Origin of the sequence: Methanospirillum hungatei, assembly GCF_019263745.1 — an archaeon.
In the GTDB taxonomy this organism is placed as follows: Archaea; Halobacteriota; Methanomicrobia; order Methanomicrobiales; family Methanospirillaceae; genus Methanospirillum; species Methanospirillum purgamenti.
This window is the reverse complement of record NZ_CP077107.1, coordinates 402,601-460,271: the sequence shown is the minus strand read 5'-3', so window position 1 is coordinate 460,271 and position 57,671 is coordinate 402,601. Positions and strand designations below refer to the sequence as shown.

Below are 57,671 nucleotides of genomic sequence, written 5' to 3'. Positions count from 1 at the left end.
GCAGAAACACCCTGACTATATCGTCAGATGCGGATTTATGGAATTTAACCAGCCAACCATTAAAGAATCGCTTGATATGTTCAGAAATGATAATGTTGACAGTATTGCTGTCGTTCCCCTTTTCCTCGCCCGCGGAGTTCATATAGATGAGGATATCCCTGGAATCCTCGGACTTGCTGCTGGCCAGAAACGAGGTCTTTTTGCACTCGCAAACAAGGAAGTCCCTCTCGTATACGCTGATCCTATCGGACCAAATCCGCTCTTGGCAGACCTCATGATGGAGAACGCAAAGGCGGCACTTGACCTGATCTGATGCAAATTCTTGTTCTGGATACTATCCATGGAGGAAAGGTGATTGCTGATCACCTCTCCCGTCTTGGTCATAATATAGATATGGTTGATGTCTATCGTGGTCAGGAAGGAATTATTCCCGAGATAGCACGTTCTCGATCGTATGATCTTGTGGTCGTTCCGGTTCATCTAGATCCGGATTACGCTCTTCTTCATGAGATTTCATCACCGGTAATATCTCATCATGCTGCTGTAAGATGGATACTGGGGAACAATTTTTCGAAACCTGTTATCGAAATTACCGGAAAACAGGGAAAATCTACGACAGCAACAGCTCTGGCATTTCTTATGCAGGGACCTGGTTTGTTACAGACATCGAGCGGACTGTATAGATATCCTGAAAAGGAAGTAATTGGAAGATATTCTATCACACCCGCTTCTCTATTAACCACATCTGCATTCATTCCTCCTAATGGATGGTTCATTGCAGAGATTTCAATCGGATTTTGTGGTATAGGATCCTTGGGGATTATCACTTCAGGACTTGATTATTCTATCGCGAATGAGAAAAGAAGTGCCTTTACAGTAAAATCTGAACAATCCCATGTGATGGAGAAAGTTCTGGTTGCACCCGGTGTTGTGCTTCAACACACAGGTGCAATTTTTGCAAAAGACCTGATAACTATTGAAGGGTCAACTGCTTTTTATAATTATTTAGGAATAACCGGAGAATTTTCTAATCCTCTCCTGACTCTCCCCGGTTATCAGACTCCTTTGATGCTGGCAGCTGGTGCTGCTCTTCTCCTTGGAATTAAACCAGATAAATTATCAGAATTTACTGCCCTTCCAGGTCGCATGGAAGTTTTCCATGAAGACGGTTATATAATTATTGATAATGCAAACAGCGGCACTTGTTTAGCTACTACGATGGATTCTTTTCGTTATGGAAAAGAAATAGTTGGTGATAAACCAGTTACAATTATTATTGGACAGGAATCAGCATCAGTTTGTGAAAATTTTACAACCAAAGAAATTATATCATCAATTGAAAAAATTCGACCTCAATCCGTTATTCTTATACCTGGTGATAAACGGATAATGAGTACCGACATTATCGGGTTTTGTGAATCTTATGATATTACCTGCACCCTTGCTGTCTCTTCTGAAGAAGGCATCAAATGTGCAAAATGTCTAAAAAATCCTCTTATTCTATTATCTGTAAAACGGTGGAAATAATGAAATATGTACAGCCCCGCCCCAGTTCAATAGTTGCTGCACTTTATACAGCCAGAGATCTTGAAGTAGATGTCGCTGTTTTGCATGGCCCTTCCGGGTGTTCATTTAAACATGCCCGACTGTTGGAAGAGGATGGAATGCGAGTCCTGACAACCTCACTTGCAGAGAATGAATTTGTGTTCGGAGGACAATCCCGGCTGGAAGATGTTCTGCTTTATGCAGAAGAAAAATTTTCTCCAAAACGGATGGCAGTCATGGGAACATGTGTATCTATGATCATCGGAGAAGATTTGCAGGCAGCAATAGATAACTCAGGGGTACTAACCGAGACAATTGCAGTAGATATCCATGCAGGTTTTACCGAAAACATTGATGGAGTTATAGCTACACTCAAACCTGCAGCAGACATTGGATGGATCACTCATGATGAATTATCACGTCAACAGGTTCTTTTAAAGGCAGCAAATCAGGTTGAACGACTTCGTGGTGCAGCGGTGAAGGAATATATTGAACCATCACGAGGTGACTTAAAGCACCTGGTAGCGAAAAGGCTGGTTGAACTTATCCGTGAAGGGAAGAAGGGAGTGGCTATTATGAATGCAAAAAAAGAGACTGCATACATGTTTGCTGATAGTCTTCTAGCATTTCATGAGATTGCTCCCAATGCGAACATTTCGTATTCTGCAAACCTTGAATTGCGTGGTCTTCCAAAGGTGAAACGTGATGCAGAGCGTATAATTCGTGACCTGGATTCTGGAGGTCTTTCATACGTAAAACAGGGGGCTCTTGATGAATATGGAGCAACCGGAGATCTTCTTGGGAAATGGATACAGGAAGAAAATCCGGATTTTGCTTTACTTACCGGAGTTCCTCATGCGATTGAACAAAAATATACTGATGGCATAGAATGTTTCTCAATAACGAATGGGCCACGACAGGTTGCACCTCTCAAAGATCTTGGACATGCTCATGTTGTAGTGGAAATAGATCTTCATCCTAAGACTCTTGGTGTTCGGTCAATTATTGAATCAGAATTTGGAGCTGTCCTTCGGAGTATGGCATGAAAGCATTCCTGATTTCCGGAGATCGTTCGGGATCAGGGAAAACGAGCATTACTCTTGCCATTGCTGCTGCACTTGCCAAAAGATGGACTGTCCAGACATTTAAAGTCGGGATGGATTATATTGATCCGTCATACCTTACGGGAGTTACCGGTCGTCTTTGCCGGAATCTAGATTCATTTGTAATGAGTCAGGATGAAATCTATGCAGTATTTAAACATGCTTGCATTGGAGCAGATATTGCAATAATTGAAGGTGTACGTGGTCTCTATGAAGGAGCAGAGAGTACTGATGATATCGGGAGTACTGCATCGATAGCTAAACTGCTACAAATCCCCATAATTTTGGTAATTGATGCGAGAAGTATAACCCGCAGTGCTGCTGCATTGCTTTATGGGTTTATGAAGTTTGATCCCGGTGTCACCATTGCCGGTGTGATTCTCAATAATGTACGAGGCGAGAAACATATCCGGAAAGCAACCGAGGCTATCAAACATTATTGTAATATTCCAGTAATTGGGGCAATCCCCCGGGTAGATAACCTGGATCTTACTATGCGTCATTTAGGCCTTGTGCCTTTTGAAGAGGGATTAAAAGACCAACCATTCCTGAACCGGGTGGAATCGATAGTAGAGATGATATGCAGTCATCTTGATCTTGATCTCCTGATGTCATTATCTCGTGAATTGGAATCCCCTAAAAAAATACCAGATCTTTTCACCCCACAAACAAGTAAGAAATCGGGAACTATTGGGATAGCCAGAGATGAGGCTTTCAATTTTTATTATGCTGATTTGTTCTCTTTAATTGAATCTGCAGGTTATGAGATAACATTTTTTTCACCAATCCATGATACACTACCTGATGCAGACGGATACATATTGGGCGGTGGATACCCAGAGTATTATGGTAGAGAATTATTTCAGAATCATGCGATGATTGAGGATATAAATCGGCTTGCAATAAATGGGGTTCCTATATTGGCAGAATGTGGCGGGCTTATGTATCTTTGCAGAAAGATAGAAGTTCTTCAGGATTTCTCAGGTCTTCATACCGGTGATTCTTTTCAAATGACTGGAGTGCTTCCTGCAACCTGTACTATTCCAAAAAAGCGTGTTGTCACCTATGTAACCGGTAGAACGACTCCTTCATGTCCTATTTCTAAAAATGTATCACTTCCTATACGAGGTCATGCATTTCACTATTCTACCGTTCACCCGGATTCAGGAATTTCTTATGCTTATGAACTTGACCGGGGATTTGGTATTGATAAGGTACATGATGGGATTGTTATGCAGAATGTTATTGGTTCATATACACACCTGCACCCGGTCCCTTCTCGTGCTCTTCTCTTCTCCTATTTATCCGCTTGTTCAGGTGACCAACACTAAAGAAGACCTGGGATCTTCTATTTTTGATATGGATCTGATCGAAAATGATGATCCTTTAAGAGAAAGTGAGTCAGATACTTTGGTATGCAGATATATATCGATGGGAATTTCTATCCCAAAGAGGAGGCAAAGGTATCAGTTTTTGATCATGGATTTCTCTATGGTGACGGAGTTTTTGAAGGTATTCGTGCATATTCCGGCCGAATATTCAGACTTGAGGAACATCTTGATCGACTCTATGATTCTGCAAAAACCATCGATTTGAAGGTTCCGATCACGAAAGAAGAGATGACTGCTGCAATTATTGAAACATGTAAGCGAAACAATCTCAAAGATGCTTATATCAGACCTATCGTGAGTCGTGGAGTAGGAGATCTTGGGCTTGATCCACGAAAATGTTCAAAGGCCTGTGTTGTTATCATGGCAGTTGAATGGGGAGCCATGTATGGAGACTTATATGAAAAGGGTCTAAAAGCCATCACGGTATCAGTCCGGAGAAATCCAGCTGAAGCTCTCCCTCCAAACGTAAAAAGTCTGAATTATCTGAATAATATTCTGGCTAAAATAGAGGCAAATTGTAAGGGTGGAGATGAAGCAATCTTTTTTGACACCAATGGATATGTTTCAGAGGGATCAGGAGATAATATCTTTGTTGTAAAGAATGGAGTAATTATCACCCCGCCGACATTGAATAATCTAAGAGGGATTACTCGGATGGTCGCTATAGAGATTGCAAACTCACTCGGATTCTCTGTAGTTGAGCGCAACATGGGATATTATGATCTCTATTGTGCAGATGAAGTCTTTGTTACAGGAACAGCGGCCGAGGTGGCCCCGATTACATGGATTGATGGTCGTGATATTGGTACTGGAAAGCCAGGTCCTGTCACGCGTCAGTGTATGGAACAGTTCAAAAACGTGGTTCAGAAGGAAGGAACTCAGATCGTATAAGATCTGGAGACAAAACCTTTTTATGTGATCGGGTAGACCTATATTGGCACACGCTGATATAGTGTAGTCCGGCCAATCATGTCGGCCTTTCACGCCGACGACTGGGGTTCGAATCCCCATATCAGCACTCTTGTTTTATCAGATTTTTAGGTGGCAATGAATAATTATTTCATTAACTTTAAAATTATTTATATACAGTTTCATAAATTACTAAAAAATATTCCAATACAGTGAGTACGAAAACAAAAATTCAAAGAAATTGTGATAGAAATATATTTTATTTCAATCTTTTAAGGAATAGAATCTTTTCATGATTAGGAAATTTATCTCGCGATAATAAAAAAGTATATCTGATATATCAGAGAAGGATATGTATTGATTACATGTATATTCAAATGAAAATCCTTTTGAATTTATTTTTGTATACTCGGAAATATTCATTGGTTCTATAATATGGGAGCATTTTATTGTTCTACCTGCTGGCATGTAAGCCCTTCTTTTCAATACCGCTGCCCTTCCTGTGGTGCAACGAATAGTTTTTATACAGAACAACAGTATGCTGAACTTATGATTCGTTATATTCACCATCCACTTCGTAGATACCGGATTATTGCACTTCAGAATTTAAAACAAATGAAATGGAAAGATGCTATTCCTGATATACAGGAACGTATTCGGATTGAAAAAGATATGGATGTGAAGGCAGAAGCGAAAAAAGCGATTGAGGCTATAGGAATATACCATAATCGGACAGAAAATGAACAGTCAGTGCTAAAAAATGAAGCTACCCATATGTATGAACATTTGTATCATGTAACCTGTAAGGTGATTCCAGTTCGGCGGATCATTCGAAAACGTGGGCACTATCATTTACGTCCTCGCGGATTACGATAATCAACCTATTATTATGAGTAAAATTTTAAGATGATTTTCTTAACTATAGAGAATATTACCCAAAAATCAATAGTTATGATAAAGTAGAGCGATTAAGCTATAATAAAAAATAATTCAATAAGAGGACTAACAGAATACAATGAATACAGTAACCCTTACAAATAAAATTATTATCATGGCAAAAGAATCGGGAGCAGACCTTATTGGAATAGCAGATCCAAAAGAGTTGTCTGGTCAAGAATACCAAGGTAATAGTCCACTTGAAATAAGTGAACAATTTCAATCAATTATTCTCATTGGTGTTATGATCCCGAAAGGTGCCTTTATGCCTCTTCCGAAAGGACGAGCATTATATACAAATACACTTATGGCAGGTACTGCTACCCTCAGGATCATATCATACAAAATTGCCAGGAAATTGGAAGAAGAAAATTTTCTTGCGAGTATTGCACCGAGTGAAGGAAGCGAATTTGGTTATTGGTATGCAGATAAAAAAACTTTAAAAGCTGATTTCTCAATGAAATATGCTGCATTTTGTGCTGGGTTAGGATCATTTGGTAAAAATCATCTCTTTATTTCTGAAAAGTATGGATCACGAGTCAGGTTTATGGCGATTGTAACGGATGCTCTTCTAGAGCATGGAACCAGATCTGCGACTTTTTTACATTCTTCATGCAAAAATTGTACCGCTTGTATCGATGCATGTCCAGCACATGCAATTCATGAGGACGGCACAATTTCCCGTTCATCATGTGCTGAGTATATGTTTCAAACGCTTGGTGGTCTCCGGTGTGGGATGTGCATACGTTCCTGTCCGTTATCCTGTCCGGATTAGGTTCTTTGATTAATTATTGGATTTTATAAGTTTAGAACAAAATAAATAATTACACAATAAAAATTGTAAACTATCTAATAAATTTTTCTAAAATTCCTTTTCTGATCAACACATCATAACTCATATCTAATCCTTTTACTAATATCACATTACAGGTTTTTTGCTATTAATTTGGTACTTGAAGATGGAGCTCTGATGCCGGATTATACAATAATTGATAATACATGTGATTTAACGAATTCTCAACCAAAAATTTCAGTTCTTTATGTAGACGATGAAAGTAACCTTCTTGAATTGGGAAAACTTTTTCTTGAAGATACAGGAGAATTTCTGGTTGATATATTATATAGTGCAGAAGAAGCTTTGAGCTCTTCAAATCTTCGATTTTATGATGCCATTATTTCTGACTATCAAATGCCAGATATGGATGGTATTGAATTTCTAAAAGAAGTAAGAAAACAGATTGGGGACACCCCATTTATTATATTCACCGGCAAGGGTCGTGAAGATGTTGTTATTGAGGCAATAAATAATGGGGCAGATTTTTACCTCCAGAAAGGTGGGGAGGCTAGATCCCAATATGCAGAATTATCTCATAAAATTAAACAGGCAGTAGGAAAAAAGCGAGCAGAACGATCATTACGGGACTCTAAAAAACAGTTATCTGACATCATCGAATTTCTTCCTGATGCAACATTTGCTATAAACAAATCAGGCCTTGTTATCGCGTGGAATCGTGCCATTGAAGAAATGACAGGAATTTCCTCAGCTCAAATTATGGGAAAAGGAAATTATGAATATGCCCTTCCATTCTATGGACATCGCAGGCCACTTCTTTTAGATTTAATCCAGAATCCAGATAATACGATAACATCATATTACTCAAACATTAATCGGATTGGTAATGCAATTACGGCTGAAGCTGTTCTCTCCTTTCCAAAAGGAAATGATGTATATACTCTGATTAAAGCATGCCCATTATATAATCAATCCGGAGAAATTACCGGAGCTATTGAATCAATTCGAGACATTACTCAAGCTAAAAAAACAGGGTTATCACTCATAGAAAGCGAAATTAAATTTAGAAACCTGGTAGAATATTCTCGTGACAGTATTCTTATTGTCGATTTTTTTGGAATAATCCAGTTTTTGAATCCCACCGGATTATCTATGGTGGACGAAGATAATCTGGATCAAATCATCGGTAAAAAATATTTACGTAATTATATTCATCCAGATTTTTTAGAAATGGTAATCAAGGATATGAATTTGATTGCGCAGGGAAATGAGGGATACACCCTTCAATATAAGTTAGTAACTGGGAAAAATAGGGAAATCTGGGTTGAAGGGCATGGACGAAAAATTCCACACCAACATTCTGAAGCGATTCTTATTTCGTTACGTGAAATTACAGAAAGAAAACTGGCTGAAGAAAAGTTACGAGAGAGTGAAGAAAAATTCCGCTCCTTTGCAGAACTTCAACCACAAATGGTATTTGAGACTGATATCCATCTTACTCTGACATATATTAATCAACATGGACGATCTGAAAGTCAGACACCTCAAAATATTATAAAAGAAGGTATATCTGCTTTAGATTTTATCCATCCATCATATCATACAAAAGTCAAAGATAATATTCAAAAACTGATAGATGGAATTCCTTATGAATTAGAAGAATACCTGGCAATTCGAAAGGATGGAAGCACATTTCCCATTAATATTTACTCTTCCCCAATCTATAGAAATGGAACAGTAACCGGTATCAGGGGTGTCATTATAGACATCTCTGAACGAAAAAGATTTGAGACTGAATTAAAAGAAAGTGAAGAGAAGTTTCGTGCACTTGTGGAGCAATCTCATGACGGAACAATTATTGTTGACTTTTCCGGAAATGTATTATTTGCAAATCCCCGAATAGGTATTATTATCGGACATACCAATGTTCAGAATCTTGTTCACAATTCAAATATTTTTTCTTTTATACTCCCAGAATTTCACGAACAAATAAAACATGATATGAACGAAGTTAAATCCGGACATGAGGGGTATGCTGTATTATATCAGGTACAAACAGTAGATAACCGAAAAATTTGGATTGAATGTACTGGTAAAAAAATATCATATTCAGGTTTTCCTGCAATTCTTCTTTCTATTCATGATATTACCGAACGAAAAATTGCTGAAGATGCTCTCCGGGATTCTGAAGAAAAAATGGGAACAATCTTTAGAAACAATCCTGTTGCATTAACTGTAGTTTCGGCAGCGGATGGTGTTTTTGCAGACGTAAATGAAGCTTTTTTAAAAATGACAGGGTATGAAAAATCATCCGTCATAGGAAAAACTTCTGAAGAATTAGGTATTTTCTCAGATAATAATCAATATCGTAATTTATTATCATTATTACAAAACCAAAAACCAGTTTCAGGCTTGGAGATCATCTGTCAGAAAGCTTCAGGAGAAAAAAATATTTGCAGATTTTCTTCAGGATTTATCATGATGGGGAATAAACCCCACATTCTCTCTTCTATCGAAGATATAACCATGCAAAAAAGTCTACAATCTGCATTTGAGGCACTCATTCGAAGTATGGTCGGGACAATAGGTATCAACTCGCTAAAGACCATAACTGAAAACATTCATTCATGGCTCAATGCAGATTGTACCATGATTGGAGAAATTCTAGAAGATAAAAAGACTGTGAAAGTTCTTTCGATGATTCTTGATGGGAAAGAAATTTATGATTATTCATATACTCTTGTTGGCACTCCCTGCGAGAATGTAGCTGAAAAAGGATTTTGTGTATATACTGATGATGTTGAGAAAATCTTTCCAAATAGTCCTGATTTACAGGAATTTAATATTCGGGGCTATATTGGAACACCTCTTCGAAACTCGGATGGAGAAGTTGTAGGCATTCTTTGTGCACTTTTCAGACAACCAATAGAGCCATCAATAGCCATTCAAAAAATTTTAGAAATAATTGCTGTTAAGGCTGCAGCAGAAATTGAACGTGCTCAAATAGAGAAAACTTTGTTAAAAAGTCAGAGAGATCTTGAAGAGGCAATGGATCTTGCAAATCTGGCAAATTGGGAATACGATGTAGCACGTGATATGTTCACATTTAATGATCGATTTTATTCATTATATGGAACAACTGCAGAACGTGAAGGGGGTTATCATATGAGTTCTCAAACCTATGCACGAAAATTCTCTTTGCCAGGAGATTCTCATTTAGTTGCCAAAGAAGTCGAAAGAGATATTCAAGCAACAGATCCCAATTTTTTATCTCATGTTGAGCATCGGATTATACGGGGTGATGGAGAGGTTCGTCACATTAGTGTTCGTATTCGTATAACAAAAGATAATTTGGGACGGACCACCAAGACTCATGGTGTCAATCAGGATATTACCGAGCGAAAGAGAGCTGAAGAGGTTATCAGAAAAGCAAACCGTCAATTGAGTTTACTGACCGGTATTACTCGTCATGATATCCTGAACAAAATCTCTGTGATGTATACACTACTTGAACTCGGGCAATTGGAATGCAAAGATCCTGAATTATCCGGTTATCTTCAATCTACTATTTCTACAATCGAAGAAATTCAATCTTTAATAGAATTTACACGTGTTTATGAAGAATTAGGGTCTCAGGAACCTCAATGGGTTGATCTCCAGTCGGTCATCTCTAAGTTACATATTCCTGATTCAATACATTTCATAAAAGATATAGCTGACATAAGTATTTTTGCTGACTTGATGATTCAAAAGGTTTTTTTCACCTTACTTGATAATTCGATTCGTCATGGTCAGAAGGTTACCGAAATCCGTATTTTTACGAAAGAGATCAAAGGAGGTATAGTTGTTATATGGGAAGACAATGGTTTAGGAATTGCTTATGATGAGAAAGAGGAAATATTCGGGAAAGGATTTGGAAAAAATACAGGATTTGGTCTTTTTCTCGCACAAGAAATTCTAAATCTTACCGATATTTGCATCAAAGAAACCGGAATACCTGGAGATGGAGCACGTTTTGAGATATTCATTTTACCAGATGGATGGAAAAAATCATAATTATCTTAAAGTTCAATTTAGAATTGGAAATTAAATACATATTAAAGATCTGATAATTTTTACAATTTTTTTATCTTTTAGTTTATCGCATATATCTTTTAGTACATTTTTAAAAAATAATATCATATTACTAATAAAGTTAGCCAACCTACAATGATATTATGGCCGATAAAAACCGAGAGGATCTTCATGGAAAAGTCATAAGACTGAATGATCTTGTTGAATACCAGAATGGAACAATCGCCAGTCGAATGGTCATAGTATCAAAAGCTGGATCAATTACTCTATTTTCATTTGACGAAGGAGAAGAGATATCTGAGCATACTGCCCCATATGATGCAGTTGTAACCGTTCTTGAAGGGGTTTGTGATGTAACTCTTAATTTGGCTATATTTCGAATGAAGGAAGGAGAAACAATAATATTTCCAGCACATGCACCCCATGCCGTGAAGGCAGTCACCCGGTTTAAGATGATGTTAACGATGATCAGGGAATAATTAATACCTGATACAACTATCAGGAGATCATGATGTATTCTGCTGATACGATGATTAAACCCGTTCCTCTTGGATTTGTTACTGCTTACATCGTAAAACAGAATGGAATTATACTTATTGACGCCGGAATTCCTGGAAGCGAAGAAATAATTCTGGGCACGTTAAAAGGTCTTGGTTTCAAACCACCGGATGTATCGCTTATCATTATTACTCATGGACATCAGGACCATGCTGGGTCAGCTGCTGCTCTCCAAGAGGAGACGGGTGCACCAATTATATGCCATTCAGCAGATGCTGGTTATCTGGAAAATGGAAAACAGGGGAGATTAAAGCCATGTTCGATAGTGGGATATTTTCTAAAATTCTTTTTCAATAGAAAAAAACTATCAGTATTTCCACCGGTTCATCCAGATATTCTCATTGAATCACCCTATGATCTGAGGCCTTATGGTATTTCCGGAATGATTGTCCCAACCCCTGGTCATACAAAAGGTTCAGTCTCAATTGTTTTAAATTCAGGAGAGAGATTTATTGGTGATCTCATTTTTCCTAAAATTCCTTCTGGAAAACCAGGGTTACCATTCTGGGCCGAAAAGCCTGAGTTAATAATGGATAGTATTCGGAACATTTGTGATAGTACTTGTACAAGAATATATCCTGGACATGGGGGACCTTATACCTATTATGATCTATATGATTTAATGAGTTAGAGCATTATTGTTAGTAAATTAAAAAGATTGATAGATATAATGAAAAATATGGATGACATTTTTTTAATACTCAATTTAAATTAAGAATAACGGATATATATCACCCAATTTTATAATGTCGATATTATACCCTTATTAAACTCCGGATATCCCTGTCAAAACGTGCCTATTCCGGGGACCATCAAATTCGCAAAAGTAAAGACCTTGCCAGGTTCCGAGGCTTAACCTGCCATCGATGATTGGTACCGTAAGAGAAAACCCCATAAGTGAAGCCTTCAAATGAGCATCAGAATTCCCTTCAGCATGCCTGTAATCTCCGGTAGGGGGAATAAGTCGTGAAAGACTGACTAAAATGTCTCTTGTTACATCAGGATCTGCATTTTCATTAATTGTCAAACCTGCTGTGGTATGTTGGGAAAAAATTACACAAGTTCCACTTTTCACTCCTGATTCCCGTATAATTTCAGAGATGCGAAGTGTGATATCAATGAATTGAATTCTGGTATTTGATTGAATATTGATAGTTGTCCATTTCATAAAACCACTAATCAATGTATATTTCAATCTGGATAAACGTCTCTCTCGAAATTCAATGGAATTGACATCTTTGTAGATATTAATTCTCTAAAGATTTTTAAAATTATAGATTTATTTGATTCTTTCGTAAAATTGAATTGAAGGAATTATACTTATACTTTATTCCACCATACTCTACCATCAGGATATTATGAAACCAAAAATGGAAGGGTATTGTGAAGAAATAATTAACTTCCTCCCTGATGCTACCTTCGTTATTGATCTGGATGGAAAGGTCATTGCCTGGAACCATGCTTTAGAGAATATTACTGGAGTTACTGCTTCTCAAATGCTTGGAAAGGGTAACTATGCATATGCCATTCCTTTTTATGGTGAACGAAAACCAATGCTTTCAAATCTCATTCTTCTCCCTGATGAGGAAATTGAAAAACGGTATAATCATATCAATCGAGATGGTGACACGCTCGTAGTTGATATTTTTATTCCTTCTTTTGGGAAAGATGGAACATATTTCTGGGCCAAAGCAAGTCCCCTTTATGATCCGGGCGGGAACGTGGTTGGTGCCATTGAGACCATCAGGGATATTACCGATCGGGTAAAAGCGGAAAATGAGATAAAAAAAAACTGTTCAACGTTTGGAGGAGATTATTAACTTCCTCCCTGATGCTACCTTCGTTATTGATCTGAATGGACAAGTTATCGCCTGGAATAAGGCTATGGAGGATATCACAGGAGCTTCTGCTTCTCAAATGCTTGGAAAGGGTAACTATGCATATGCCATTCCTTTTTACGGAGAACGAAAACCAATGCTTGCAAACCTCATTCTTCTTCCGGATGAAGAAATAGCAAAACGATATAATAATATCACTCGGGATGGAGATACGCTCGTTGTAGATATCTTTATTCCCTCTTTTGGGAAAGATGGAACATATTTCTGGGCCAAAGCAAGTCCCCTTTATGATGAACATGGAGAAATATATGGAGCGATAGAGAGTATCAGAGATATTTCTGACCGAAAACGGGCTGAACATGAATCTGAAATTTCTCGAAAAAGGCTTGAGGAGATAATCAATTTCCTTCCTGATGCTACCGTTGTTATTGACACGAACGGGATTGTTCGGGCATGGAATCATGCAATGGAACAAATTTCTGAAGTCTCTGCGGTAAATATGGTTGGGAAAGGAAATTATGAATATGCTCTTCCCTTTTATGGAGAGCGAAGACCCATACTTACAGATCTGGTATTTCAGCCAATAGCAGAACTAGAGGAAAAATATTCGCACATTGATCGGGAAGGAGACACTCTCATTGTGGATACATTTCTTCCGTTATCTGGAAAAGAGGGTCGTTTTGTTTGGGCCAAAGCAAGTCCCCTCTATGATCTGAAGGGCACCATAACAGGATCAATTGAGACCATCAGGGATATAACTGACCGAAGAAAGATGGAGGAACGCCTTGCCAGATCAAAAGCAGAACTTGACATCGCTGCAGAAATTCAGCGAAGTTTTCTTCCTGACACGATTCCTATCATTCAAGGTTTTGATGTAGCAGCGACCAGTGTGATGGCAAAAGAAGTCGGAGGAGATTTTTTTGATGTTATACCAATGGAACTTGTTCCTCTCCATAAAGGACTGTAAGGTATTCTAATAGCTGATGTATCAGGAAAAGGAATTCCAGCAGCCCTTTTCATGGCATTATCCCGTATTGTAGTCAGAGTAAATGCAACCTGGCACCATGAACCAGCGAAGGCAATTGGTTCTGCAAATACGATAATCACACAAGACTCAAAGTCAGGAATGTTTGTAACCCTTTTTTATGGGATACTCTCTGAACAGGATAGGACCCTTACCTATGTCAATGCAGGACATAATCCACCTATTGTATATCGGGCAGCAGATGATAGTTTCCAAGAATTATCAATGACTGGGATAGCAATTGGTGTTCTTGAAGATGAAATTTATGACCAGAGATCTGTTCTGATTAATTCTGGTGATATCATTGTTCTCTATACTGATGGTGTGACTGAATCTTTGAGTTCATCACATGAGATGTTTGGTGAATTACGCCTTAAATCAATTATCCGTGAGAATAAATCATTAACCGCTACTCTCATTCAAAATAAAATATTTGAAGAAGTACAAAAATTTAGTGAATCAGAACCACAATTTGATGATATCACCCTTCTTATTATAAAAGGAATACCATAATTTTATAATCGTGAACTAATCCGAATGACATCTCATATTTTGTACACTCATATGAAAAAATGTAAAGTATTTATTTTTTCCAGTAAAAAATTGCCATTATTAGTGACAGTATTCCTGAAATGATAAAGAATATTCCGAGAATCATGATGAGAAGAGCTGTTCCTGCACTCGGATTCATGAACAAGTAAATACCAATGAGTAAACTGATAATTCCAGCAATACCGGTCAGGATTCGATGTTTTTCCCATGAGATTGAGACAGCATATGCAATGGTAAGCAAACCATTGAGGGTAAGCCATAATGCTATGAGATATCCTATTGCAATCGTTGCGACATATGGGGAGATGATTGCAAGAAGTCCGATGAGAATACTCACAAGACCAGATCCCAAGAGTATCATCTTTGGTGTTCCACTCTCTGCTGATAAAGCAACTCCCGCAGTCAGAATTCCAAATATCAAAAAGATAACGCCAACAATAAGAACTAGGAAATCAAAGACAGCGGTAGGTGCGGTGACTGATACTAAACCAAATAACAGAACTACGATGCTTAAAATGATTGCAAGGATCTTTTCTGAATCCATATGTAAGATCAAATGCAGATATTCTATAAAAAATATTGGATCTATATTAAAGTCATATCTGACCTGTTTTGTTTATTCAATTTAAAATCAATCTTTATCATCGTTATCATTGAACATCAGGAAAACCGGGGTTCTCTCCATAGTTATGGTCTTTTTAATTATATGATGAATTATTAGATCTTCATCGAATTTAATTAAAAATCTCCTTGTGCGACTCCTCATTACTCATAACTGCCAATACATGTGCAGAGGTCTGCATATATGGAACATAATCTTATTATTGCCAATGAAATAATCATCATAACTCTTCTTCTTGTCGCAATTATTGCTTCAATGACATTGCGTCACCTGAAAATGCCCTATTCCATCGGGCTTGTTATTATCGGATATGCCTTTTCTGAATTTGTTGTTCCTCATATTGAAGCATTAAAGTCAATTGGACCTTATTTTCCTGCAGCGGATATCATTCTTTATATTTTTCTTCCACCATTGATTTTTGAATCTGCAATAGCGGTAAATACCCGTCTGCTTAATAGAAATTTGTTTCCGGTATTATGCCTTGCAATTTTCGGTGTAATCATCTCTGCAGGGATTATTGGATATATGATATCATGGTATTTTGCAATCCCTCTTCTCTTTGCTCTCCTGTTTGGAGCTTTGATCTCGTCTACTGACCCGGTAGCCGTTATTTCTATTTTTAAAGAGGTAGGGGTCCCGAAGCGATTGCAAATACTTGTTGAAGGAGAAAGTCTGTTAAATGATGCTTGCTCTATCATTATGTTTCAGTTAGTGCTTCTTCTCATTAGCAGACCACTACTGAAAAATGACCTTAACTTTTTGGAAACTTCTGCTCTTTTTACTTCACAATTACTCACATCATTTATTGGTGGAATCCTCATCGGTGTGGTGGGGGGTATCATTCTTCGGACTATCCTGAGAAAAACACCCTTGCATTCACATATTCATCAGACCGCAACTCTCGTTGCAGCATATCTGACCTATCTTCTTGGAGATGAATTGGGATTTTCCGGAGTCATTGCTGTCGTCGCATGTGGGTTTATTACCGCACAGGCAGCATCAGATTGGATAGGACCTGATCGTCGTGAGGAATTGAATCGATTCTGGGAATATATCGGATTTCTTGCAAATAGTCTGATCTTTCTCCTTGTAGGTATTACCATAGCATCTTTGGAAGATCTCTCTCTTCTCATCAAAGGTGGAATATTGGGGATATTCTTCCTCATTGGTGCAGTTTTACTTGCAAGACTTGTTCCGGTTATTGGAACATTTGCAATATTTAACCGGTTTACAAAACATAAGGTTCCCTTTTCATATCAAGCAATCTGTTTCTGGGGTGGTCTTCGTGGAGCTGTGGCTATTGCCCTGGTTCTTTCTATCCCACTTTCTCTGCCATTTCGGGATCTCATTATTGCATTCTCCATCCTTACAGTACTATTTACGATTTTTGTAGAGGGTATGACCATTGGGCCCCTTATTCAGTTTCTTGGCCTTGGACAGTCAAAATTGCTCCGAACATTTCACCAATTATATGGAGAACTTGTTACATTCAGGGCGGCACAATCCAGTCTTGAAAATGCAAATATTAGAGGGATTATTGATTCAGCGATTCTTGATGAGCATATTAGAAAGCATAAAGAGAAATCTCATAATATAGAGCAGATGGTTCGGGAATTCTGGAAAAATGTTCATCAAAACCCTGACCGGATGAGTGTTATCAGGCTATTTCAGCTTGAAGCACTCCACTATGAACAGAAACAATACCGACAACTTTATGACAACGGGCTAATTCTTCCTCCAGTATATACTGAGCTTCAATATCAGATTACGATCCGAGAGGATTTCATTCAGTCAGGTAATATTTATACAGACATTCGTCTTTATGCACCCGGGTCAAGGTATAAAATAAAATTTTGCAAGTTTCTTAAACGATCATTCCCGGATAGTAAAATGTTAAACACTTATCAGAAACGGATTGATATTCATTTGATTTTTGCTTCTATAGCAATTTATATTGCTTCATCAGCAACAATAGAATATCTAGAAAAACTAGCAAAATGGGTATGTCTTAATCCTGCAGAAATATCTGAGATCATTGGTTTCTATAAAAAAATCAAACAAAAAGCACTCATTCATCTTACCTCAGAGCAGGTTATTGGGACACAAAACCTGATATATGTCAGTGGATATTTGGCTGAGCGAACAGCAGGAGCAGGCATTATACAGGTAATCACCCATCATATCGAAGAAGGTATAGGAGATGAAAAAACTCTTGGACATATGATTGATGGGTTTATTAAAGAAAAAAATAAAGCGAGAAAAAAAGTGTTCAAATCTTGTGGCGATGAAATACTTCCTTAAATATCCATATTTAAACAATTTCGTTATCACCCTTTTAGAAAATTCACATGAAAATTCAACCAATATTGTTACTTTTCTTAATCAATTCTAGGTTATATCAAAAGTATTATAATTAGATATGGGTTACTATCCATAATTTGTAAAACCGGTATCTTAATTGATACCATTCATCCATATACAACATATGAAATGGATGACAGGAAAAATCGGTTCTATGATAATATTGCTTTTATTTCTTGTATTGTTTTGTTTTTATGCATCTGCTCAAAACATATCAGATATTACCGACCCAATCAATAATGGAGAAAATAATAATCTATCCCTGAAAATTCCGAACACCTCCAAAGAAATAAAGGAATATGTTGATGCTGCTGCAGAATGGGCACAAAAACAAGAAAAATTAATTGCATTGAAGGAATTTAACAATAAATTGGGCAAATTTGTTCAAAAGGATATTTATGTATATGCTCTTGATTATTCGGGCATTGCACTTGCACTACCTTTTCAGCCAGAAATGGTCGGTGAAAATTTCACTCCGATAGTAGATGCATCAGGAAAACCATATACTAAAGTTGAGATTGCTCTTGCAGAGCAGGGTGGAGGATACATCCTATATCATTATCCCTATCCCACCGGTGAACAACAAAGCACATTAAAAATCAGCTATGTTCGTCCAGTGGATGAGACATACTGGATAGGAGCCGGGATGTATACTGATGAAGATTATATCCTTACCCCAAAATTGCAACAATTTGTTCAAAGTGCAAAAAAATTTGTTACAGAGAATGGCAAGAAGACTGCTCTAGCCATGTTTAACGACTTAAATGGCTCATTTATTCAGGACGATCTCTACATTTTTGCATATGATTATAATGGAACGGTTCTTGCCTGGCCTTATCGCAAGGATCAGATCGGGGTAAACCGTATTAATGCCACCGATATCGTAGGACTTCAGCATGTAAAGGCATTTCTCGCAAAAGCAAAATCGGGTGGAGGAATAACCGATTATTATTCCGTGAATCCATTTTCCAATCTCACTGATCTGAAGATTAGTTATGTGCAGGATATTGATGGCACATGGATGATAGGTGCAGGAGAATACATTGAACCAGGGGAAATAATCCTGCGGAAATAATCAAAATTCCGCTTTATATTTCATCAGGATCATTAAAAGATAAAAGTGGGATTTGCTAAATATCCAACAGGTTCATAAGAGATAGGTTTTAAAAAAACATTTTTTCCATTTAATATGAATAGAGAATATTTATCATTAGGTAAAACCTAACTAAGAGTGCTGTGTATCATGTGTGACTTTGAAGAGCATTTATTTCAGATATTTGATCATTTGATCAGAATGAAATCAGAGTGCTCATGTGGCATCTTATCTGAATGTGCAGTATCAGATATTACGATGAAACAAATATTCTATCTGAAAAAGATCGATGAAAATGGATCTCTTACATTCAGTAAACTTGCAGAAATCACTCAAAACTCCAAACCTACGATAACAGAAATGATAAATAAATTATCTCGGTTGGATTGTGTTTTCAGAGAGCCGTGTCCTCATGATGGCAGAATTCAGTATATTCGTTTAACAAAAAAAGGAGAAAATATCGCAAGAGCTGAACAATATGCGTTACATCAGGTCATTCAACGACTTGTGGGATCACTTGACAACCAGGAAATTGAACTTCTCATTGAAATTCTCAGAAAAGTAAGGTAAAAATTTTTTAATCTAAAAGTTAGGTAAATTCAAACTAATTGATTATTATGGATTTAATTCAAACAGAAAAACTGGAAAATAAAAACAAACATTATGTTATTCCCCTCATTAATACGGTAATTTATCCAAACATCCAAACCAAAATTCTTGTCGATTATGCAACCGGTAAATATCTTTTAGAGGAGATCAAAAAAACCAGTGAGATTTATCCAATAGGTCTGACAGTTCAGGAACAATTAAATTCTTCGGACATCTCTAAAAGTTCACTTTATACAACAGGAAATCTTTTAGAGATTATAAGTATTCATAAAACAGATGAGGGATACCTACTAAGTATAAAAGCAAAATCAAGAGTTCATATAGATTCTATTACCCAAAATGATTTAGGATTTTTTGCAGAAATCTCTGAAAGAAGAGATATTGTTGACATATATGACTCAGAAAAATGGTCTGTACGAGAAGAGATACGAAATACAATACATGATATCAGCATGAATTTTACTGGGTCAGAACAATTCACCGGCCCAATTGATAAGATGGAATCAATAGAAAGTATCATCGGTTTTGTTTTGCCATTCCTTCCGGTTTCTCTTGCAGAAAAACAAATTCTTCTAGAGATTGATTCACTCCGTACAAGGTATTTAAGATTTCTCAAATTGCTGATAGATTGTAAAGAAAATATTCATTTCCGGATAGAATTAACAAAAAAAGTTTCAGAGAAATCAGCCAGAATTAACCGCGAAACTATGTTACGGGAGCAGATGAAGGCTATTGAAGAAGAACTTAATGAGATTAATGGCGCTGAATCAGGAGATAGTGGTTATCAAGAGAGAATTAACCGTTCATCAATGCCTGATGATGTCAAAAAAAGAGCGAACACTGAAGTAAAAAAATTGGAAATAAATGGTTCTCAAAGCCATGAAAGTCCAATAATTCGGAATTATCTTGACCTTCTACTAGATTTGCCCTGGGTTTTGAATGAGAAGAAATCTATTGACATTCAAAAAACCAGAAATATTCTAAATTGTAATCATTTTGGACTGAACAAAGTAAAAAACCGAATTATTGAACATCTTGCAGTCTTGAAATTAAAACAGGAAAAACAAGGATCTATTCTGTTATTAGTAGGACCACCAGGAACTGGTAAAACTAGCCTTGGGAAAAGTATAGCAGAGGCTCTTGGAAGAGAATACATTAGGATAAGTCTTGGAGGAATCAAAGATGAATCAGAAATACGTGGACATAGAAGAACCTATGTTGGAGCACTTCCAGGAAGAATTATTCAAGGTATCAGACGAGCAGGGACAAAAAATCCTGTTTTTGTTTTAGATGAGATTGATAAACTGGGTGTATCTTATTCAGGAGATCCGGCAAGTGCACTTCTTGAAGTTTTGGATCCTGAGCAAAACAATAGCTTCTCAGATCATTATCTTGAATTGCCCTACGATCTTTCAGACGTATTCTTTATTGCTACAGCAAATACTACATCAACAATACCACCACCATTACTTGATCGGCTGGAAGTAATAGAAATATCCAGTTATACAAAACAAGAGATGTTCTTTATTGGAAAAGAACATTTAGTCCCTAAATCGTTATCTGAACATGGTCTGCATAATGAAAAAATTACTATTGAAGATGCTACTTTACGGTTAATAATTGATAAATATACTCATGAAGCAGGAGTAAGAGGACTTAAAAAACAACTTGACCAAATCTCCAGATATATTTCTGAGAAAATTGTATCAGAAAAATGGAATCTTCCATGCAAAATTACTCCAGATATGTTGCACGATATTTTGGGAAAAGAAATTCGCAGGCATGAATGTGCAAAGAAAATCGCCGTACCAGGAGTCGCAACCGGATTGGCATGGACTCCTATAGGTGGTGATATACTCTTTATTGAAGCAACATTTATGCCAGGGACAGGAAAATTAACCCTTACAGGTCAATTAGGTGAAGTCATGAAAGAATCGGCAAACATTTCCATGAGTCTGATACGATCCCGATTCGCACATACAACTCCTCATATTGACTTTATGAATCGTGATGTTCATATTCATGTTCCATCAGGTTCTACCCCTAAAGATGGCCCATCTGCAGGAATTACTCTCTTCACTGCTCTGGCCTCATTAATTACTGGAAAACCTGTAGATACAAGACTTGCTTTAACTGGTGAGATTACTTTAAGTGGTTCTGTATTACCGGTCGGGGGTATTAAAGAAAAAATCCTAGCTGCTCACCGGGCTGGAATAACTAAAATTATTCTGCCTAAAGAGAATTCGGTAGACCTTGAAGAAATACCATTAGATGTCTTACAAGAATTAACTTTTGTCATGGTAGAGTCTATTGACGAAGTTTTAGATGAGACGTTGGATATCTCGTTATTACCACCCAATCTTCCTTCTTCTATGAATCAATCGGTTTCTGCATTTAATCTCATCTAAATTTTTTATTTTTCTTCAAAATATTTTTGCATCACTCTTCTCACTTTATCAGATTGGATCCACCCTTTATCCAGTGTGTCAATAATTGCATCAATTCTCATGACTTCATCCCTGATTTTTTTCCCGTTCATTTCCTCACATTCTTCAGTATATATCATGATAATAGAGAGCGGATTTCTTATTTGATCATTTAATGTTGCCAACGTCTCCTGAGTTTGTGCAAGCATCTGTACTCCGGATTGAATTTTTTCGTCAGCTTCCTTTCGTTCGGTGATATCACGTGCAGCAGTGTAAATAAGATCATCATACCTGACAATACGCCATTCAATCCATCGGTATGTGTTATCCTTACATCTGATTCGATTGGAGGTATCTAATGGATACGAATTTACTTTTAATGAAAGAATTCGTAGAATTGTAATATCTCTGTCATCCGGATGAATCAAATCAGATAGAGACATAGATAATAATTCATCCGTTGAATATCCAGTCAGTAAGGTCCATTCAGGATTCAATCGTTTAAATCTCCTTTCAATATCTAATATGGCTAGTAAATCTAGATTAAGCGAGAAAAACCGATTCAATTCTTTAGTTTTCTCTTTACTTTCATTTTCTGCTGCAATTTTTTTTGTAATATCTCTTATAGTAACCTGAATTTTTATTTTATCATCTATTCTAATCTTAATGAGTGTAATATCAACAGTAATTATTGTATTATCTTTTTTCAACAATTGAGCCATCAATTCTGTTTTCATACCCTCTGAAGAAATTTCTGAAACAGCATCAAAAAACGGGGATTTTTCTGGTTCAAAAAGTAATGATGTGAAATTAAGTTGAGACATTTCGATATCAGAAAAGCCAGTAATTTCTCTTGCCATCCGGTTTGTCTCTAATATTTCATAAGATTGGGGACGTATAAGAATGAAACCATCATAGGATTGATCAAGAATCAACCAGTACCGTCTTTTTGCAGTCTCTAATTTTTCAAATGATTCTTTTAAAGAATGGACCATTTGATTAAACCGGTGTGCCAATACTCCTACTTCGTCTTCGGATTCTGGAACAGGTATCAGATCAAAATTCCCCTTTTCAATATCCCTAATCCGGGAAATTAATAAAGATAACGGTTTTAGAAATGAGTGAATTAACAGATATATCAAAAAAAGAGTGAAACAAATGGTTGTAAATATTAATAAAATAGTTAAGAAATAATGATAATTTAAATCACGATAGAGTACATCTCTGTCTTCTCTCGCAATAACTCCCCAACTAGTTCCGGGAATAGGACTATATCCTGCATACTCTTCCTTTTCGGAAATATTATTATAAAAAATAATAGATGAAGGAGAATTTTGGTCAGAATTAGAAAACTGTTTAATAAGGGATATATCTCCCTCATCATACAAATCCCCAATAAACCTTTTATAAATAATATTTCCAGATTGGTCAATTAGTATTGCATATCCTGTTGTTCCTTTTCTGACTTCGAGAACATCAACGAGCATCGAACCAAAAATTGAATATTCTGGAGAAAATTTGCCTTCGATGATATATAGTAACCCGTCTGAATCGGAAAAAATAGGGACAAATAAAGAGATGTATTGTATCTCATTTTTAATATTCAATGAAGAATAGTAATAATTTCTAGAAGTTTTTAAAGAATATATAATCGAAGGAGATAATGACTCAACAACAGGTGTTCCATGTGATTGTATAATGATAGATCCATTTTCATCATATAGTAAAATTCCCTGATCAAAAATGAGATTCAGATTTGACTCTTCAAATTCTTTTATGGTTTGATTTAAGATTAATTCATTTATTTTTTTATGGGGGGGAGGAAAAAAAGAATGTAATAAACGAGCATATTTCTCCAAATTGTCATTCATCCGTGAAGCAATCAATTCTGCAATGGACACCTGCTGATCAGATACGATTTTTTTAACACCGGTATCAATAACGGAAAAGCCACTAATTGTCAGAATAAGGAGAGCAATAAAAAAAGGTATGAGTATCGAGAGTAAAATTTTGGTCCGGAGGGAAAGATGAGTCATTTCGAAACCATCTCTCCGTTTTGATTTAAAGAGGTGGATATTTTTTCTATTTTATCTGATGGAATCCAGTTTTTCCATTTATCGGGATATTTTTTTAGATATAATTGGGCCAAATTATCATAGTCATCAATTGAATGGAGATACCCATATGCGAGGATTTCACTGATCTCTTTGGTACCTGGCGAAAATTTCTCAATAAATGAAATAATATCTGGTGCAGAGCCAATTAATCCAGGATGAACTAATTTGTGTACACGTGCATCTTTAAACGGGCATAACAAGAGCGATGTCTCATTTAATGAAGATGCATTATATGAACATTCTTCAAATAGTTCAGGTTCTTTTAAGATAGTCCAATAATCAAGTCCCATTACTGTGCTCGGTGACCAGTAATGACCAAATATTGTTTGATTATTCATTGCTGCCTTCATAAAAGATGCTTCATATGACCTTCCAGAAGGCATAGTTATGGAATTAAAAAATGGAGTTAATCCATAGGCTTTAAGTTTCTCAATATTCGTATCATGGACAAACCATGAAATAAGCCCAGGATAAAAAAGACCCATATGATGGTTTTCTGGATCTTTAAAAAAGTACCAATAATCTTTCATCTGTTCCAGTCTTGAGATATTATGGGACTCAGCAACCCATTTTGGGATAATAAAATATTGAGATGCGTGAGAATATATCGATCCTAAATCAATGATTTCTCCAGTGTTGATTTTTCTTTCAAGAGTAGCAGGATGGTTTTCTTTCCATACTTCAAAACTTACATCAACCTCGCCGGATGAGAGATCATCAGACAGAGTTTTCTCCGGAGTTGGATGTATTCTAATCTCATATCCATATCCGAACTCCAGAATATATTTTGCAATAGCGTTTGTTAATTTGATTGAATCCCAGTCACCTGTATGAATTTTTATTGGAGGTATAGGGGTTGCTGTAGCTCCTTCAACCGGCAATGTCAATGCAATGGTGTATAAAATCAATAAACAGAGGAATAATATCTTTTTCATGATGGAAATCAATCTATTACAAATGGAACCGGTAATAATATCACGAATATATCATAGTAATGTGTTATGAGTCCTTGTGTAGTATACTCATTTCATTTGGGGTATTCTCACTCCCTATCACATAAATGTTTGTGACTGAGAGGTTTTGATCTAGAAGATCATATTTTTTTGAGTAATTGATCAATATTGATTTTATTTTTTTCGCATCATTTTACCACACATAAAATTACATATATATTTAAGTTGGAAAAAAATTCAATCGATATAAATAAATGATGATTTTATAGCTATAAATTATTAATTTTTAATCTAAAAATTTCAATTGTTAGATGGAGAATAAGTCTTGAGATATCTTTAAAAAAAATTATAAAGAGAATTTTCCCATTTCGGTAGAAATTTTTTGTATTGAAATATTTGCTTCAGTAATCGCTTTAGTTACTAGATCAATTGATGAACTGATCTGTTCGGTGGCACTTGATGCAGATAAGGCTTCTTGAGAACTTTCTGTTGCTATTTTTTCCAGTTCATGAACACTTGCAGTTATTTCCTCAACTGAAGCTGCTTGTTCCTGAGTATTTGCTGCAACATCACTTACTCTTCTTGAAGCATTCTCTATTGATTCTGCAATCTGAGTGAATATTTTCATCATTTCTTTGACTGCGTAATCACCGGATTCTACATCCCCGAGAGATTTGTTCATTGAACTTGTTACATTTTTAGACTTTCTTTGAAGTATATCAATTAAACCGCCAATTTTTTCTGCAGATACGCGTGACTCTTCTGCGAGTGTTTTTACTTCATTTGCAACTACTGCAAATCCTAATCCTGCATCTCCCGCCCGTGCTGCTTCAATTGCTGCATTTAATGCGAGTAAATTTGTTTGGTCAGCAATACCACCAATTACTTCTACAATGGAACCGATTTCACCCATTTGAGCATCAATTTCTTTGACAACTTGGTTCGTTTCTTCAAATGAATTCTTAATACTGGTCATTCCCTCATCAGTTCGTTCTACCAGTCTAGTCCCTTCAACAGATAACTCATTGGTTTTCTGAGTAAGACCTGCAACATCGGTTGTCTCGGATGCAACAGATGAAACAGCGGATGCAAGATCATTCATAGCCTGAAGAATCTGCATAATTCCTTGGGATGATTTATCAGATAAATCACTGACCTGCGTGGCATTTTGTGCCAGAACATGAGTTCCTGATGATATTTCTTCAGAACTTGCATTTGTTTCCTCCATATTTGTCTGCAGTGCTTCAATCTCCTTATTAACTGCTGAAATTGCCTTACCTGTCTCAATACCGATAGTGTCCATCGCATCTTTGAATGGGATAAAATCTCCCTTGACTACAATAGAAGAAGAAAACCGGGAAGAAAAATCTCCAGTAGCATACTTTTTCGCTAATTTCATTGCTTCATGAAGAGGAATAAGAATATTCTCTAAGGTTTTGTTAAATCCGGCAATTATATCCTGATATCCTCCCTGGAATAAAGATTCATCTCCTCTAATGGAAAGGTTTCCTTCTTGTGCAGCAAAGACTAGGTTATTTGTTTCATCAATGAGATGTGATATTGTATTTACCGTATCGCGAAGGGCCGGACCTATTTCGTCATGTTCATCCATTATCATTACATTTTTTATCTTTTCTCCCTTCGCAATCTTATGGATTGTTCCAATTACATTTGTCTGTAAATTTTCAGCAAATGCATCCATGGATTCAGCCATCTCACCAATTTCATCCCTTCTTGACATATTTAGTCTGTTTCCGAGGTGACCCATTCCCATTTCACGGATCATATGGACTGTTTGAGATAATGGTTGAGTAATACTCTTCGTAAGAATTACTGCAAGCCCAATTCCGAATACAAGTGTTAAAAATCCGATAATGAAGAAGAGCAATGATGAATTTTCAAATTGCTGGGTAATTTCATTTTTAAGAATTCGTGCCTGTTCTTGATTATACGCTTCAAGATTATCCAGAGCAGTTTGAGCATCATCTCGTGGAATAGCAAAATCATCACTATAAATCCCCGCTAGAGCTGCTTCTTCTCGTCCGGCAGTCATATCGGAAATAATCGTTCGAAGTGTTTGCTCAAAAATAGGCCAATTTGTATCAAATTTTTCTAAATTGGCCTGTTCTTCTTGTGAAGTAGCACGTACTCGATACAGGTTTACTTTATCTTTAATATTCGCAATTTCCTGATCTATCTCTGCAAATTTATCAACACGTTCGTCTTTTGCAAAAACAGTTTTGTAAATATTAATCCGGATATTGAGAAAACTATTATCTGCGGTTAATAATTGATCTAAAGAAACTAAGTTATCATCATACATAATTTGAGCTTTTCCAGCCATATCCCCCATTGAAATATAACCTATTATGGCTATAATAAGGGCAAGAATGACTATACACAAAAACCCACCAATTAATTTTTTCTTCATCTGGATGTTATCTAAAAACATCTTTTCCACCCCAGCAAGAATTGATCTGTTTAATGAATTGCTTTAAAATTAAAATAGATAGCGGCTGCCTATTAGGCTAACTTTTCTAGAATTAATTTTTGAATAGTATATGAATCCATGAGAAATTTTTTACAGATGACCTTTTTCAAAAATACCAAATGAGAGTATTATTATACCCATGTTTCAAAGGTAATAAAATAATAATATGATAGGAACCCTTTATTGTTTTAAAAGCCAAAATAAAAGGCCAATTTATGATCCACCCGACAGAGCGATCATCTCTTCGTCTCCATCATATCGTTGCGTTATATATCGGTTCAGTTTTGGGATGTGGTGTACTCATTCTTCCAGGTCTTTCAGCAGAGATAGCGGGCCCAGGATCTCTTCTCTCGTGGATTTTCATCATCGTTCTTGCATTTCCTATGGCTCTCACCATGGGTCTACTTTCTGCCCGGTTTCCAAATGACGGCGGGGTTTCATATTTCGTCACCCTTGCATTTAATGAGCAGGTAGGAGCACTGGTTGGATGGTTTTTCCTGGTATCAGGAATCATCGGTGTCCCAATCCTTGCATTAACCGGGGCAGGATATATTGCTGCTGCATATGGCCTTTCAGAATTCTGGAGAATTGTCATTGCAGTATCAATAATTCTGGCTGGGTTATTCCTCAATTATATCGGAATGCGTATCAGCAGTCAGGTACAGATAGCTGTCGTACTTGGCACCATCTGTATTCTGGTAGGTGCATTTATTGGGAGTTACCGGACCGTGGAACTGTCACATTTTACTCCGTTCATCCCAAATGGCTGGATGAGTATCGGGTATGCTGCAACCTTACTCTTCTGGAGTTATATCGGGTGGGAAGCTGTGACTCATATTGCCGAAGAAATTGAAGATCCGAAACGGGACGTTGTCAGGGGAACCATTATCGCATCAATTATAATCGGAAGTCTGTACCTTCTCACAGCATATGTTGTCGTTGGCACTCATATGTATGGACCTGGGATATCAGATGTATCACTGGTGCATCTCATCGAAGGATCATTTGGACAGTATGGAATGATCCTGACCGGATTAACGGGATTATTTGTATGTCTGGCACCGTCGATATCATATATTGGTGCTGCCTCTCGTCTTGGATATTCTCTTGCCGTCACTGGATATGCTCCGTCATTTCTTGCACGGTTATCCGAACGATATTACACTCACATCGGGGGGCTCATCTTTCTAGCCGGATGTTTCTCATTCATTTTCATCATTTACAGCACCGGTCTTCTCTCTCTTGCATTTCTTATTCAACTTCCGAACTCTACGTTTATCCTTACATATATAGGTGGATGTGCAGCAGGGATGGTGTTGCTGAAAGATAACCGGTATGCAGTATTTCTAAGTGCACTATCACTCATACTAACATCATGTATCCTGCTTTTTGTATCATGGGCGATATTTTTTCCCATTGGAATTATCCTCATCTGGGGTATTTTCCTGATTAGAAACCGAAAGAGAATGGGAGATCCAAAGAGAACTATGTGATTACCAAAATCATTTCTCTGACATGAGGCTCATATTATCTCTTATCACAACTCTGTTTTTTGCCTGTTCTAAAGATATACCATCATCAGAATCTGTATGCATAACATCATCCCAATCATGAATGTTTCATTGACAGCAGATGGAGATGTTTTCCATGACTGTAGCAGAACCAACGATAAAAGAAATCGAACCGCTCAGTATTCTATCCATCCGCGAAAAAGGGACCTTTGAAGAGGTTATCCCACAGTTAATTGGTATATTATGTACATATTTCTCTTCACCTCAGAGAGGTGAGAAAAGGTTTCCATAACCTGACCATTTATATCAATTTATCATGATGGAGAATACCGGTAATCTGGTGTAGATGTAGAAATTGCCGTTCCAGTTACCGGGAGATTACCTGAACAGATTCTGGGTATTACCATTAGGGCCCTACCAGGAGGAATGTTTACATCAGTAATACACAAAGGTCCATACCAGGATGTTCATGAATCATGGGGAAAACTCTATGAATGAACAGTGAAAATGGGATATGAACCGAAATCTCCCTGTCGGGATAATTTCCTGAGTGATTCCGATGACGTGCCTGAAGAAGAGTTATTGACTGAATTACTCTTTCCGATAGAAATAATGAAAATATAAAGATATTGAAAAAGGAATCATTTCCCAGTAAATGATGGATTGATTACCTTCATTTTAACTTCATTGACCGGGACTTTTTCTGATTCAATCTTATATCCCCGTTGTTCTGATTCCATCTCAACCCATGGTGGGATATGATCACAGATGATCTCCAGGGTTTTGAATTTTCCTTCTCTCATGAAATCAAGAAGGATCTGTTTGCTGGTAATCCCCGGAGTCTTTCCCTGTATCTCCTTTATTGATACAAAAAAATTACCGGGAGATTTTTCATACGGGCCGGGAAGCGGTTCATTTCTTATTGCTGCGATTTTTGCCTGTTCTTGTTCTTCTTCCTGGAGAACCTCTTCGAGAAAACCAACAGGTCTTCCGGAAACTTCAAACACACTGCAGCCTGCTTTCATAAGTTCATAGTATAATGCCCCGATAGCCTGATTTGCAACAAATATTTTGCATTCACCTAAAAAACTGATAAGATCCGCCATTTTTTTCCGAAGAATAGCAAGCGAATCACTTTCGGTTGTATTAAATGGCATTTCCCGATCAAGGTTCCATACCCCCTGGGTTCGCCGGAATACCACTATGGTTCCGGACCCTGTAAGGCTTGAACTCATTCCGTCGGCTCCGAGAATGGTGGCTATTTCACAATACATATGCTATCCTGTCTGTTAAATGACGAGACGTTCTACTATCTCTCCCCCTTCGATATGTGAGTCCATTATCTCCTCCACATCGTCAGGACTTACCGATCCATACCAGATATTATCCGGATAAACCACCACAATCGGACCTTTTTCACATATCCCAAAGCATCCGGTGTTACTGAGAAATACATCACCACCAATTTCCCTGTCATCAATCTCTTCAATAAACCGCTGCATGATTTCAAATCCCTCATTTGACTGGCAATATCCCTTCGTCTGGCCGTTTGCACGTGAACTTGTGCAGACGAAAATGTGGTGTTTTGGTTTATGCATTAATTATTCCTCCATTATCGAAATATTCTGATTTTATCTGTTGTCTGTAGTGCTGGTACTTGTGTTCCAGGTGAGTGTTTACCATCTGTTCCAGAAGGGTAACAGTTCCGGTATATCCCAGGTTCCTGATTCGTTGTGCTCCTATCCGGTCATGAATGGGAAATCCGGTTCTGACAACAGGAATATTCAGCCGCTCGGTGAGAACTTTCCCTCCAGCATGGCCGATTGCAAGATTTACCCCCAAATGGTCACTCTCCTTTGCAATAAGGGCAAAGTCAACATGGTCTGCTACCAGAGGAGCAAAATCCAGTTCCCTCGTTATTGTCTCAAGGTGTCTGCGAAGTTGCGGGGATCCTGTTCCGGTTGCTATTATGGGGGGAATTGATCCATTCTCGATACAAAGGGATGATACAGCATATACCAGTTCGGGCTCTCCAAAGATGACCGGCTTTATCTCAGCCATGTGTTTGTGTGCATCAGCCATTGCGTCACACAGCCATCCCCGTTCAAGGAGGATACTCTCCGGAACCGGTTTTATAGCAATCGAGATCAGCGTATTGATAAACATGTCCATATTTTTAAGACCGACCGGGAGGGGAAGATTATGGAGAGGAACCCCGTATTTTTCTTCCAGCAATGCTCCGGGCGAGAGATTATCCGGACAGCAGTATCCAAACTGGATGGTGGCCCTGCCTCCGCTCATCCGGGCAATATCTTCCCTGCTGGTCCCTCCCGGAGGTATTTTTTCATATGAAATCCCATACGGCCGGTCAAGAGTCATGGAGATATCCGGAATGAGTGTATACTGAATCCGCATCAGGTCAAGGATACGTTTTATCTCACGGATATCTGCCGGACTGACATGGGGGAGGATAATGTTGATTCCTTCGTTAGGTGAAACAGGACCAGCATAGTACATGATAACATCCCTGACTGCAGTCCAGTATCCTTCGGTTGAAGTACCACTGTAACTCGGGGTTGATATCGGAATGATATCCACATCATGCAGGTTTCGGTCGGTCAGGTACGTGTCAATCATCCGGCCGACATCCTCTCCCATGGTCTCAGTCATACAGGTTGTAACCACCCCGATTACTTTAGGATGGTAAACACGGATGACATTATCAAGACCTTTCCGAAGATTTTCTTCACCGCCGTAAATGGTCTGTTTTTCATTGAGTGAGGATGATGCAATGTCAACCGGTTCGTTGTAATGTTCAACCATGGCAAGCCGCATATAGGTACTACACCCCTGTGATCCATGCACTATAACCATCGATTGTTCGATACCCTTAAAGGCAATTACCGAGCCAAGAGGCATACATATCTGACACTGGTTTTCATTCACTTCCCGGACAGATGGTGTTTTTTCATCCATGATATACCTCCCAGTCAGGATGTGTCCGGATCTGTTTCCAAACCGGTGAACAGCAGGTCACATAAACTTCATGGGCAAAGTTTATTGCACCGTCAAATCCGGCAAGGCAGACCTTGCGGTCGTGGTTATGATCAACAAACCCGACTCCCAGTTTATGGGCAAGAGTTCGCTCTTTTACTCCTCCGGCCATGATATCTACCTTCTTTTCGATAAGGAACCTCTCGATTTCTGCCGGATTCGCATCGTCCACCATGACAGTTCCTGGATTTAACATCTCATGTATCTGTTCGTAATCTTCCGGTTTTCCGGTCTGTGTTCCACAGAAAACAATCTCCACCCCAAGTTCCCGGAGTTGCCTGATGATTGCAAGAGCCTTGAATGCTCCCCCCACATAGATTGCAGCACGTTTTCCGGTAAGTTTGGTACGGTAATACTCGATATCAGGCTGGATTCGTTCAGTTTCTCGCTTGATGAGACGTTCTACCGCTTCAATCATGTGAGGTTCGCCGTAAAACTGAGCAATCCTCCGGAGACTGTCTGCAGTATTGTAGGCACCAAAGAAATTCACATCAATATACGGCGTTCCGAACTCCTCTTCCAGAAGACGGGCTACGTAATGCATCGATCCGGTACACTGGACAAGGTTTAGGAAACCTCCCGGAACCTGTTTTAATGATGCAACGGTCGAATCACCGGTACAGGCAACATTAATTTCAATACCCATTTCACGAAGATACCGTTCTACCAGCCATTTCTCGCCACCGAGATTATATTCGCCAAGGAAGTTGATTTTCTTCGTTTTTGGGATTATTTCTCCTTCTTTTGGAGTGATTAGGCGGATGAGTGCATTTCCAGCAGCCCGGTATCCGATAATTTTGTTACCAGATATAAATCCGCTTGATTCAACCGGTATGACATCAATTACATGTCTTTGTGATGCTGCTTTACATACGGCAATGATATCATCACCGATGATACCGACAACACACGTTGCATACACGAATATCGCAGGGGGGCTATATTTTTGGACAATTTCGTCTATGCAAAGGGCAAGTTTTTTCTCCCCGCCAAAGATAACATCACGTTCCTTCAGGTCGGTTGAGAAACTATTCCTGAACATTTCCGAGCCGCTTGAAAGGCTGCCCCTTATATCCCAGGTATATGATGCACATCCTACCGGCCCGTGGACGAGATGAGCAGCATCTGTTATTGGATTCAGTACTACTCTGGCTCCACAGAATACACAGGCACGCTGACTCACGGCCCCGGCAATACTATCATCCGCACAATGAATCCGGTTTTTGGTTTTTCCGGTTGTGATAATAGAATTCTGACGTTCAACAAGACAGGGGGTGTTAGTTCCCCCGATAACCTGCGAACAAGTAATTTCCATGATAATCTCCTGATTTTTTTTATTTTTTTACAGGACCATTTCATAATCTTCATCGCCAGCATCACGGTCACGCCGGTCGAGAAGGGTATTACTTACCATCTCAATGAGACGCAGACATCCACGATATCCGGTTATTGGCATGAGAGGATGGACAGCCCGGTCAAGGATAGGAAAACCTACCCGGACGAGTGGAGTATCCTCGGCACGTGCGATGTATTTCCCATAGGTGGTTCCCATGAGGAGATCCACCGGCTCCTCTTTTATCCACTGGTGGAGTTCGAAGAGGTCACCGTCAGCTTTGGCAATGCTGCCTTCTACCTGGTATTCTTCAAACATTTTCCCGACCTCGGTCTCAAACCGTGAACCCGGAGTCCCGGTCAGCACATATTTCGGGATCATGCCCATGGTCAGGACAAATTCCGTCAGAGGAATGACAATATCCGGATCCCCAAATATTGCCACTTTCTTTCCCTGGTAATGGAAATGGGTGTCAATGAGGGTATCTACAACCTGTCCCCGTTCAACGGTCAGAGATTTTGGCACATCCACTTCGCATTTTTCCTTCAGGGTCATGATGAAATCATCAGTAGCCTTTAGGCCAATGGGAGTTCTGAGAGGAATACATGGAACATTGCACTTTTCAACAAGCATTGCTCCGGCTGCGTCAGAGGCCCAGGATCCAAGAGCGAGTGTAAGCCTCGAATTTCCGGTATCGACTATCTCATCTACCGTGGTTCCTCCTTCAGGAAACAGGGCATACTTGTTTGTCTGGGGAGCATCTAAAACACCCGTAGTATCCGGGAGCATGATCATCTGTATACCCATTTCATCAACGATTCTCCTTATCTCTCTCATATCCCCCGGATTTACAAAGCCGGGAAGGATGTTCACCTGGTCCTTTTTCACCGGTTCGGTTGCCTGAGCCAGGTATGAGACCATGGATTTTACCATATTCGAGAATCCGGTGATATGGGATCCGGAATAACTGGGAGTATTGGTATGAATAACCCGCTTACCCTCAGGAATTTCCGACTGTTTTATTATTGTCGGCAGGTCATCTCCGATAGTCTCTGACAGGCAGGTTGTATGGACTGCGATAATTTCCGGGTTGTAAATAGCAAAGATATTTTTTATCGAGGTCTTCAGGTTTACTGCACCGCCAAAAACCGAAGCACCTTCGGTAAAGGAACTTGACGAAGCAAGTACCTGGTCACGGAAGTGACGGGTCAGATGCATCCGGTGATATGCACAACATCCTTGTGATCCATGACTGTGCGGAAGACAGCCGTGAATTCCAAGAGCTGCATACATCGCACCGATTGGCTGGCATGTTTTTGCAGGATTAATCTTTCCAATGGTGTGCTCTACCGGTCCTTCCGGTACACATTCAAGCATTGATATCACCCTTATTTTCTGATTCTTTCTCCCATGGCGGGATTATAAACTTCCATGCAGGAGTTGTCATGGCATTTGCCACATCACGGGCAAAATTCATTGCACCGTTAAATCCTGCGTATGGGCCGCTGTAGTCATATGAGTGCAGTTGTTTTGCCGGAACTCCCATCTTCTGGGCGATGTATTTGTCACGAACCCCGGCAAAGAACAGGTCGGGTTTTAACTCCTTCACCAGTTGCTCGGCTTCGTAGTGGTTACAATCGTCTATCATGAGTGTTCCTCCGTTCATGTCCGGATACATTCCTTCATAATTACCAAGGGGTACCCTGCTACATATCTCGTCAAATTTCTCTTTTGTGAGATTCAGATGTTCATGAGCCTCTTTGTAGAGTTCAGGGTCTGGTTTGATATCAAGTTCAGGAATATTCTTTGAATCCGCATCGGTTTTTATCGTCGGAATGACCGATCTTCCTTCGTAATCGTCACGGTGGGCAAATTCGTACCCGGCAACAACAACCTCCATTCCAAGGTCTTTGAGCAGGTACTGGTAGTGATGGCTCCGGGAACCTCCGACAAAGGCAAATGCTGTCTTACCTGTGCAGATCTTCCGGTAATGTTCTATAACCGGCAATACCCGTGCTTCTTCCCTTGCGATGACTTCCTCAGTCTTTCTGATGAAAGTCTCATCGCCGGTAACCTGTGCAATGTCACGAAGAGACTTCTTTATTGCCTCGACACCGATGAAATTGATCTTCAGCCATGGAATACCGTATTTTTCCTCCATCATCTCAGCGATGTAGTTGATGGATCGATGACACATAACCAGGTTCAGGTTGGCTATATGCATGTTCTTCATCTCTTCCACGCTTGAATCGCCGGTAATGACTCCCTGAACACGATATCCGATATCATGGAGAATTCTTTCAATCTCCCAAGAATCTCCACCGATATTGTATTCTCCTAAGAGATTCACCACGAATTCGGAGGGGTTCTTCTCTGCATCCCCTGAACCGATAACATTCTCCATAAGGATGTTATTTGCAATATGGTGGCCTGCAGACTGGCTGACACCCTTGTATCCTTCACAGTTGTAAGCCAGCACGGGAATTCCATGCTTTTCAGTTGCTTTTTTTGTCACCGCACCCAGATCATCGCCGATAAGACCAATCGGACAGGTTGCACAGACGTTAACTGCCCGGGGATGGAACATTTCGACAACTTCATCGATCATCTTGGCGAGTTTTTTCTCTCCACCAAAGACAATATCCGGTTCCTGCATGTCGGTGACAAAACACATCGCCCCGTAAATCTGTTCAGGAGGAGTAATATCATCGGCCCGTGCCTTATTCCGCCTGGTTCCCCAGCTGTAGTATGCACACCCTACCGGACCGTGGGTGATGGTTATCATATCCTTAATCGGACCGACAACAACACCCTTACATCCGGCATAACAGCATCCTCTCTGGGAGATTATTCCCGGAACAGTTCTGGTATTTGCCTCTATCTGCTGACACCCTTCTTCCGGATTTTTCCGGACGATATGTTTTGTACGATTCTTTTGTACTTTATCGGGGTACGGGAGAAGCATCTCATCCAGTACTTCCTGATTTATCGCCATGTATTCCTCCTTACCAGATTGCGGCTTCCCCGGTCTCTGCTGTCCGGACACGGACTGCATCTCCGATTGGCATTACGAATATGGTGCCGTCTCCGACCTGGTTTTCAGTTTTATTTGCTTTGATTATTGCTTCAACGATCCGGGGGACATCTTCATCATGGGCGAGGATGGTAAAGAGCCGGCGTGGGAAGAGCCGTGATCCGTCCAGGAAACTTGTTACCTGTTTTTCAGTCTCTTCCCGGTCCAGGATGTCATCTGCTGCAAGTGCCAGCAGTTCTTCCTTTCTTCCCTGGATGATACTGCTGTCTTCCACCCGCTTTCCTCTGCCCATAACCTTTACGGCAGTAAATCCAGCAACTCCTGCATCAACGAGTGCCTTCTTTGTTACATTAGTCTTATTCATCCGGATGACTGCCATTATTTCCTTCATGGTATCCTCCGGTATCAGAGACCACGACCGCCTCTTGAGATGGTGTATACTTCCTCAACGGGGGTGATGAAGATCTTCCCATCTCCAAAGTTTCCATCTTCTCCGGTTTTTGCGGTCTTTAGAACCGTATCTACAAACCGTTCCCGTTCTTCGTCATGGATTACGACCATAACGAGAGATTTGGGAATTTCATCGTAGAGGGTGTTTCCTACTTTGATACCCTTCTGTTTTCCCCGACCAACGACATCTACAACCGTTGCTGCAGGAAATCCGGCAACAGAGAGTTCTTTGAGTACTTCATCCTTCTTTTCAGGTCTGACGATTGCCCGCATCAGTAACATGTCAATTTCCTCCTGTCTCCGGTTTAGAGGGCGTCCAAAAATCCGTGCTGCATCATCAGTTCTTCGAGCCGATCCTGGGTCATTGGCTTAGGTTTTACAAACATGGTGTTGGTATCGATAGCGTTTGCCAATTTCTTGTACTCCTGAGCCTGGTTTGAATCCGGATCAAAGTCGATAACAGTCTTTTTGTTTATCTCAGCCCGCTGAACCAGGTTGTCACGGGGGACAAAGTGAATGAGCTGGGAACCAATTTCTTCTGCAAATGCTTTTAGGAGGGCATATTCATTGTCCACTTTCCGGCTGTTACAGATAATACCACCAAGACGGACTTTCCCGTTATCTGCATATTTCTGAATACCTTTGGCAATGTTATTCGCTGCATAAAGGGCCATTAACTCACCGGATGCTACGATGTAGATTTCTTCTGCCTTTCCTTCACGAATGGGCATTGCAAAACCTCCGCAGACAACATCTCCCAGCACATCATAGAAGACATAATCAAGGTTTGGGGTATATGCACCAAGTGATTCAAGCAGGTTGATAGAAGTAATAATTCCTCTGCCTGCACATCCTACTCCCGGCTCCGGACCTCCGGATTCAACACACATGGTCTCTCCAAACCCGGGTTTTAGGATGTCATCCAGTTCAATGTCATCTCCTTCGTCACGAAGGGTATCAAGGACGGTTTTCTGACATAATCCATGCAGCAGAAGTCGCGTAGAATCTGCTTTTGGGTCACAACCGACTACCATTACTTTCTTTCCGGCACTTGCAAGAGCAGCGACCGTGTTCTGTGTTGTGGTGGATTTTCCAATTCCACCTTTTCCGTAAATAGCAACTTGTCTCATGGTTATCTCGAAATTTTTTCTGAAAGAAATTTTATATTCAACAGGCTCATCGGACCAAAATCAGAAACCTGACGGTACATTCATGGTCCTATCAGAAATCTGAAGTATATTACCTTTGTATAATCCTTACTCTTCTTCCGGTTCGGGACATCCGGATTCAATCCGGACGAATGGTTTTATTTTGAGATCCGTTTGGTGAAGGTGTTATGCTCATTATAGAGAAAGATCAAACCATGCCGGTGTCCGGGTCTTTCCGCCTGAAAGCAGAGATTAGACGATAAAAGATATATGAACTGCAACTCTGTTGCCCATCCTCCTCCTCCTCTTGTATACTATTCTATTCATATTAATAATATATAATAATTATGGAAGGAAATTACTTTCAATTACTATATAAATCTTACTCAATATAAAATACTAAAATAATATATAAATGCCATAAATAATATAAAATAATATAAATATTAAATAAATGAAACCGTAGTGTCCCTACTTTTAAAAAGAATTCTGTTAAGGTATGAGAAATAACTCATCTTTCTCAGGTATCCTCAGTGCTCCCCAATATTCCTCAATAAAATCATTATCCACTAGAAGATCTAAATATCCCATTCGTTTAGCAATATCGGTAGCTTCTTTTCGTAATGAAGATGATATGAGGCAAGCATAAGCTCCGGCAAGTGAACCATTCCCTATCCGATGGAACTCTGCTGATGGAAACTCTGGAAGAATCCCAAAGGAGATGAGATTTTCTATGTTTCCAAAAGAACTAAAGGCTCCTGCCAGATAAACATGATGAATATCCAAAGGAGTCAACCGGTATTTTTTAATCAGAACTATAATCGCAGCAAGAACAGCCGCTTTTGAATCCATGAGATATGCCATATCTTCACTTGTTATGACAATGTCTTTCCCGGTTGCTGTAAGATGAGATGGAACCAGCAAAAACTCCAAACCATGTTCTCCTTCTCTGACTCCTGGTGCGGATTCTATCAATTTTCCACTAATATCCAGAATTCCTGCATGAGCCATCGCTGCAGCAGCATCTATTATCCCGGATCCACAGACCCCTTTGGGATCTGTATCTCCAATAACATGCCAAATTACCTGACCAGATTTATCAATTTTTACAGTATCTATCGCCCCTTTCATCGCCCGCATTCCAGAACGCATTCCTGCTCCTTCAAATGCAGGACCTGAAGCACAAGAAGTTGAAACCATCCAGTCTTTGTTCCCGAGAATTATTTCCCCATTTGTTCCGAGGTCAATGAGAAGTGAAATTTCGGTCTTTTTATACATACTGGAGGTTAAAATATCGCCAATTGCATCCCCTCCGACAAATCTGCTTACAGCCGGAAGACAGAATATCGGTGTTAGTGGTAATGCATCAATTCCAATGGTTTCTGCATTCAGTAGAACTGGATTTGACTCAACCTGTGCGTCCACATATTCAAGGGGAGTGGGATCTTTTCCGGCTAAAAGCCAGGTCATTATTGTATTTCCACCAAGGCAGATATCATAAATTTCATTCCATTTAATACCGGAACCATGAGTCAGTTTATGGATAATTTCATTGACACTACCAAGAGCTGCTATTTGTAATTCTTTTCTTCCTTCTTCTTTTCGACCAATGGCAATTCTGGTAACTAATTCCTCGCCAAGAGTTATCTGCCTGTTTAAGGTTGAAGCTTTTTTAATAATTTCCCCTGTTAATAAATCAACAAGAAGACCTACAACGGTAGTAGTCCCTAAATCTAGTGCAATACCAAACAATCGCTCGGTTGTATCATGTTCTTCAAGAGCGATCAGCAATGATTCTTCAGTTTTTTTATACAAGGTTGCTGTCAGGGGATGAGCAGAGTTGATGATAAGGTCTCGCTGATTTTCATTCATCACCGGTCTTTTTCCATCATATCCGGCAAAACGAATGGATGGACCCAAAGTTACAAGAGAGTAATTTAGGTTTTTTTCTACCAGATATTTATGAACGGATGGAGAAATTGTTTGAATTGTTTGTGCAATGTCAAGTAAAATCTGAGGTGTATCAATTCTACTCTCGATTGGTATGGTAAAAACAGCATCGGACCATACCTGTTCAAGACAGGCTAAACAGTAGCCTTTTCTTTGTTCATCAAGAGTTAGAAATTTGGCACAGCAACTTCCCTCTTCAGAAGTCTTTCCTGATATTTTTATTACCCGACATTTTCCACAAGTCCCTTTTCCTCCACAAATTGCTTCAAACTGAATACCCGCTTCCCGGATTGCAGATAATACTGTGGTTCCTGCAGGTACTGTTACCATCCGGTTCATCGGTTGGAAAAGAATGGAAATTGAAGAATTCATCTCATTATTCTTCCGTAGGAGGCCATCGTTCCCTGATCATCTGGCCAATTCCAGAAGAATCACGTGGACCTACCAGTACTCTCCATCCAGTCTCTTCTTCAGTTTCTCCGGATAAACGTGCAGCAAGGCCGGGAATTATCAGATATCGGTGAATTACAAGATCTCCAACATTCATATCCCGAATAGAATCAGCAATCTTTACAGCAGAGAGATATCTACCGGCAACTGCCGCTTCTACAGAAAGTCCTCCGGTATCAATAACAATTAAAAAGCTGTCAATTTTCGCCGTTTTAATATCAGATTCTACTGTAAAGAATGTTAAGGCATAATTGGATGTGATAAGTACGGGTGAATTTTTATCAGGATTACCAAATGTCCGAACACCAGGATCGACAGATACTGGTTTTCTTGGATCGGTATATATACCAAACCGCCAGATCAACTGGGGAAGAAGAACCCATCCTTCCAGGCTGTGCATAATGAGCAGATCAGCATATCTGGTGATGAGCATTGATGCAAGGTACGCTTCCTGCCATCGGTTCAGTTCTTCTGATAATTCCTGACCATTCCAGACAGATATTGGAGTTCCAAGAATCGGATAACCAAAAAGTGGATCAAAGTCTTTGCAGGCTGCTTTTCGAATAGCAGTATTCTGAAAAATAGTCTTTCCAATCTGATCACTATGATATGTTCCTGGATCTAGTACCATCTGATCAATGCCCCATTCTTTGAGTGTTTTTACTAGCGATCGTAAAAGAGAAAGATCACCTGGAGCAGAGACTACTACCGGACAAGAATAACGGAGGACAAGTTCTCCCATAGTCTCCCAATTTTCTTTTGTGATTGCGAAAATGAGCGGTTTTCTCTCAGCACATACTGAAAGCCCGGTAGCGATAATATCAGGTTCAGTACTACAGAGAATAAGAGGAATTTGACAGGAATTACACACGATCTGAACAAGTTCCCTGAATCGTGTCGGATCTTTTGTTACCGACCGAAGTGCCAGGGAGTCTAGTTTTAATGGTCTTCCAATATAGGGATAAGAAAAATCTATTACTCTCTTAATTCGTGAAGAAATGACATCAGGTGCCATATCATCAGAGAGATCAATGGCAATTGGCGTGGGATTCTGATAAGTAAATTCATGTCTGAAAAGGACATGTTTTCCACCGATAGTGATGGCATTTCCTCCGGTTCCAAAGGATACACTCTGAACCAGCGGTGCCAACAATTCCTCCAGTTTATCAAGTTCCTTTGAATATTTTTGAGTGTAAAGTGGAGGACAATTGACTATACTAGTTTCACCGTTGACAACTTTTGTTGCAAAAGCCATACAATTGGCTTCTCCACACTCACCACAATTAGTTCGTGGCAGGAGTTTATAGACATCAATCGGGCTTATTTCTCGAATGCCTTTTTTATGTTCTTTTTCCATCCTGCTCACCTCATATTTTCATAGATACCCAGTCTGCCTGATCTGGAGTTGTGTGAGAATGTTTGATGAGTTTTCCTGCGACATCCTTTAATGTTGAAACTGCCAGTGGATGCATCATTAAAAAGAGATCCACACCAGCAAGTAGGAGTGTTAATCCACCAATCGTCTCCCAAAGTGGACCACGGAGATCATTCTTTCCAAATAATGGCCCTAAATCCATCCACGCTTCCCGGGCAGACCAGGCATTAGTACAGGCAGAGAGCGTTGGATGTTGGAGTTCTGCATCTCCCATTAGTGCTGCCATCCTTGCACGTTCGTGAATAGAAAATGAATATTCAAGGCCATATCCAAGAGCTACGGTGGTAAGATCCATGAGCAGTCGATCAGCCGGGAAATATTGATATATTCTGCGATTCAGCTCTTTCGCACTGTTCAGATCAAGACCGGTAAATCCCAGTAAACAATGGCCATATTTATCTGCTGCAGTACAAACCGGTTCCAGGGTTTTTGCATCTGCCATATCTGTCGTCACTGAATTTAAAAGAAGCCTATCTCCTTCTGCCATCTCAGCTATTTCGGTGAAGGTTTTTGCATCTTTCTTTGGATCTCCACATCCTCCGATTATAAGAGGAACTTTTACTGCCTGTAATACCTCTTCTACTGTTTTTGCAGCATCTTTAGGAGATTTATCCTGAATTAAGGGATCGGTTGAAAGCAGATGAACGGTTATCATATCCGCTCCATACTGCTCAACATTTTGTTTTGCCCAGGATGCAGGATCATCCATTACATCTGTCAAATGATTCTTCAGAGCTTTTGGCATCGAAACTGCGGTATCAAAGACATCCAAAGAAATTACCGGAGGATGGGGTGGAAGTGAATGAGGATTATGAAAAGGAAGTGAGGATGATCCTCCAACCGTTACTGTATTATCTCTAGTCCCGCCTTCAGATCTTGTAGCTCCCAGAGTAATCTCTCTGATTTTTGCAGGGAAACAATCATCCTGAAGTTGAAAGGAATCTTCTAATAAAGAGTCAGGGCGGATATATTTTCTCTCTTCAGGATTTTTTTGGAGATTTGAGTAATCTGTAGGTACTTGATGTACCTGTACCCCTCCACCAAGAGGAAGCCACAGCTCCAGTTCACCAAGTTCAAGTTCGACATGCTCTAATTCAATCTGTTTTCCGGATAAAACATCCAAAATACCAGGACCTAATAGTTGTATCAGGCGTGAAATATCAGCCTTTTCAGAGTCAGTCATGTCGCCCTCCTTTCTGTTTTATCTGATAATCTTGAGCCGGCTGTATAATAATCCGGTCAGCATATATCCTGGCATTTTTCAGGATTATTTTTACTCCACCAGCCATCAGGGGAAGTTCTCCAATTGACATTACCGGAACAGGTGAACTAAAATCTGGTGATTCTTCTTCTTTTTCTACAGGAACTATCCACTTTGATACAACCGGATGTCGGTGTGATGTAAGAAATGATTTGAGCGTATCAATATCCAAAGCATCTTTTTCGGTAGCAATTGCATCTGCGATCTCAACCGGAATAATGCCGGCGAGCAAATCCTTAATCTCTGCAGGTATCCAGACTATAGTATTCCATCCTCCATCTGCCTGTAAGAATTTCACAGATCTCATATATTCAAGGGAGATGCCATGAAACCCTTCGACCTGTCTGCCTCCGGCCGTTGAGTCCGCAAGAGTAGAAAAAGCTAATCCATTTACTGTTGGTCCTGCAAACCGTCGATGAACGATTCCAAAACCTTCTACTTCTGGAATGTAAAAAGCAATTGCTTCAAAACACCCACATGAGGTATGTGGATATCCAAAAGCAGAATAAAGCCATACCCGGTTTACTTCACCCATGGAACGTTTTGATGCATGTTCATTAATTCCTGAATATTCTCCATGTTCAGGATCAAGATAATCTCCTTTAGAAATTGGAAAAATCGGACCTTCAGGATCCATCCGAGCTGCTGCCCGGCCATCAAACCAACTGATCGCTCCACAGTTAGCGTACCGCTGGGGAGTTATGACACAGATATGAGAAGGGGCAAAAGACTGACACAATGCACAACCATAAAAGGTATCCACCTCTTCATCCAGGAGTCCTCTCGCTCGTGCATCCCTGGTTTCATACCGATCCCGTGCAAGAGAATAATACCGTTGAAATTCTTCTCCTCCGGTAAAAAAGGTTATTTGAATTTTTTCTATTATTGGAAGTTCACTTTTATAAAGGCTTATCAATACACGTCCAATTTGATCAAAAGAGGTAAGGCCTTTGGTAAAGGCTTTTTTTCCAACCCGTACCCAGATGTCATATCGTTGGTTTAAATGCATGACTCCCTGGATATAATTGAGGTATTCATGGATTCTTCGCTCAAAAACTCCTTCAAGGTCTTCTTCAAGTTTTTCACCGGATACTTCAACAAGGATACCAAAGGGATAACTTTTTCCCTCCTCTAAAGCGGAAAGGTCGGTACCAATCACTGATATTGAACCATCAACAACCCGTTCATTATCCTTCACTAGGACGAGTTCAAATTTTTCAGATACTTTTGGTCCCCCAAGTTCAACTCTCATCTCCTCCTTTCGGATACGTTCTCCTTCATGGATTAATCCCACTTCAACAGGGATATCTTCAAACATGAGATTCCTCCATATTTTTCTTATCTGTCTTTATGATATCGACAAACCGTTCAATCTCCTTTTGCCAGTTTTCGAACTTCATATTACCATATGACCATGTTGCATGGGGGTGATATTTTGGATCCAGAGAGATTTTTTTGGTATTCCAGGCACATTGTTTAAGTCCGGATAGTAAAAGAGATCCTAATGTGTAAGAAAATCCTGCAAGGATTACCAGATCATACTGTCCTTTCCCATCAAGACCTTGCCACTTATTGTCGCATAATCGATCTATAATTTCCATGCTCCCCATCGATGCATTTGGAACCAGTCCTCGTGAAATTAGGGTACCTGTTATATGAGCAGTAGATATAACTGGAACGTTCCATTTTTCTTTCAGGGTTTTTATTAAGGTAATAAGAAGGTCAGATTGTTTATTATCTGTAATTGATTCAGAGCCAATTAAAAAAATGGGGTGATTGGCTTTTTTCATTAGTGCTGATAAAACTTCAGGTTTAGAAATTATTGATGCCTGTTTTGTCCCACCCATCTCAGCCCGAATCCATGGATCCTGACCTGCCATCAATTGCCCCCTTTCTGAGATCGTATTTGTGATTTGAGAAGAGTCGGATCTGGAATTTTTTGGTCTTTAAATCCCTTCTCTTTTAAAATTGAAATGAGTTCCTCTTTCATTGTAATTGGTATATCAGAAGATGAACGGATAAACAAATGAACATCATCGGGTATGATTCCATACAATCGTTTATGGAGATCTATATAATGGGTCAATTTCATGGATCTTCCCCGTGATGTGTCATTTGGCCTCATACACAATTTTGCAATAAGAACCATCGCCTCTTCCTTGGTTTCAGCGCTTATGAAAAGATGTTCAGGAACCGGACCAACCTGAACCTTTTCCCCTGTTCGTGTGTCGTATACAAACCAATTCGCTTCATTATCTTTTCTTCCAAGAAGCATCCGACGATATTTTGCACCATGAGGGCCGACAATTACTGGAATTCCAAGCCTCCAGAATCCTGCTGCAATTGCAGCGGCTTTTTGAGACATTGCTCCCCACGCAATACCTACCGCACCAACCCGATTATACACGTAATCTGCAATCTCCTCATAGTTCCCCCGGAGATTTCGTTTAGCAAAAATACTAGCAATTTTTATAGCAGCCCCGGATATATGTGCATTCGAAACACAGGATCCAACATTGACAATTCCTCCTGCATCAAATCGTCCATGAAATTCTTCATATGGTGTCTGACCATCCTCATTTCGATACATTCCGATAGCCATCGCTGAACACCCGGATGCTACGGAAATATATCTGCGTTTTGCAAATTCCCGTGCCATTTCAGCAACTTCTGATACACCATTCGGAAAATTTGCACATCCGACAAATGCGACAACTCCAGGGATCTCTCCTAATACAATTGGCCCACCTACTTCTCTGATCTCAATATCCTGGATGGCTCCTCTGCCAGCACGAACGGTATACTTTTCTGAAGTAACAATATCCCGGGCTGCTGCAACCAGAGCATTATGGACAGGTATGTTTTTAATACATACATCCTCACACCTCCCACATCCGATACAGGATTGATAAATCTCAGCCAATAATGTGATATCCCCTGTGGCTGCCTGTTTCATCGCATCCGGAATCGGAGTCTCATTTGGACATGCCCGTGTGCATTCCATACATCCGCCACAGAATTTTGCATATTCGATAAGTTCTTCTAATGTAGGAATTTTTGAAGTTTTTATCGTCTTTCTTATTTCATGAGATTGAATTGCAGCCCTGACGGCTACTTCTCCCACTTTCTTCGGATCAAGAATGAGAACCCCTGGAACAGCTCCTGATATAAGGTCTGCAACTATCTGATCAGGATTATCATCCGTTCTATCAACCAGTCCTGCACAGTTTTTTGAACTGGTTGCTACAAGTGGTGCCTGAATATTTCCTGCTTCAATTAAGAGATCAGCCCTGACACATTGCTCATCAACAACAATAAAGTCAGGAACGCCGCTTCGGATGTAACGAAGTTGCCAGGATATCGGGCCAACAATTTTCGCATCAGGATCATACCGGGTTAGATCGATAGCCGTACAACAGATACCAGTTACCTCAATTGTTCCTGAAAGATTGTGTTCTTTTGTATATTGGATAATATCTATAGCCGGTGGAACATTATGCCCGATAACCAGAATAACCGGTTTTTCTGAATCAATGGTTCCAAGTCCGAGGTTGACCAGTTCTGCCTGAGGATCTGCTTTAGGAAAATCAAAGACTGATATCTGAGTTAAATCTGCTAACTCAAGGCCAACATGATCAAGCATGCCGGCATGGAATACCTTTGATTCAAAATCAAGTGGATCACTTTCCTGTCCGGTATGGGCTGCCGCTAATAGCTCAGTGACCTGGGTTTCAAGATAATCCAGAACCGTTTCAAGATCTGCAAGAGTTTTAGGTTTAATCCCACAGACCAGACGAATCATAGGAGCTTCAACATCTACATTTGTCCCCCCGACATTAATGGGGGTATTTCTTCCATGTGTTTCGATAAGATGGTTGACAAGATGTCTTCCATGACTGATATGAGTTGCAGCTCCAATGCAGGCAGCCAGTAATACTATCCTAGATTGCTGGGCTTCCATGCTGATCCCACATGCTCCACGTTTTCCTCCGGAAAGATCACACTTTCCATAGGTACATAAACAGCAGAGATCACAAAATGGGAGATAAAGTGGTTTATATCGAGATAGAAGAATCCGATCCCAGGACCGAAGATCAGTATGATCTGGAAATGAAGTTGGACCTTCTATTTCAGCCCACTGTTCTCCTTTAATTTTTCCGATCTGTATATCCAGACCCTTTAAAGATCCAGTCGAGCTTTCCGCTTCGCTCAAGTGTATATGAATATTTTTTCTGTTCACAGGAATCCGGCCGGAGAGTTGTTTCCTATTATTGGATAGCCTGGATGGTTTAAGATTTTTGTTCGTTGATCATATATCCTGCAACAGTAAGTATATTCATAACAGAAACCGGCCCAGGATTTGTGGGATCTAATCCAAATACCGGATCTCCAGATATTGTTTTTTCAGCTACGGCCTGATCATATGCAATCTTACCAAGGTATTTCACATCAGGAATGTTTTTCGCACGTTCTGTGAGATTTTCAGGGAATAAAAATCCTCCAACTGATAAAAACCGGGAATATATAACGCCACTCTCTTCTGCTACCCGTTTTGCCCGTTCAAGATGTGCAAAAGATTTTGCAGATGGTCCAAGAACATCAATTATATCATCAACCTTAACAGCAACTCTTCTGTTTAGATGTTCCAACCCTCCCGGTGCATCGATAATTACATAACGATATTGTTTTATTAATCGACTTAAAGCATCTCGGAGGGCTGCATCAGGCATACAATAGCATCCTTCAACCCATTTTGTCCCTATTGCAATAAAATCTAATTTCTCTCCTTCATACATACCCTCCTCCCAAATTTTGTGTTCAATCCGTTTGGATGGTGGAATTCCTATTGTGGTTCCTCCTTTTTCAATAAAGGTTTCTTCCAAAAGTTCTGCAATGGTCTTTTTCCCTTCCGTTCTAAGATCTATTCCAATCATCTCTCCAAGACTTTGATCAGGATCAAGATCTACAAGGAGGAGGGGTGTCTGCTGTGTTCTAATAAAGTAATCGGCAATAAGACTTACAAAGGAGGTTTTGCCGGTTCCTCCCCGCCCCATGATCACTATTGTCTTCATGATTCTAATGCTCCTTCAATCCAATAGAGAAGGTTAGAAATTGCCTGAGTTGCCGGAGTATTACAATAGACCGGTGATATACCCCTGACTCCGGCACTAACGATCTCCTCATCGTAGGGAATGACAGCAGCAAGTGGTACATGGAGCGATATTGCCATATTAGAAATGTGAGTGAATGATTCCTCTCCCCTTACCCGGTTTGCGACGAGAGCAATTCGTGGAATCCCTCCTTCTCTTGCAAGACGGGCTATACGCTCCGCAGTTAAAAGAGAAGCCTGATGTGCATCGGTAACGATAAGCATCACATCGACATGTTCAGCCGTACCTCTTCCAAGATGCTCAATCCCGGCTTCCATGTCCATAATAATGATCTCATCGGTTTCAGTTATCATATGTCCGATAAGATTCCTGATTACACTGTTTGCCGGGCAGGCACACCCTGAACCCATCGACTTGACAGTACCCATGACCAGAAGGGATACTCCGCAAGGTGTCTGAACAGACTGGTTTGTGATGATATCATCCACGGTAAAGACGAGTTTAAAGACTCCAGGATAGTCGGTTTTGGTCTTTTCTTCAATGATTGAGGTATTTTCTGCTATGGGTATGATCTTATCAAGATCAGATTCCGTCATGCCCAGTGTCAGACCAAGGTTTGGTGATGTATCAGCATCGATAGCAATGGTCGTGTGACCAGTAGAAGCATATTGACAGGCTAGTGTTCCGGAAATGAATGTCTTTCCCACTCCTCCTTTCCCTGTAATGGCTATTTTCATATCCTGTGACCTCGGTTAATGAATACTGATGACATCGAACGAATCTTATCATCACTCATGGTCCGATCATTTATATTTTTTGTTTATCAATCAAAAGATGGCCTCTTGAAAAAAATTTCAGAGTCCAAAGCTAAATTTGTTCTAGTAATCAGACATATAGCATTCCGAATTTGTAATTCGTCTAAGAAAAAATGGTTAGTAAATAGAAATTTACTCGGAAGAGATGGATATTAGCGTGTTCCCCCGGAAATGATAATATGGAATCTGGAAAATTTATTGTACTCCTTCCCCGTGTAGACTAGGATTTATTTTCTTTTTTCAATAATATCGGAAAGAGACATTGTATTATCATATACATCAATGATAATATCGTAATGTACTAATATTTTTAAATCAATTAAACCTCCATGTTCGGAATGGAAGACATGGCCAAACAATTTCTTTCTTCACCAGAAGGTCAGAAGATGATTATGGACTTTATTTCATCTCCTGAAGGAATAAAAACCATTCAAAAGATGGTCAGAACCCCGGAAGGAAAAAAAGCCGTAGAATCTCTCATAAAAACTGCACTTCCAGCCATTGAATTAAGTAATGAAGAAATGAGTATGATTACCAGATTATTAGATAAATTCCTGTAACTGATTATCGTGGAAAAAGATAGATTTTGGAATATTTGAAGTATGATGACGCATATCTAAAAATTATAACGATTTGCACCATACTGTATCAACCATAATTTCTGATATTATGAGGAAATTTGCCTTATACTCCATATTTACATGCTCTTTCCAGGATTTCATCAGGTGGGGGTCCATCAGAGACAATTTTTCCATCACGAAGTATTATTACCCGGTCAAAATATTCCATGTGCCAGTCCTCATGAGAAACCATCACGATAGTCTGGGACATCTCTTTGTTAATTTGTTTAAATAAATCCAAAACATTTCGTGAACTTTCAGAATCTAGATTTGCACATGGCTCATCTGCAAAGAGGATTTCCGGTTTATTTACCATGGCCCGTGCAATAGCAACCCGCTGTTGCTGTCCTCCCGATAATTCATTATGCTTATGAGTCAGACGATCAGAAAGACCTATCCGATCAAGGATTTGTAATGTCTGTCTCTGATATTCCTCTTTTGATGTCCCTCGGATCATCGAGGTCAGGTACACATTTTCTTCCACAGTTAATTCTGGAACCAGAGCATAATCCTGGAAAACATAACCAAGTCGTTTCAGTCTGAACCTGGTCCGTTGCCGGTCATTCAATGTTTTTACATCAATACCACCAAGGAGTATCTTTCCTTCGGTTGGTTTATCTAAAAGTCCAAGAAGATGGAGTAATGTAGATTTTCCTGAACCACTTGCACCCATGATACCGACAAATTCACCTTTCAGAATAGTAAGAGAAACTCCCTGCAAAGCATGAACGGTAACTTTTCCCATCTCATATGTCCGGGTCAGGTTTTCAGCAACTATCATATTAGCTCCTCATTGCAGTCAGGATATCTTCTGACGCCACCCTCCATGCAGGAATATAGCCGGCAATAAATGAAGCTATATAAAGCATGATAGTATTATTGATTAAATCTGAAGTTGCAACGACAGGTGTAACTTCTCCATCGGGAAATTGGAATGGATACAAAGTGAGTATCGCAACCATAGTTTCAACCAGGGTGGTTCCGACAATAACTCCAAGAGTAGTAAGGATGAGAACTTGGAAAACATAATTATGAATAATAATATTTTTTTCTACACCAAGGGCTTTTAAAACACCAATTTGTCTTTTACTGTTTAAAGTTTTAATCATAATAACAATGAATAAAACAACAATAGCAATAATAAGTGAAACAATAATAGTAATTGAATTCAGCATGGCAAAGTTCTGAACCGCCCGGCCCATTGCTTCTTCCAGTATATCCTGCCAGGTCTGCACTTTTTCCCGGACACCAAATCGATAAATCTGGGTTTTTACATCTGGTTCATATGCATCAGGATCAGTTTTTATGATAACATCAGTAGCATAATCAACTTTTTTACCATATACAGATTCCAGTTCATCCCAGGTGATATAAGCCCCCTGATCAGCATAATATGAGCCGGTCTCAATGATACCTTTTACATGATAGACCTTAGTTACTCCATTGGTATATTCTACTGTAAGAGGATCTCCAGCTTTCAGGTAACCCAGAGTCGCTCCCATATCAAGGCTTTCATCTTTATGCCCTGATGTCTGAATACCAATAATTATCTCATCACGCTCTCCATCAGCAAGATAATGTCCATCTAACATCTTCTGATATACATCAGTTACCAATCGCTCATCGTCTGGTCGGATGGCAACAACAGTAGAACCAAGGGTATTGCCTTTATACCGGAGTGTTACTCCGGTTCCATAATGAGGAGAGGCCCGTAATACACCAGGGATGCGATTTACCTTCTCAAGCAGCCCGTTTACGTCTTCAATATATCGTTCATCCTCATGTGGAGTGATCAGGATATTACCAGTCTGATAGGTGATAATCTGATCTTCGGCTACCTTGATGAATCCGAGGATAATAGAGGGCATGAAGATCATATTGGTAAAGACCATCGCGATGATCAAAACCGTAAGATAAAGGCTCCCCCTACTTCCCCGAAGAATTCCTCGTACTGCTAAAAAAAATGAAACCTTGAGGTCAAGAAGCATCAGTTATCCTCGTTTTTACGCCTCATATAATAGAATCCGCCTGCACCGGCTATGAGAAGAATGAGAATCAAAATCATAAGACCAGATGAATCCTCTCCATTTGCAACAGTCAACACTAGGTCTTTGTCCAGAGTATGAGTACCCCAGTCATCAACATACGTGATTGTCGTATGATAGGAGTACTCTCCTGCTTCGGTTCCTTCAAGAACAAAGGTTGCAGGGGCATCATTTCCTGATTTAATGCGTCCGATAAAAGCCTCTTTTGCACCCTGTATCGGGAGATCTACTGTGGCACTGACAGATTTTGCTTCTCCAGTTCCGGTATTTTGAACCCGGATAATAAGATCAAAAGGTTCTCCAGGTTTTACTCTGGATGGTGTGGTTTCAACTGATGTTATACTGATCTCTGATTCACCTCTGACATCCAGACCAATAGATCCGGCATCCTCTATGATGCTGCCATCAAGAAGAGCATAGGTCATCCTGACAGGTATTTCTATAATTCCGGTTGGAGTGTTTTTATCTATAAGTATTGAGAGATTCTTTTCTTTTGACATACCTGAAGAAAGACGATCTATCATAAAAGAACTAATACCAGCAGGTATCGCCATCGGTGGAGTGCCATTTACAAAAACCCGAATATTATCAGCCTGAGTAGATCCTTCATTTGAAATTGTAATTGTTCCTTCAATTTTTGTTCCAGGTTTTACTGGTTCTGGAAAAGTATTCTCAAGTCCAAGAGAAGGAGTCCTTAATACAGATATTTGTGTGTTTACATTGACTGGAACCGGATATTTCAGACTTTGACCATCACGGACTCGTATCCATACTTCTGGAAAATACATGCCGCTTTTTTGTGGTGCACGAATCAGGAATGTAATCGGAACAGCCTGATCGGGTCCAATATTTCCTTCAAATTTAGAATCTCCTCCAAGAATATCAAAATCTTTGGATTTTAAAATCACACTGTCAATATATGGAGTAATACTGGATGTCGTCTGGCTGACATCCAGTCCATACGATACAGAGCTTGTCGTTGTCCCTGAAGCAATACTTTTTAAGGTAATAGTCAGTGTTCCTTCTTCTCCTGGAAGAAGCACAGCAGGAGAGACCTTGTAATCACTCACGATTACTGATACCTGCGGTGCGGCTGATGAAAAGGGAAGAATACATGCGATGATAAATAGGAAAATCGCTCCGATTAAAAATCGTCTTCCTATTTTCTTGAATTCTTTACTTTTATTCATAATGATCTTTCGTAACTTATGTACTCTTTATTCATTTATTCCATCTTTTCTGTTCGGTATTTGAAATCCTCTGGTCATCGGTTTTATGTTGAATTTTAGATAGTTTTTAAGGTTAAATCTCCAATTCCTTGTGAAATAGTCACATGTATGGCAGGTGCATTTGGATCATCAGTTTCGTGATAATATCCATGTTCATTTCCTGTAAATCCCGACATTACTAGATTTCCAAGAGCTCTTTCAAGTGCTACTGAAACATGAGATTTTTCTGGAAACAGAACTGTAATTTCTCCAGCTCCATTATCAATCCGTACCGGAAGAGTGTCTCCCATATAATCCTGCAAATCAAGAAAAACAGATCCGGCACCACATTCAAGAACCATTTCTGAAATTTGTGCATTACCGGGTTGTAATCGAATGTCCCCTGTTGCAATGGAAAGGATAAGACTTATCGGGGTCTGATTTTGAAGCTGAAATTCCCAGCTTTCTTCTCCACCGATGATATTATGAAAAAGATCTGATGGACGATCAATAGCTATGTTAACCGTTCCATTAGTTTCTGAATGAGTAAGGTGAGGGAGATAACGTTTCGTATCGACATGCACCTTCCCATAGAGTATATCATCCATCGATTGCCCGGAAATATTGACGGTTCCAGTTTCTATAGCAAGATTAATCCTGGCTTTCTCAACTCCCTGAGAGGGAATAACAAATTCTGAATATCCATCACGGTTGGAATAGTTTTTATCTGTCTCAAGAACCAAAAGCACTCCACCTATCCCAAAGCTCAGTATCATTATAATGAAAAGCCAGCAAAACAGATGTTTCAAATTTGGAGGATGAAATGATATCATATGCTTTCACTCCCATGAATGACCGCGATATTCCATTTCAGATATATAATACCTATACGATACAAAAGACGTGCCAGCCAGAATTCTCCGATTATGATTAATAATCCCAGACAGGTGAGTCCAATGCCCAAAAATATAGCTGCATGTACTGAGAAAAAGAGTATACCTGTGACAATTCCAAGCATTTCCAGGACTGCTCCTCCTGTGAGAATCGGTCCTGCACAGCAAAAAGAAAACCCGATAACTAATAATACAGCAAGAATTGTGATTATACAAATAAAAGGAATGAGTACAACTATCAAATTAAAAAGTCCAAGACCAATAGTTGCAAGTATTGCTCTTCCAAGACCACCAGCTGACGGAGAATTTTCAGCCTTTTTAACCAGGGATACCGCGGTATACTCTTTCCCAATACTCCGGGGATCTCCTAATGATTCAGATATTTCTTCTTCAGTTCTACCATCCAGAACACCCATTTCAAAATGTTCTACATAATCTGCAAGTATGTCCTTTCTTTCAGATTCTGAAATTCCTGATAATGATAAATCTAATTTACTCAAATATTCATTTTTCTGCATTGGTCATTTCTCCGATGAGATCGCTTACTGCAGCCGAAAATTCATTCCAATCCCGAATTAATTCATCACGGGCTATAATTCCGTGCTTTGTAAGTGAATAGTACTTTCTTGCAGGTCCTTCATCCGATTCCTGGAGATATGTGGTGACATATCCTTCTGTTAAGAGACGACGAAGAAGTGGATAGATACTTCCTTCTGATATCTCAAACCGTTCAGAAATTTCATGAACCAGTTCATATCCATACCGGTCCCGTAGACCAAGCAACGCCATGACACACATATCCAAAATACCTTTCTTGAATTGCGCGTTCATACCTTCCCCACGTCAGATCTGTAATAAAATGACCAGAAATACTCCTCTATCATTTGTTAATTTTCAGCTTCCTTTTCTTTTGAGGTATCTTGCATTACAAGATAGTGAATAATACTTGTACATAGTCCTATTAAATGATTTCCTGACAAAACTGGAGATAATGAATGAAATTTCATAAGAATTCTCTAAGATACACTTATATGGGACATATTCTAACCTTTTCCTGACAGATTATGGATTATAAAAATGCACTGTTAGATGCAGCACAATTTACCCATGATACAGTATGGGGTTATTGGAAGCGTTGGTTTATTCTTGCTGTCTGGACAATAATTTTTCCTCTTCTTGGAGGGTATGTTATGGACATATTCCGGGGAAATTCTGTCCCTCCAGATTGTAACGACTGGGTCAGACGGTTTATAGATGGAATCAAGTACCTCGTTGCAGGACTCATATACTCAATTCCGGTGATCATTGTCCTTGTCATTACCTTTATCCCGGTTTTTATGGAATTTATCAATCAGGTAACTTCTGAAACTACTGAATTGAATTTTGATGCTTTTCTCCCACTCCTGATGCCGGTCATCGGAGGAGTAATCGTAGCAATCATCCTTGGGATTATTGTTACCCTGTTATTTACTATCGGTATCATCAGAATGGCACGAACGAACCGGTTTTTAGAGGTCTTCAATTTCAGTGAGATTTTAAAGACAATTGGAAAGATCGGATGGGGAACCTACATCATTGCCCTAATTATCATCTACGTTATCTCCTTTATCCTGGGGATGCTCATCAATCTGATAATAGAAGCTCCGTACATTGGCATTATCATTGCATTATTCCTCTGGCCTTTAGTCACCATTTTTGAATCCCGATACTTTACCCTGTTGTATGAAGAATCAGGGGAATAATCCCCTCATTACTTCTTATAGCATAAACAGGATATATCCATAAGGATATGGAGTCTGACTTAGAAGAGAGTTCTGGGAAGGAAAAGAGTCTAAAACCAGATCCATCTTTTTTTACCCGCCCTGCATTTTTATCTTTAACAATTGGCGTACCTTTTTGTTTATTTAAAATATTATTCGGAATTCAGTTTATTCGGGCATCAGGGATTCATAATCAGCCATTGTTTATCTATCTCGGTTGGATTTTAATAATATGGGCTGGTGCTGACCTTTTGATGAATCTCACCAGGGCAGGATATGATATATGTAACCTTGATGATAAAATCGAATTTTGCACTCTTGCCCAACTCGGAAAGATCCTGGATGTATCGACAATATTTCTGGCCTTTGATACCCTTATCACTTTTTCAATAATTTGCCTTGCTTTATGGTCCGGATGGATTATCTATCTTAACCAGACTGAAGCTATTCTATGGTACAGTGCAACAACACTTAATCTCATTAGCCTTTCTCTGGTTAGTTTATGGACAGAAATCAAACGAAAATTAAATTATGGAGATTAAACTATTATTTCTCAATTTTTGAAGACAAGTAATTGATCTTAGCCCATATCAGGAAAGTTTCGCTTAATGGAATTTTTTCTGAAAGAAAGTGAGATATTCGTTTTAAAACCAGGGTTATATCGGAACTATCATAACTCTAAATGATGCAAATTTGAAAAACGTTCATCTCTCTAAGTAGTTGGTTTTGATGATCTGAAAAATAACAATCGAGTAAATATTTAATAAATTTACCCAGAAAATATACTATTGTCCCTGATTTCCATCACTATACAAACCATAATACATCTTGGTTTTTTTTAAAATTATTAAAAATTGCCAAAATTGATTTGTTATCTTCAATTTTTTAGAACCTCGAAATTTATACGAGCCAAAGATGGATTAAACCAGAGCAATTATGAATCCTATTCATGTTATCCTGACATCCATCTTATCACTCCTGGTCAAGAGTATTTGATTGGTATTACAGGTAGTTGTGATATCAGAAAAAAAATTATTCTTTATGAGGATGATGAAGAACCCGATCTTCTATATCATGAACATCGTGAATCAATTCATCAAGAACAGATAATACTGCAGGCATGATTGCAACAGCTCCGATTAAAGAGAACAATACCGCAATAACAGTTGTCAGACCAAAATTACTGATCATATTAAAATTTGACAACATGAGTGCTGAAAATCCAAAGAACGTTGCAAATCCTGATACCATGATGGCTGACCCGATTTTTCGTACACTTTCCCTGATGGCATCAATAGTACTTGCAGCAGTCTCCCGCTCTTCTAAATATCGCTCCATGATAAGGATTGTATATTCAGCAGCTACTCCGATAGTCATTGATCCAAGACAGGCAGTCATTGGTGTATAATCGATATTAAGAATGAGCATTGCAACAGCATTCCAACCAACAATACAGACGATAGGAACGATGGGAGTGACGGCATGAATTTTTCGATAAATGAGAGCAAGGAATGCAACGATAAGAACAAATCCAAGCAAAGTCATCTGTTCTTTGCTTTCCGCAATATCTGAAATCAGCGTGGTAAATAGATCAAAACTTCCGGTAATTGAAGCCTTTATTCCCGGAGGTGGGGTAAGCAGAATCAGATCATTATTCATCTGTGTCTTTAATTCATCCTGTTGTGGCATTTCAAGACGTTTTGTAGAAAATTCGATGACTGTTTCTGTCCGTCCGTTTACAAACTCATTTCTAATACCTTCCGGTATTTTTGTGATGACTTCTTCTATCTCAAATTGGGTAGATGGAATTGTTCCATTATTATAAATTTTGATATAATCGACAATACTGGTTGAACCAGTAATTTCCATATACAATTTTAATTCATTTTGTTGATACGATTCTATCCATTTGAGCACATCAGGAGAGAGAACATTATCACCGGCAATTAGGACAGGAACAGGAGTAGTAGATCCAATAGTTCTGCTTACTTTGTCCATCGATATTTTTGCCGGCATGTCAGAAGGAACAAAAGTCCGTTCACTTGTTGAAATAGGTATTGTTGAATCAACCTGCAGACCGATAAATGCAAAAAGTACCGCTATCATCAAAATAGGAACCGGATTTTTTGCTATTGCAACAGCAGTTTTTGAAAGAACCATATCTGCTTTGGTTGGTTTTTCTTCGCCAATTTTTCCTT

Annotated in this window: 52 protein-coding genes and 1 tRNA gene (2 of these 53 only partly in view); 24 read left to right on the top strand and 29 right to left on the bottom strand. The window is 39.3% G+C overall.

From position 1 onward, the window contains the following. From cfbA to KSK55_RS02175, 11 genes are all read left to right on the top strand, one after another. Nucleotides 1-313, top strand: the 3' portion of a protein-coding gene (gene cfbA, locus KSK55_RS02225) for a sirohydrochlorin nickelochelatase (RefSeq protein WP_214418517.1). It extends 89 nt beyond the left edge of the window; 313 of the gene's 402 nt are visible here — the last part of the coding sequence; its start codon lies off the left edge, out of view; its stop codon occupies nt 311-313. Then, nucleotides 313-1,527, top strand: coding sequence for a coenzyme F430 synthase (cfbE, locus tag KSK55_RS02220; RefSeq protein ID WP_218608011.1), 1,215 nt, complete (start codon nt 313-315; stop codon nt 1,525-1,527). Before cfbA ends, cfbE begins: the two co-directional genes overlap by 1 nt. Beyond that, on the top strand, nt 1,527-2,591 hold the full coding sequence (cfbD, locus tag KSK55_RS02215) for a Ni-sirohydrochlorin a,c-diamide reductive cyclase catalytic subunit (protein WP_218608010.1): 1,065 nt from the start codon (nt 1,527-1,529) through the stop codon (nt 2,589-2,591). The genes cfbE and cfbD overlap by 1 nt, the downstream gene beginning before the upstream one ends. After that, nucleotides 2,588-3,979, top strand: coding sequence for a Ni-sirohydrochlorin a,c-diamide synthase (gene cfbB / locus KSK55_RS02210; protein WP_218608009.1), 1,392 nt, complete (start codon nt 2,588-2,590; stop codon nt 3,977-3,979). Before cfbD ends, cfbB begins: the two co-directional genes overlap by 4 nt. 84 nt (nt 3,980-4,063) lie before the next feature. After that, on the top strand, nt 4,064-4,930 hold the full coding sequence (gene ilvE / locus KSK55_RS02205; protein WP_218608008.1) for a branched-chain-amino-acid transaminase: 867 nt from the start codon (nt 4,064-4,066) through the stop codon (nt 4,928-4,930). A gap of 52 nt (nt 4,931-4,982) precedes the next feature. Then, nucleotides 4,983-5,057 (top strand) — tRNA-Glu (locus KSK55_RS02200). Between the two features lie 326 nt (nt 5,058-5,383). Next, nucleotides 5,384-5,824, top strand: a complete 441-nt coding sequence (locus tag KSK55_RS02195) for a DNA repair protein RadA (protein WP_218608007.1) — start codon at nt 5,384-5,386, stop codon at nt 5,822-5,824. A gap of 175 nt (nt 5,825-5,999) precedes the next feature. Further along, entirely contained in the window at nt 6,000-6,659 is a 660-nt protein-coding gene (locus KSK55_RS02190) for a 4Fe-4S binding protein (protein ID WP_218608006.1), read from the top strand. 171 nt (nt 6,660-6,830) lie between these two features. After that, nucleotides 6,831-10,733, top strand: coding sequence for a PAS domain S-box protein (locus tag KSK55_RS02185; protein ID WP_218608005.1), 3,903 nt, complete (start codon nt 6,831-6,833; stop codon nt 10,731-10,733). A gap of 161 nt (nt 10,734-10,894) precedes the next feature. Further along, nucleotides 10,895-11,230, top strand: coding sequence for a cupin domain-containing protein (locus tag KSK55_RS02180; protein ID WP_214418510.1), 336 nt, complete (start codon nt 10,895-10,897; stop codon nt 11,228-11,230). Nucleotides 11,231-11,259: 29 nt separating this feature from the next. Continuing rightward, complete coding sequence (locus KSK55_RS02175; protein ID WP_218608004.1) at nt 11,260-11,940, top strand: MBL fold metallo-hydrolase; 681 nt, start codon at nt 11,260-11,262, stop codon at nt 11,938-11,940. Between the two features lie 135 nt (nt 11,941-12,075). Here KSK55_RS02175 and KSK55_RS02170 read toward each other — a convergent pair whose 3' ends face one another. Next, the gene (locus KSK55_RS02170; RefSeq protein ID WP_218608003.1) at nt 12,076-12,477 is read right to left on the bottom strand and encodes a secondary thiamine-phosphate synthase enzyme YjbQ; all 402 of its coding nucleotides are present in this window, start codon (nt 12,475-12,477) and stop codon (nt 12,076-12,078) included. Nucleotides 12,478-12,667: 190 nt separating this feature from the next. Between KSK55_RS02170 and KSK55_RS02165 the strand changes: the two genes are divergently transcribed. From KSK55_RS02165 to KSK55_RS02155, 3 genes are read left to right on the top strand one after another with little or no spacing between them, the layout of a single operon-like run. Continuing rightward, entirely contained in the window at nt 12,668-13,129 is a 462-nt protein-coding gene (locus KSK55_RS02165; protein ID WP_218608002.1) for a PAS domain-containing protein, read from the top strand. Further along, on the top strand, nt 13,113-14,114 hold the full coding sequence (locus tag KSK55_RS02160; RefSeq protein ID WP_218608001.1) for a PAS domain-containing protein: 1,002 nt from the start codon (nt 13,113-13,115) through the stop codon (nt 14,112-14,114). Before KSK55_RS02165 ends, KSK55_RS02160 begins: the two co-directional genes overlap by 17 nt. Before the next feature lie 51 nt (nt 14,115-14,165). Beyond that, on the top strand, nt 14,166-14,684 hold the full coding sequence (locus KSK55_RS02155) for a PP2C family protein-serine/threonine phosphatase (RefSeq protein ID WP_256664152.1): 519 nt from the start codon (nt 14,166-14,168) through the stop codon (nt 14,682-14,684). 70 nt (nt 14,685-14,754) lie between these two features. Here KSK55_RS02155 and KSK55_RS02150 read toward each other — a convergent pair whose 3' ends face one another. Then, nucleotides 14,755-15,267, bottom strand: coding sequence for an HdeD family acid-resistance protein (locus KSK55_RS02150; protein ID WP_214418506.1), 513 nt, complete (start codon nt 15,265-15,267; stop codon nt 14,755-14,757). 261 nt (nt 15,268-15,528) lie between these two features. Between KSK55_RS02150 and KSK55_RS02145 the strand changes: the two genes are divergently transcribed. The 4 genes from KSK55_RS02145 (at nt 15,529) to lon (ending at nt 21,816) form a co-directional block, all read left to right on the top strand. Beyond that, nucleotides 15,529-17,646: a cation:proton antiporter gene (locus KSK55_RS02145; protein WP_218608000.1), complete on the top strand. Its 2,118-nt coding sequence runs from the start codon at nt 15,529-15,531 to the stop codon at nt 17,644-17,646. A 184-nt stretch (nt 17,647-17,830) separates the two neighbouring features. Continuing rightward, a complete protein-coding gene (locus tag KSK55_RS02140) occupies nt 17,831-18,781 on the top strand; it encodes a cache domain-containing protein (protein WP_218607999.1) in 951 nt (316 codons plus the stop codon). 219 nt (nt 18,782-19,000) lie between these two features. Next, complete coding sequence (locus tag KSK55_RS02135) at nt 19,001-19,369, top strand: MarR family winged helix-turn-helix transcriptional regulator (RefSeq protein ID WP_306128038.1); 369 nt, start codon at nt 19,001-19,003, stop codon at nt 19,367-19,369. 47 nt (nt 19,370-19,416) lie between these two features. After that, complete coding sequence (gene lon, locus KSK55_RS02130; RefSeq protein WP_218607998.1) at nt 19,417-21,816, top strand: endopeptidase La; 2,400 nt, start codon at nt 19,417-19,419, stop codon at nt 21,814-21,816. 5 nt (nt 21,817-21,821) lie between these two features. Here the strand turns inward: lon and KSK55_RS02125 are convergent, their stop codons facing one another. The 3 genes from KSK55_RS02125 to KSK55_RS02115 form a co-directional block, all read right to left on the bottom strand. Continuing rightward, nucleotides 21,822-23,870: a PAS domain S-box protein gene (locus KSK55_RS02125; RefSeq protein ID WP_218607997.1), complete on the bottom strand. Its 2,049-nt coding sequence runs from the start codon at nt 23,868-23,870 to the stop codon at nt 21,822-21,824. Continuing rightward, complete coding sequence (locus KSK55_RS02120; protein ID WP_218607996.1) at nt 23,867-24,886, bottom strand: glycine betaine ABC transporter substrate-binding protein; 1,020 nt, start codon at nt 24,884-24,886, stop codon at nt 23,867-23,869. The genes KSK55_RS02125 and KSK55_RS02120 overlap by 4 nt, the downstream gene beginning before the upstream one ends. Nucleotides 24,887-25,250: 364 nt before the next feature. After that, the gene (locus KSK55_RS02115; protein WP_218607995.1) at nt 25,251-27,356 is read right to left on the bottom strand and encodes a HAMP domain-containing methyl-accepting chemotaxis protein; all 2,106 of its coding nucleotides are present in this window, start codon (nt 27,354-27,356) and stop codon (nt 25,251-25,253) included. Between the two features lie 254 nt (nt 27,357-27,610). Between KSK55_RS02115 and KSK55_RS02110 the strand changes: the two genes are divergently transcribed. The 3 genes from KSK55_RS02110 (at nt 27,611) to KSK55_RS16655 (ending at nt 29,404) form a co-directional block, all read left to right on the top strand. After that, the gene (locus tag KSK55_RS02110; protein ID WP_218607994.1) at nt 27,611-28,888 is read left to right on the top strand and encodes an APC family permease; all 1,278 of its coding nucleotides are present in this window, start codon (nt 27,611-27,613) and stop codon (nt 28,886-28,888) included. 154 nt (nt 28,889-29,042) lie between these two features. Then, nucleotides 29,043-29,198, top strand: coding sequence for a hypothetical protein (locus KSK55_RS02105; RefSeq protein WP_218607993.1), 156 nt, complete (start codon nt 29,043-29,045; stop codon nt 29,196-29,198). Between the two features lie 62 nt (nt 29,199-29,260). Continuing rightward, nucleotides 29,261-29,404 carry a GyrI-like domain-containing protein gene (locus tag KSK55_RS16655; protein WP_218608850.1) on the top strand — a complete coding sequence of 48 codons (144 nt, stop codon included), beginning with the start codon at nt 29,261-29,263 and terminating at the stop codon, nt 29,402-29,404. A 143-nt stretch (nt 29,405-29,547) separates the two neighbouring features. On the opposite strand, the gene KSK55_RS02095 is transcribed toward KSK55_RS16655, so the two are convergent. The 17 genes from KSK55_RS02095 to KSK55_RS02015 form a co-directional block, all read right to left on the bottom strand. Continuing rightward, nucleotides 29,548-30,180 (bottom strand): Fe-only nitrogenase accessory AnfO family protein, encoded by a 633-nt coding sequence (locus KSK55_RS02095; RefSeq protein ID WP_218607992.1) that lies wholly within the window; start codon nt 30,178-30,180, stop codon nt 29,548-29,550. A gap of 15 nt (nt 30,181-30,195) precedes the next feature. Beyond that, entirely contained in the window at nt 30,196-30,504 is a 309-nt protein-coding gene (locus KSK55_RS02090) for a 2Fe-2S ferredoxin (protein WP_218607991.1), read from the bottom strand. Then, the gene (locus KSK55_RS02085; RefSeq protein WP_218607990.1) at nt 30,497-31,882 is read right to left on the bottom strand and encodes a nitrogenase component 1; all 1,386 of its coding nucleotides are present in this window, start codon (nt 31,880-31,882) and stop codon (nt 30,497-30,499) included. The genes KSK55_RS02090 and KSK55_RS02085 overlap by 8 nt, the downstream gene beginning before the upstream one ends. Next, nucleotides 31,875-33,275, bottom strand: a complete 1,401-nt coding sequence (gene nifE / locus KSK55_RS02080; protein ID WP_218607989.1) for a nitrogenase iron-molybdenum cofactor biosynthesis protein NifE — start codon at nt 33,273-33,275, stop codon at nt 31,875-31,877. Before nifE ends, KSK55_RS02085 begins: the two co-directional genes overlap by 8 nt. Nucleotides 33,276-33,302: 27 nt before the next feature. Then, nucleotides 33,303-34,670: a nitrogenase component 1 gene (locus KSK55_RS02075; protein WP_218607988.1), complete on the bottom strand. Its 1,368-nt coding sequence runs from the start codon at nt 34,668-34,670 to the stop codon at nt 33,303-33,305. After that, nucleotides 34,663-36,288 carry a nitrogenase molybdenum-iron protein alpha chain gene (gene nifD / locus KSK55_RS02070; RefSeq protein WP_218607987.1) on the bottom strand — a complete coding sequence of 542 codons (1,626 nt, stop codon included), beginning with the start codon at nt 36,286-36,288 and terminating at the stop codon, nt 34,663-34,665. The genes KSK55_RS02075 and nifD overlap by 8 nt, the downstream gene beginning before the upstream one ends. Nucleotides 36,289-36,298: 10 nt before the next feature. Next, complete coding sequence (locus KSK55_RS02065; RefSeq protein WP_214418489.1) at nt 36,299-36,718, bottom strand: P-II family nitrogen regulator; 420 nt, start codon at nt 36,716-36,718, stop codon at nt 36,299-36,301. Between the two features lie 14 nt (nt 36,719-36,732). Next, on the bottom strand, nt 36,733-37,059 hold the full coding sequence (locus KSK55_RS02060; RefSeq protein WP_214418488.1) for a P-II family nitrogen regulator: 327 nt from the start codon (nt 37,057-37,059) through the stop codon (nt 36,733-36,735). A 23-nt stretch (nt 37,060-37,082) separates the two neighbouring features. Continuing rightward, the gene (gene nifH / locus KSK55_RS02055) at nt 37,083-37,907 is read right to left on the bottom strand and encodes a nitrogenase iron protein (protein ID WP_218607986.1); all 825 of its coding nucleotides are present in this window, start codon (nt 37,905-37,907) and stop codon (nt 37,083-37,085) included. 510 nt (nt 37,908-38,417) lie between these two features. Then, nucleotides 38,418-40,247: an ASKHA domain-containing protein gene (locus KSK55_RS02050; RefSeq protein WP_256664151.1), complete on the bottom strand. Its 1,830-nt coding sequence runs from the start codon at nt 40,245-40,247 to the stop codon at nt 38,418-38,420. A gap of 4 nt (nt 40,248-40,251) precedes the next feature. Continuing rightward, complete coding sequence (gene acsC, locus KSK55_RS02045; RefSeq protein ID WP_218607985.1) at nt 40,252-41,682, bottom strand: acetyl-CoA decarbonylase/synthase complex subunit gamma; 1,431 nt, start codon at nt 41,680-41,682, stop codon at nt 40,252-40,254. A 10-nt stretch (nt 41,683-41,692) separates the two neighbouring features. Next, nucleotides 41,693-42,943 (bottom strand): CO dehydrogenase/acetyl-CoA synthase subunit delta, encoded by a 1,251-nt coding sequence (gene cdhD / locus KSK55_RS02040; protein ID WP_218607984.1) that lies wholly within the window; start codon nt 42,941-42,943, stop codon nt 41,693-41,695. After that, on the bottom strand, nt 42,936-44,339 hold the full coding sequence (gene cdhC / locus KSK55_RS02035) for a CO dehydrogenase/CO-methylating acetyl-CoA synthase complex subunit beta (RefSeq protein ID WP_218607983.1): 1,404 nt from the start codon (nt 44,337-44,339) through the stop codon (nt 42,936-42,938). The genes cdhD and cdhC overlap by 8 nt, the downstream gene beginning before the upstream one ends. Beyond that, nucleotides 44,332-44,901, bottom strand: coding sequence for a CO dehydrogenase/acetyl-CoA synthase complex subunit epsilon (gene cdhB, locus KSK55_RS02030; protein ID WP_218607982.1), 570 nt, complete (start codon nt 44,899-44,901; stop codon nt 44,332-44,334). The genes cdhC and cdhB overlap by 8 nt, the downstream gene beginning before the upstream one ends. After that, entirely contained in the window at nt 44,901-47,234 is a 2,334-nt protein-coding gene (gene cdhA, locus KSK55_RS02025) for a CO dehydrogenase/acetyl-CoA synthase complex subunit alpha (protein ID WP_256664150.1), read from the bottom strand. Before cdhA ends, cdhB begins: the two co-directional genes overlap by 1 nt. A gap of 76 nt (nt 47,235-47,310) precedes the next feature. Further along, the gene (locus KSK55_RS02020; RefSeq protein ID WP_218607980.1) at nt 47,311-48,093 is read right to left on the bottom strand and encodes an ATP-binding protein; all 783 of its coding nucleotides are present in this window, start codon (nt 48,091-48,093) and stop codon (nt 47,311-47,313) included. After that, nucleotides 48,090-48,869 carry an ATP-binding protein gene (locus KSK55_RS02015; protein ID WP_218607979.1) on the bottom strand — a complete coding sequence of 260 codons (780 nt, stop codon included), beginning with the start codon at nt 48,867-48,869 and terminating at the stop codon, nt 48,090-48,092. Before KSK55_RS02015 ends, KSK55_RS02020 begins: the two co-directional genes overlap by 4 nt. A 416-nt stretch (nt 48,870-49,285) precedes the next feature. Between KSK55_RS02015 and KSK55_RS02010 the strand changes: the two genes are divergently transcribed. Next, nucleotides 49,286-49,507, top strand: coding sequence for a hypothetical protein (locus KSK55_RS02010; protein ID WP_218607978.1), 222 nt, complete (start codon nt 49,286-49,288; stop codon nt 49,505-49,507). A gap of 124 nt (nt 49,508-49,631) precedes the next feature. Here the strand turns inward: KSK55_RS02010 and KSK55_RS02005 are convergent, their stop codons facing one another. From KSK55_RS02005 to KSK55_RS01980, 6 genes are all read right to left on the bottom strand, one after another. Beyond that, a complete protein-coding gene (locus KSK55_RS02005; protein ID WP_214418478.1) occupies nt 49,632-50,348 on the bottom strand; it encodes an ABC transporter ATP-binding protein in 717 nt (238 codons plus the stop codon). A 1-nt stretch (nt 50,349) separates the two neighbouring features. Next, on the bottom strand, nt 50,350-51,555 hold the full coding sequence (locus KSK55_RS02000; protein ID WP_218607977.1) for an ABC transporter permease: 1,206 nt from the start codon (nt 51,553-51,555) through the stop codon (nt 50,350-50,352). After that, nucleotides 51,555-52,802: a COG1361 S-layer family protein gene (locus KSK55_RS01995; protein WP_218607976.1), complete on the bottom strand. Its 1,248-nt coding sequence runs from the start codon at nt 52,800-52,802 to the stop codon at nt 51,555-51,557. The genes KSK55_RS02000 and KSK55_RS01995 overlap by 1 nt, the downstream gene beginning before the upstream one ends. Nucleotides 52,803-52,897: 95 nt before the next feature. Continuing rightward, a complete protein-coding gene (locus KSK55_RS01990) occupies nt 52,898-53,596 on the bottom strand; it encodes a toast rack family protein (RefSeq protein WP_218607975.1) in 699 nt (232 codons plus the stop codon). A 53-nt stretch (nt 53,597-53,649) separates the two neighbouring features. Continuing rightward, nucleotides 53,650-54,231 carry a DUF1700 domain-containing protein gene (locus tag KSK55_RS01985; protein ID WP_218607974.1) on the bottom strand — a complete coding sequence of 194 codons (582 nt, stop codon included), beginning with the start codon at nt 54,229-54,231 and terminating at the stop codon, nt 53,650-53,652. Beyond that, on the bottom strand, nt 54,218-54,544 hold the full coding sequence (locus KSK55_RS01980) for a PadR family transcriptional regulator (RefSeq protein WP_214418473.1): 327 nt from the start codon (nt 54,542-54,544) through the stop codon (nt 54,218-54,220). Before KSK55_RS01980 ends, KSK55_RS01985 begins: the two co-directional genes overlap by 14 nt. Before the next feature lie 233 nt (nt 54,545-54,777). On the opposite strand from KSK55_RS01980, the gene KSK55_RS01975 reads away from it, so the two are divergent. Together KSK55_RS01975 and KSK55_RS01970 are read left to right on the top strand one after the other, a co-directional pair. Then, entirely contained in the window at nt 54,778-55,455 is a 678-nt protein-coding gene (locus KSK55_RS01975) for a DUF4013 domain-containing protein (protein ID WP_214418472.1), read from the top strand. Nucleotides 55,456-55,502: 47 nt separating this feature from the next. After that, the gene (locus tag KSK55_RS01970) at nt 55,503-56,015 is read left to right on the top strand and encodes a hypothetical protein (protein ID WP_218607973.1); all 513 of its coding nucleotides are present in this window, start codon (nt 55,503-55,505) and stop codon (nt 56,013-56,015) included. Nucleotides 56,016-56,505: 490 nt separating this feature from the next. On the opposite strand, the gene KSK55_RS01965 is transcribed toward KSK55_RS01970, so the two are convergent. After that, a protein-coding gene (locus KSK55_RS01965) for an efflux RND transporter permease subunit (protein ID WP_218607972.1) crosses the window boundary here: on the bottom strand, nt 56,506-57,671 show its 3' portion. 1,078 nt of this gene lie beyond the right edge of the window; only the last 1,166 of its 2,244 coding nucleotides appear in the window; the start codon falls outside the window, past its right edge — the gene reads right to left on this strand; it ends in the stop codon at nt 56,506-56,508.

Excerpts from the sequence above, each read along its gene's own strand:
- cfbE (WP_218608011.1), top strand. The coding sequence starts at position 313 with ATGCAAATTCTTGTTCTGGATACTATCCATGGAGGAAAGGTGATTGCT.
- cfbD (WP_218608010.1), top strand. The coding sequence starts at position 1,527 with ATGAAATATGTACAGCCCCGCCCCAGTTCAATAGTTGCTGCACTTTAT.
- cfbB (WP_218608009.1), top strand. The coding sequence starts at position 2,588 with ATGAAAGCATTCCTGATTTCCGGAGATCGTTCGGGATCAGGGAAAACG.
- ilvE (WP_218608008.1), top strand. The coding sequence starts at position 4,064 with ATGCAGATATATATCGATGGGAATTTCTATCCCAAAGAGGAGGCAAAG.
- KSK55_RS02195 (WP_218608007.1), top strand. The coding sequence starts at position 5,384 with ATGGGAGCATTTTATTGTTCTACCTGCTGGCATGTAAGCCCTTCTTTT.
- KSK55_RS02190 (WP_218608006.1), top strand. The coding sequence starts at position 6,000 with ATGGCAAAAGAATCGGGAGCAGACCTTATTGGAATAGCAGATCCAAAA.
- KSK55_RS02180 (WP_214418510.1), top strand. The coding sequence starts at position 10,895 with ATGGCCGATAAAAACCGAGAGGATCTTCATGGAAAAGTCATAAGACTG.
- KSK55_RS02175 (WP_218608004.1), top strand. The coding sequence starts at position 11,260 with ATGATGTATTCTGCTGATACGATGATTAAACCCGTTCCTCTTGGATTT.
- KSK55_RS02170 (WP_218608003.1), bottom strand. The coding sequence starts at position 12,477 with ATGAAATGGACAACTATCAATATTCAATCAAATACCAGAATTCAATTC.
- KSK55_RS02165 (WP_218608002.1), top strand. The coding sequence starts at position 12,668 with ATGAAACCAAAAATGGAAGGGTATTGTGAAGAAATAATTAACTTCCTC.
- KSK55_RS02155 (WP_256664152.1), top strand. The coding sequence starts at position 14,166 with ATGGCATTATCCCGTATTGTAGTCAGAGTAAATGCAACCTGGCACCAT.
- KSK55_RS02150 (WP_214418506.1), bottom strand. The coding sequence starts at position 15,267 with ATGGATTCAGAAAAGATCCTTGCAATCATTTTAAGCATCGTAGTTCTG.
- KSK55_RS02145 (WP_218608000.1), top strand. The coding sequence starts at position 15,529 with ATGGAACATAATCTTATTATTGCCAATGAAATAATCATCATAACTCTT.
- KSK55_RS02140 (WP_218607999.1), top strand. The coding sequence starts at position 17,831 with ATGAAATGGATGACAGGAAAAATCGGTTCTATGATAATATTGCTTTTA.
- KSK55_RS02135 (WP_306128038.1), top strand. The coding sequence starts at position 19,001 with ATGAAATCAGAGTGCTCATGTGGCATCTTATCTGAATGTGCAGTATCA.
- lon (WP_218607998.1), top strand. The coding sequence starts at position 19,417 with ATGGATTTAATTCAAACAGAAAAACTGGAAAATAAAAACAAACATTAT.
- KSK55_RS02125 (WP_218607997.1), bottom strand. The coding sequence starts at position 23,870 with ATGACTCATCTTTCCCTCCGGACCAAAATTTTACTCTCGATACTCATA.
- KSK55_RS02120 (WP_218607996.1), bottom strand. The coding sequence starts at position 24,886 with ATGAAAAAGATATTATTCCTCTGTTTATTGATTTTATACACCATTGCA.
- KSK55_RS02115 (WP_218607995.1), bottom strand. The coding sequence starts at position 27,356 with ATGTTTTTAGATAACATCCAGATGAAGAAAAAATTAATTGGTGGGTTT.
- KSK55_RS02110 (WP_218607994.1), top strand. The coding sequence starts at position 27,611 with ATGATCCACCCGACAGAGCGATCATCTCTTCGTCTCCATCATATCGTT.
- KSK55_RS02105 (WP_218607993.1), top strand. The coding sequence starts at position 29,043 with ATGACTGTAGCAGAACCAACGATAAAAGAAATCGAACCGCTCAGTATT.
- KSK55_RS02095 (WP_218607992.1), bottom strand. The coding sequence starts at position 30,180 with ATGTATTGTGAAATAGCCACCATTCTCGGAGCCGACGGAATGAGTTCA.
- KSK55_RS02090 (WP_218607991.1), bottom strand. The coding sequence starts at position 30,504 with ATGCATAAACCAAAACACCACATTTTCGTCTGCACAAGTTCACGTGCA.
- KSK55_RS02085 (WP_218607990.1), bottom strand. The coding sequence starts at position 31,882 with ATGGATGAAAAAACACCATCTGTCCGGGAAGTGAATGAAAACCAGTGT.
- nifE (WP_218607989.1), bottom strand. The coding sequence starts at position 33,275 with ATGGAAATTACTTGTTCGCAGGTTATCGGGGGAACTAACACCCCCTGT.
- KSK55_RS02075 (WP_218607988.1), bottom strand. The coding sequence starts at position 34,670 with ATGCTTGAATGTGTACCGGAAGGACCGGTAGAGCACACCATTGGAAAG.
- nifD (WP_218607987.1), bottom strand. The coding sequence starts at position 36,288 with ATGGCGATAAATCAGGAAGTACTGGATGAGATGCTTCTCCCGTACCCC.
- KSK55_RS02065 (WP_214418489.1), bottom strand. The coding sequence starts at position 36,718 with ATGAAGGAAATAATGGCAGTCATCCGGATGAATAAGACTAATGTAACA.
- KSK55_RS02060 (WP_214418488.1), bottom strand. The coding sequence starts at position 37,059 with ATGTTACTGATGCGGGCAATCGTCAGACCTGAAAAGAAGGATGAAGTA.
- nifH (WP_218607986.1), bottom strand. The coding sequence starts at position 37,907 with ATGAGACAAGTTGCTATTTACGGAAAAGGTGGAATTGGAAAATCCACC.
- KSK55_RS02050 (WP_256664151.1), bottom strand. The coding sequence starts at position 40,247 with ATGAATTCTTCAATTTCCATTCTTTTCCAACCGATGAACCGGATGGTA.
- acsC (WP_218607985.1), bottom strand. The coding sequence starts at position 41,682 with ATGGAAAAAGAACATAAAAAAGGCATTCGAGAAATAAGCCCGATTGAT.
- cdhD (WP_218607984.1), bottom strand. The coding sequence starts at position 42,943 with ATGACTGACTCTGAAAAGGCTGATATTTCACGCCTGATACAACTATTA.
- cdhC (WP_218607983.1), bottom strand. The coding sequence starts at position 44,339 with ATGTTTGAAGATATCCCTGTTGAAGTGGGATTAATCCATGAAGGAGAA.
- cdhB (WP_218607982.1), bottom strand. The coding sequence starts at position 44,901 with ATGGCAGGTCAGGATCCATGGATTCGGGCTGAGATGGGTGGGACAAAA.
- KSK55_RS02020 (WP_218607980.1), bottom strand. The coding sequence starts at position 48,093 with ATGAAGACAATAGTGATCATGGGGCGGGGAGGAACCGGCAAAACCTCC.
- KSK55_RS02015 (WP_218607979.1), bottom strand. The coding sequence starts at position 48,869 with ATGAAAATAGCCATTACAGGGAAAGGAGGAGTGGGAAAGACATTCATT.
- KSK55_RS02010 (WP_218607978.1), top strand. The coding sequence starts at position 49,286 with ATGGAAGACATGGCCAAACAATTTCTTTCTTCACCAGAAGGTCAGAAG.
- KSK55_RS02005 (WP_214418478.1), bottom strand. The coding sequence starts at position 50,348 with ATGATAGTTGCTGAAAACCTGACCCGGACATATGAGATGGGAAAAGTT.
- KSK55_RS02000 (WP_218607977.1), bottom strand. The coding sequence starts at position 51,555 with ATGCTTCTTGACCTCAAGGTTTCATTTTTTTTAGCAGTACGAGGAATT.
- KSK55_RS01995 (WP_218607976.1), bottom strand. The coding sequence starts at position 52,802 with ATGAATAAAAGTAAAGAATTCAAGAAAATAGGAAGACGATTTTTAATC.
- KSK55_RS01990 (WP_218607975.1), bottom strand. The coding sequence starts at position 53,596 with ATGATACTGAGCTTTGGGATAGGTGGAGTGCTTTTGGTTCTTGAGACA.
- KSK55_RS01985 (WP_218607974.1), bottom strand. The coding sequence starts at position 54,231 with ATGCAGAAAAATGAATATTTGAGTAAATTAGATTTATCATTATCAGGA.
- KSK55_RS01980 (WP_214418473.1), bottom strand. The coding sequence starts at position 54,544 with ATGAACGCGCAATTCAAGAAAGGTATTTTGGATATGTGTGTCATGGCG.
- KSK55_RS01975 (WP_214418472.1), top strand. The coding sequence starts at position 54,778 with ATGGATTATAAAAATGCACTGTTAGATGCAGCACAATTTACCCATGAT.
- KSK55_RS01970 (WP_218607973.1), top strand. The coding sequence starts at position 55,503 with ATGGAGTCTGACTTAGAAGAGAGTTCTGGGAAGGAAAAGAGTCTAAAA.